The sequence below is a fragment of the Pseudomonas sp. LAMO17WK12:I10 genome, from assembly GCF_900215185.1.
Classification (GTDB): domain Bacteria; phylum Pseudomonadota; class Gammaproteobacteria; order Pseudomonadales; family Pseudomonadaceae; genus Aquipseudomonas; species Aquipseudomonas chlororaphis.
This window is the reverse complement of record NZ_OBDX01000021.1, coordinates 57,672-109,879: the sequence shown is the minus strand read 5'-3', so window position 1 is coordinate 109,879 and position 52,208 is coordinate 57,672. Positions and strand designations below refer to the sequence as shown.

Annotated in this window: 76 protein-coding genes, 2 tRNA genes and 1 pseudogene (2 of these 79 cut by a window edge); 32 read left to right on the top strand and 47 right to left on the bottom strand. The window is 58.3% G+C overall.

Annotation, left to right across the window (positions count from 1 at the left end):
- From CRO75_RS32605 to CRO75_RS21840, 25 genes are all read right to left on the bottom strand, one after another.
- Positions 1–193 carry the 5' portion of a hypothetical protein gene (locus CRO75_RS32605; protein WP_143503991.1) on the bottom strand. 104 nt of this gene lie to the left of the window's left edge, so 193 of the gene's 297 nt are visible here — the first part of the coding sequence; it begins with the start codon at positions 191–193; the stop codon falls past the left edge of the window.
- Between the two features lie 15 nt (positions 194–208).
- Positions 209–679, bottom strand: coding sequence for a hypothetical protein (locus CRO75_RS21950; RefSeq protein ID WP_097138110.1), 471 nt, complete (start codon positions 677–679; stop codon positions 209–211).
- A gap of 9 nt (positions 680–688) precedes the next feature.
- Entirely contained in the window at positions 689–1,171 is a 483-nt protein-coding gene (locus CRO75_RS21945) for a packaged DNA stabilization gp4 family protein (protein ID WP_097138108.1), read from the bottom strand.
- 2 nt (positions 1,172–1,173) lie between these two features.
- Positions 1,174–1,458 (bottom strand): hypothetical protein, encoded by a 285-nt coding sequence (locus tag CRO75_RS32600; RefSeq protein WP_110402617.1) that lies wholly within the window; start codon positions 1,456–1,458, stop codon positions 1,174–1,176.
- A gap of 70 nt (positions 1,459–1,528) precedes the next feature.
- A complete protein-coding gene (locus CRO75_RS21940) occupies positions 1,529–2,125 on the bottom strand; it encodes a hypothetical protein (RefSeq protein WP_092422612.1) in 597 nt (198 codons plus the stop codon).
- A gap of 61 nt (positions 2,126–2,186) precedes the next feature.
- Positions 2,187–3,458, bottom strand: a complete 1,272-nt coding sequence (locus CRO75_RS21935; RefSeq protein WP_097138105.1) for a P22 phage major capsid protein family protein — start codon at positions 3,456–3,458, stop codon at positions 2,187–2,189.
- Positions 3,459–3,624: 166 nt separating this feature from the next.
- Positions 3,625–4,542: a hypothetical protein gene (locus CRO75_RS21930; RefSeq protein WP_097138103.1), complete on the bottom strand. Its 918-nt coding sequence runs from the start codon at positions 4,540–4,542 to the stop codon at positions 3,625–3,627.
- Positions 4,543–4,588: 46 nt separating this feature from the next.
- On the bottom strand, positions 4,589–6,673 hold the full coding sequence (locus CRO75_RS21925; protein WP_097138101.1) for a portal protein: 2,085 nt from the start codon (positions 6,671–6,673) through the stop codon (positions 4,589–4,591).
- 3 nt (positions 6,674–6,676) lie between these two features.
- Positions 6,677–8,026, bottom strand: a complete 1,350-nt coding sequence (locus tag CRO75_RS21920; RefSeq protein WP_110402618.1) for a terminase family protein — start codon at positions 8,024–8,026, stop codon at positions 6,677–6,679.
- Positions 8,023–8,646, bottom strand: coding sequence for a terminase small subunit (locus CRO75_RS21915; RefSeq protein ID WP_204856409.1), 624 nt, complete (start codon positions 8,644–8,646; stop codon positions 8,023–8,025). The genes CRO75_RS21920 and CRO75_RS21915 overlap by 4 nt, the downstream gene beginning before the upstream one ends.
- A 3-nt stretch (positions 8,647–8,649) precedes the next feature.
- On the bottom strand, positions 8,650–8,829 hold the full coding sequence (locus CRO75_RS21910) for a hypothetical protein (RefSeq protein WP_097138097.1): 180 nt from the start codon (positions 8,827–8,829) through the stop codon (positions 8,650–8,652).
- Positions 8,830–8,831: 2 nt separating this feature from the next.
- Positions 8,832–9,269, bottom strand: coding sequence for a lysis system i-spanin subunit Rz (locus tag CRO75_RS21905; RefSeq protein WP_097138095.1), 438 nt, complete (start codon positions 9,267–9,269; stop codon positions 8,832–8,834).
- Positions 9,266–9,778, bottom strand: a complete 513-nt coding sequence (locus tag CRO75_RS21900; RefSeq protein ID WP_097138147.1) for a glycoside hydrolase family protein — start codon at positions 9,776–9,778, stop codon at positions 9,266–9,268. Before CRO75_RS21900 ends, CRO75_RS21905 begins: the two co-directional genes overlap by 4 nt.
- Positions 9,775–10,038 (bottom strand): holin, encoded by a 264-nt coding sequence (locus tag CRO75_RS21895; RefSeq protein WP_097138093.1) that lies wholly within the window; start codon positions 10,036–10,038, stop codon positions 9,775–9,777. The genes CRO75_RS21900 and CRO75_RS21895 overlap by 4 nt, the downstream gene beginning before the upstream one ends.
- Positions 10,039–10,235: 197 nt before the next feature.
- The gene (locus CRO75_RS33040; RefSeq protein WP_177409777.1) at positions 10,236–10,409 is read right to left on the bottom strand and encodes a hypothetical protein; all 174 of its coding nucleotides are present in this window, start codon (positions 10,407–10,409) and stop codon (positions 10,236–10,238) included.
- 142 nt (positions 10,410–10,551) lie between these two features.
- Complete coding sequence (locus CRO75_RS21890) at positions 10,552–10,914, bottom strand: antiterminator Q family protein (RefSeq protein ID WP_097138091.1); 363 nt, start codon at positions 10,912–10,914, stop codon at positions 10,552–10,554.
- Positions 10,904–11,500 carry a recombination protein NinG gene (locus CRO75_RS21885; RefSeq protein WP_097138145.1) on the bottom strand — a complete coding sequence of 199 codons (597 nt, stop codon included), beginning with the start codon at positions 11,498–11,500 and terminating at the stop codon, positions 10,904–10,906. The genes CRO75_RS21890 and CRO75_RS21885 overlap by 11 nt, the downstream gene beginning before the upstream one ends.
- Before the next feature lie 2 nt (positions 11,501–11,502).
- On the bottom strand, positions 11,503–11,973 hold the full coding sequence (locus tag CRO75_RS21880) for a hypothetical protein (RefSeq protein WP_097138090.1): 471 nt from the start codon (positions 11,971–11,973) through the stop codon (positions 11,503–11,505).
- Positions 11,966–12,145 carry a hypothetical protein gene (locus tag CRO75_RS21875; RefSeq protein WP_097138089.1) on the bottom strand — a complete coding sequence of 60 codons (180 nt, stop codon included), beginning with the start codon at positions 12,143–12,145 and terminating at the stop codon, positions 11,966–11,968. Before CRO75_RS21875 ends, CRO75_RS21880 begins: the two co-directional genes overlap by 8 nt.
- A complete protein-coding gene (locus tag CRO75_RS21870) occupies positions 12,142–12,588 on the bottom strand; it encodes a hypothetical protein (protein ID WP_097138088.1) in 447 nt (148 codons plus the stop codon). The genes CRO75_RS21875 and CRO75_RS21870 overlap by 4 nt, the downstream gene beginning before the upstream one ends.
- Positions 12,585–12,896, bottom strand: a complete 312-nt coding sequence (locus CRO75_RS21865; RefSeq protein WP_097138086.1) for a hypothetical protein — start codon at positions 12,894–12,896, stop codon at positions 12,585–12,587. Before CRO75_RS21865 ends, CRO75_RS21870 begins: the two co-directional genes overlap by 4 nt.
- The gene (locus CRO75_RS21860) at positions 12,896–14,296 is read right to left on the bottom strand and encodes a DnaB-like helicase C-terminal domain-containing protein (protein ID WP_097138084.1); all 1,401 of its coding nucleotides are present in this window, start codon (positions 14,294–14,296) and stop codon (positions 12,896–12,898) included. Before CRO75_RS21860 ends, CRO75_RS21865 begins: the two co-directional genes overlap by 1 nt.
- Positions 14,293–15,120, bottom strand: a complete 828-nt coding sequence (locus CRO75_RS21855; RefSeq protein ID WP_097138082.1) for a replication protein — start codon at positions 15,118–15,120, stop codon at positions 14,293–14,295. The genes CRO75_RS21860 and CRO75_RS21855 overlap by 4 nt, the downstream gene beginning before the upstream one ends.
- Positions 15,121–15,391: 271 nt before the next feature.
- Positions 15,392–15,706 (bottom strand): CII family transcriptional regulator, encoded by a 315-nt coding sequence (locus CRO75_RS21845; protein ID WP_097138078.1) that lies wholly within the window; start codon positions 15,704–15,706, stop codon positions 15,392–15,394.
- Between the two features lie 2 nt (positions 15,707–15,708).
- A complete protein-coding gene (locus CRO75_RS21840) occupies positions 15,709–15,948 on the bottom strand; it encodes a transcriptional regulator (RefSeq protein ID WP_097138076.1) in 240 nt (79 codons plus the stop codon).
- A gap of 115 nt (positions 15,949–16,063) precedes the next feature.
- Here CRO75_RS21840 and CRO75_RS21835 point away from each other — a divergent pair, with 115 nt between their 5' ends.
- From CRO75_RS21835 to CRO75_RS21720, 24 genes are all read left to right on the top strand, one after another.
- The gene (locus CRO75_RS21835) at positions 16,064–16,717 is read left to right on the top strand and encodes an XRE family transcriptional regulator (protein ID WP_097138074.1); all 654 of its coding nucleotides are present in this window, start codon (positions 16,064–16,066) and stop codon (positions 16,715–16,717) included.
- Positions 16,718–17,285: 568 nt separating this feature from the next.
- On the top strand, positions 17,286–17,540 hold the full coding sequence (locus CRO75_RS21830; protein WP_097138072.1) for a hypothetical protein: 255 nt from the start codon (positions 17,286–17,288) through the stop codon (positions 17,538–17,540).
- Positions 17,541–18,288: 748 nt separating this feature from the next.
- A tRNA-Ile gene (locus tag CRO75_RS21820) sits at positions 18,289–18,366 on the top strand.
- Positions 18,367–18,500: 134 nt separating this feature from the next.
- Positions 18,501–18,755, top strand: coding sequence for a hypothetical protein (locus CRO75_RS21815; RefSeq protein WP_097138069.1), 255 nt, complete (start codon positions 18,501–18,503; stop codon positions 18,753–18,755).
- A gap of 21 nt (positions 18,756–18,776) precedes the next feature.
- The gene (locus CRO75_RS21810; protein ID WP_097138067.1) at positions 18,777–18,971 is read left to right on the top strand and encodes a hypothetical protein; all 195 of its coding nucleotides are present in this window, start codon (positions 18,777–18,779) and stop codon (positions 18,969–18,971) included.
- 111 nt (positions 18,972–19,082) lie between these two features.
- Positions 19,083–19,502: a hypothetical protein gene (locus tag CRO75_RS21805; protein WP_097138065.1), complete on the top strand. Its 420-nt coding sequence runs from the start codon at positions 19,083–19,085 to the stop codon at positions 19,500–19,502.
- Positions 19,499–19,717 carry a hypothetical protein gene (locus tag CRO75_RS21800; protein WP_097138063.1) on the top strand — a complete coding sequence of 73 codons (219 nt, stop codon included), beginning with the start codon at positions 19,499–19,501 and terminating at the stop codon, positions 19,715–19,717. Before CRO75_RS21805 ends, CRO75_RS21800 begins: the two co-directional genes overlap by 4 nt.
- A 322-nt stretch (positions 19,718–20,039) precedes the next feature.
- Entirely contained in the window at positions 20,040–20,357 is a 318-nt protein-coding gene (locus CRO75_RS21795) for a hypothetical protein (protein WP_097138061.1), read from the top strand.
- Positions 20,358–20,400: 43 nt separating this feature from the next.
- Positions 20,401–21,129, top strand: a complete 729-nt coding sequence (locus CRO75_RS21790; protein ID WP_097138059.1) for a hypothetical protein — start codon at positions 20,401–20,403, stop codon at positions 21,127–21,129.
- Positions 21,126–21,689 carry a siphovirus Gp157 family protein gene (locus CRO75_RS21785; RefSeq protein ID WP_097138057.1) on the top strand — a complete coding sequence of 188 codons (564 nt, stop codon included), beginning with the start codon at positions 21,126–21,128 and terminating at the stop codon, positions 21,687–21,689. The genes CRO75_RS21790 and CRO75_RS21785 overlap by 4 nt, the downstream gene beginning before the upstream one ends.
- Positions 21,690–21,696: 7 nt before the next feature.
- Entirely contained in the window at positions 21,697–22,161 is a 465-nt protein-coding gene (locus CRO75_RS21780; RefSeq protein ID WP_097138055.1) for a hypothetical protein, read from the top strand.
- A 7-nt stretch (positions 22,162–22,168) separates the two neighbouring features.
- On the top strand, positions 22,169–22,372 hold the full coding sequence (locus CRO75_RS21775; RefSeq protein ID WP_097138053.1) for a hypothetical protein: 204 nt from the start codon (positions 22,169–22,171) through the stop codon (positions 22,370–22,372).
- A gap of 15 nt (positions 22,373–22,387) precedes the next feature.
- Positions 22,388–23,224, top strand: coding sequence for a DNA cytosine methyltransferase (locus CRO75_RS21770; RefSeq protein WP_097138051.1), 837 nt, complete (start codon positions 22,388–22,390; stop codon positions 23,222–23,224).
- Between the two features lie 9 nt (positions 23,225–23,233).
- Positions 23,234–23,551: a hypothetical protein gene (locus CRO75_RS21765; protein ID WP_239990623.1), complete on the top strand. Its 318-nt coding sequence runs from the start codon at positions 23,234–23,236 to the stop codon at positions 23,549–23,551.
- A complete protein-coding gene (locus tag CRO75_RS21760; protein WP_097138049.1) occupies positions 23,548–24,147 on the top strand; it encodes a hypothetical protein in 600 nt (199 codons plus the stop codon). Before CRO75_RS21765 ends, CRO75_RS21760 begins: the two co-directional genes overlap by 4 nt.
- On the top strand, positions 24,147–24,317 hold the full coding sequence (locus tag CRO75_RS32880; RefSeq protein WP_158539503.1) for a hypothetical protein: 171 nt from the start codon (positions 24,147–24,149) through the stop codon (positions 24,315–24,317). Before CRO75_RS21760 ends, CRO75_RS32880 begins: the two co-directional genes overlap by 1 nt.
- On the top strand, positions 24,317–24,763 hold the full coding sequence (locus tag CRO75_RS33305) for a hypothetical protein (RefSeq protein ID WP_239990622.1): 447 nt from the start codon (positions 24,317–24,319) through the stop codon (positions 24,761–24,763). The genes CRO75_RS32880 and CRO75_RS33305 overlap by 1 nt, the downstream gene beginning before the upstream one ends.
- 199 nt (positions 24,764–24,962) lie before the next feature.
- Positions 24,963–25,880: a hypothetical protein gene (locus CRO75_RS21745; protein ID WP_097138045.1), complete on the top strand. Its 918-nt coding sequence runs from the start codon at positions 24,963–24,965 to the stop codon at positions 25,878–25,880.
- A gap of 48 nt (positions 25,881–25,928) precedes the next feature.
- Positions 25,929–26,525 carry a hypothetical protein gene (locus CRO75_RS21740; RefSeq protein ID WP_097138043.1) on the top strand — a complete coding sequence of 199 codons (597 nt, stop codon included), beginning with the start codon at positions 25,929–25,931 and terminating at the stop codon, positions 26,523–26,525.
- A gap of 61 nt (positions 26,526–26,586) precedes the next feature.
- On the top strand, positions 26,587–26,790 hold the full coding sequence (locus CRO75_RS21735; RefSeq protein ID WP_097138041.1) for a hypothetical protein: 204 nt from the start codon (positions 26,587–26,589) through the stop codon (positions 26,788–26,790).
- 156 nt (positions 26,791–26,946) lie between these two features.
- On the top strand, positions 26,947–27,198 hold the full coding sequence (locus CRO75_RS21730; protein WP_097138039.1) for a hypothetical protein: 252 nt from the start codon (positions 26,947–26,949) through the stop codon (positions 27,196–27,198).
- Between the two features lie 37 nt (positions 27,199–27,235).
- Positions 27,236–27,421 carry a hypothetical protein gene (locus CRO75_RS21725; RefSeq protein WP_097138037.1) on the top strand — a complete coding sequence of 62 codons (186 nt, stop codon included), beginning with the start codon at positions 27,236–27,238 and terminating at the stop codon, positions 27,419–27,421.
- Positions 27,418–27,807: a hypothetical protein gene (locus tag CRO75_RS33300; protein WP_239691059.1), complete on the top strand. Its 390-nt coding sequence runs from the start codon at positions 27,418–27,420 to the stop codon at positions 27,805–27,807. Before CRO75_RS21725 ends, CRO75_RS33300 begins: the two co-directional genes overlap by 4 nt.
- Positions 27,693–28,856: a tyrosine-type recombinase/integrase gene (locus tag CRO75_RS21720; protein WP_239691063.1), complete on the top strand. Its 1,164-nt coding sequence runs from the start codon at positions 27,693–27,695 to the stop codon at positions 28,854–28,856. Before CRO75_RS33300 ends, CRO75_RS21720 begins: the two co-directional genes overlap by 115 nt.
- Before the next feature lie 79 nt (positions 28,857–28,935).
- Here the strand turns inward: CRO75_RS21720 and CRO75_RS21715 are convergent.
- From CRO75_RS21715 to thrS, 9 genes are all read right to left on the bottom strand, one after another.
- Positions 28,936–29,012: transfer RNA gene (locus CRO75_RS21715), tRNA-Pro, on the bottom strand.
- A 91-nt stretch (positions 29,013–29,103) separates the two neighbouring features.
- Entirely contained in the window at positions 29,104–29,460 is a 357-nt protein-coding gene (locus CRO75_RS21710; protein WP_007920509.1) for a MerR family transcriptional regulator, read from the bottom strand.
- Complete coding sequence (gene ihfA / locus CRO75_RS21705; RefSeq protein ID WP_002553164.1) at positions 29,441–29,743, bottom strand: integration host factor subunit alpha; 303 nt, start codon at positions 29,741–29,743, stop codon at positions 29,441–29,443. The genes CRO75_RS21710 and ihfA overlap by 20 nt, the downstream gene beginning before the upstream one ends.
- Positions 29,744–29,746: 3 nt before the next feature.
- Positions 29,747–32,125: a phenylalanine--tRNA ligase subunit beta gene (gene pheT / locus CRO75_RS21700; protein WP_097138034.1), complete on the bottom strand. Its 2,379-nt coding sequence runs from the start codon at positions 32,123–32,125 to the stop codon at positions 29,747–29,749.
- A 36-nt stretch (positions 32,126–32,161) separates the two neighbouring features.
- On the bottom strand, positions 32,162–33,178 hold the full coding sequence (pheS, locus tag CRO75_RS21695) for a phenylalanine--tRNA ligase subunit alpha (protein WP_007920512.1): 1,017 nt from the start codon (positions 33,176–33,178) through the stop codon (positions 32,162–32,164).
- A 109-nt stretch (positions 33,179–33,287) separates the two neighbouring features.
- Complete coding sequence (gene rplT, locus CRO75_RS21690; protein ID WP_007905879.1) at positions 33,288–33,644, bottom strand: 50S ribosomal protein L20; 357 nt, start codon at positions 33,642–33,644, stop codon at positions 33,288–33,290.
- A 30-nt stretch (positions 33,645–33,674) separates the two neighbouring features.
- Positions 33,675–33,869, bottom strand: coding sequence for a 50S ribosomal protein L35 (gene rpmI, locus CRO75_RS21685; RefSeq protein WP_002553160.1), 195 nt, complete (start codon positions 33,867–33,869; stop codon positions 33,675–33,677).
- 60 nt (positions 33,870–33,929) lie between these two features.
- On the bottom strand, positions 33,930–34,481 hold the full coding sequence (gene infC, locus CRO75_RS21680) for a translation initiation factor IF-3 (RefSeq protein WP_169914426.1): 552 nt from the start codon (positions 34,479–34,481) through the stop codon (positions 33,930–33,932).
- Positions 34,481–36,403, bottom strand: coding sequence for a threonine--tRNA ligase (thrS, locus tag CRO75_RS21675; protein WP_097138032.1), 1,923 nt, complete (start codon positions 36,401–36,403; stop codon positions 34,481–34,483). Before thrS ends, infC begins: the two co-directional genes overlap by 1 nt.
- Before the next feature lie 384 nt (positions 36,404–36,787).
- Here thrS and CRO75_RS21670 point away from each other — a divergent pair, with 384 nt between their 5' ends.
- Entirely contained in the window at positions 36,788–37,087 is a 300-nt protein-coding gene (locus CRO75_RS21670) for a hypothetical protein (RefSeq protein ID WP_009043058.1), read from the top strand.
- 293 nt (positions 37,088–37,380) lie between these two features.
- Positions 37,381–37,593, top strand: coding sequence for a cold-shock protein (locus tag CRO75_RS21665; protein ID WP_003179963.1), 213 nt, complete (start codon positions 37,381–37,383; stop codon positions 37,591–37,593).
- 73 nt (positions 37,594–37,666) lie between these two features.
- Here CRO75_RS21665 and CRO75_RS21660 read toward each other — a convergent pair whose 3' ends face one another.
- Positions 37,667–37,978 (bottom strand): I78 family peptidase inhibitor, encoded by a 312-nt coding sequence (locus CRO75_RS21660; protein WP_097138030.1) that lies wholly within the window; start codon positions 37,976–37,978, stop codon positions 37,667–37,669.
- Positions 37,979–38,139: 161 nt separating this feature from the next.
- The gene (locus CRO75_RS21655) at positions 38,140–38,445 is read right to left on the bottom strand and encodes a hypothetical protein (protein WP_097138028.1); all 306 of its coding nucleotides are present in this window, start codon (positions 38,443–38,445) and stop codon (positions 38,140–38,142) included.
- 163 nt (positions 38,446–38,608) lie between these two features.
- Here CRO75_RS21655 and CRO75_RS21650 point away from each other — a divergent pair, with 163 nt between their 5' ends.
- The gene (locus CRO75_RS21650) at positions 38,609–38,821 is read left to right on the top strand and encodes a hypothetical protein (RefSeq protein WP_097138026.1); all 213 of its coding nucleotides are present in this window, start codon (positions 38,609–38,611) and stop codon (positions 38,819–38,821) included.
- 34 nt (positions 38,822–38,855) lie between these two features.
- Here the strand turns inward: CRO75_RS21650 and CRO75_RS21645 are convergent, their stop codons facing one another.
- The 8 genes and pseudogenes from CRO75_RS21645 to CRO75_RS21610 form a co-directional block, all read right to left on the bottom strand.
- Positions 38,856–39,884, bottom strand: coding sequence for a nucleoside hydrolase (locus CRO75_RS21645; RefSeq protein WP_097138024.1), 1,029 nt, complete (start codon positions 39,882–39,884; stop codon positions 38,856–38,858).
- Positions 39,885–39,924: 40 nt separating this feature from the next.
- On the bottom strand, positions 39,925–40,329 hold the full coding sequence (gene rbsD, locus CRO75_RS21640) for a D-ribose pyranase (RefSeq protein WP_097138021.1): 405 nt from the start codon (positions 40,327–40,329) through the stop codon (positions 39,925–39,927).
- Positions 40,326–41,243 (bottom strand): ribokinase, encoded by a 918-nt coding sequence (gene rbsK, locus CRO75_RS21635; RefSeq protein ID WP_097138141.1) that lies wholly within the window; start codon positions 41,241–41,243, stop codon positions 40,326–40,328. Before rbsK ends, rbsD begins: the two co-directional genes overlap by 4 nt.
- Before the next feature lie 3 nt (positions 41,244–41,246).
- Positions 41,247–42,269, bottom strand: a pseudogene (locus CRO75_RS21630) (LacI family DNA-binding transcriptional regulator); the annotation flags it as partial.
- Positions 42,270–42,272: 3 nt separating this feature from the next.
- On the bottom strand, positions 42,273–43,250 hold the full coding sequence (locus tag CRO75_RS21625) for an ABC transporter permease (protein ID WP_097138018.1): 978 nt from the start codon (positions 43,248–43,250) through the stop codon (positions 42,273–42,275).
- The gene (locus tag CRO75_RS21620; RefSeq protein WP_053260355.1) at positions 43,247–44,800 is read right to left on the bottom strand and encodes a sugar ABC transporter ATP-binding protein; all 1,554 of its coding nucleotides are present in this window, start codon (positions 44,798–44,800) and stop codon (positions 43,247–43,249) included. Before CRO75_RS21620 ends, CRO75_RS21625 begins: the two co-directional genes overlap by 4 nt.
- Positions 44,801–44,857: 57 nt before the next feature.
- Entirely contained in the window at positions 44,858–45,814 is a 957-nt protein-coding gene (locus CRO75_RS21615) for a sugar ABC transporter substrate-binding protein (protein ID WP_097138016.1), read from the bottom strand.
- 247 nt (positions 45,815–46,061) lie between these two features.
- Positions 46,062–46,520, bottom strand: a complete 459-nt coding sequence (locus tag CRO75_RS21610; RefSeq protein ID WP_097138014.1) for a hypothetical protein — start codon at positions 46,518–46,520, stop codon at positions 46,062–46,064.
- Positions 46,521–46,844: 324 nt separating this feature from the next.
- On the opposite strand from CRO75_RS21610, the gene CRO75_RS21605 reads away from it, so the two are divergent.
- The 3 genes from CRO75_RS21605 to CRO75_RS21595 all read left to right on the top strand — a co-directional run bounded on the left by CRO75_RS21605 (position 46,845) and on the right by CRO75_RS21595 (position 49,099).
- Positions 46,845–47,933, top strand: coding sequence for an asparaginase (locus CRO75_RS21605; protein ID WP_062823040.1), 1,089 nt, complete (start codon positions 46,845–46,847; stop codon positions 47,931–47,933).
- Positions 47,934–48,168: 235 nt separating this feature from the next.
- Positions 48,169–48,405, top strand: a complete 237-nt coding sequence (locus CRO75_RS21600; protein ID WP_007920547.1) for a DUF1654 domain-containing protein — start codon at positions 48,169–48,171, stop codon at positions 48,403–48,405.
- Positions 48,406–48,409: 4 nt separating this feature from the next.
- Entirely contained in the window at positions 48,410–49,099 is a 690-nt protein-coding gene (locus CRO75_RS21595) for an endonuclease I family protein (protein ID WP_007920548.1), read from the top strand.
- A gap of 103 nt (positions 49,100–49,202) precedes the next feature.
- On the opposite strand, the gene CRO75_RS21590 is transcribed toward CRO75_RS21595, so the two are convergent.
- A complete protein-coding gene (locus CRO75_RS21590; protein WP_009043049.1) occupies positions 49,203–49,559 on the bottom strand; it encodes an SPOR domain-containing protein in 357 nt (118 codons plus the stop codon).
- Between the two features lie 267 nt (positions 49,560–49,826).
- On the opposite strand from CRO75_RS21590, the gene csrA reads away from it, so the two are divergent.
- Together csrA and CRO75_RS21580 are read left to right on the top strand one after the other, a co-directional pair.
- Positions 49,827–50,021, top strand: a complete 195-nt coding sequence (csrA, locus tag CRO75_RS21585) for a carbon storage regulator CsrA (protein ID WP_007920550.1) — start codon at positions 49,827–49,829, stop codon at positions 50,019–50,021.
- A gap of 346 nt (positions 50,022–50,367) precedes the next feature.
- Positions 50,368–50,616, top strand: coding sequence for a hypothetical protein (locus CRO75_RS21580; protein ID WP_007920551.1), 249 nt, complete (start codon positions 50,368–50,370; stop codon positions 50,614–50,616).
- Positions 50,617–50,680: 64 nt separating this feature from the next.
- Here the strand turns inward: CRO75_RS21580 and CRO75_RS21575 are convergent, their stop codons facing one another.
- Both CRO75_RS21575 and CRO75_RS21570 read right to left on the bottom strand, forming a co-directional pair.
- Positions 50,681–51,142 (bottom strand): DUF2214 family protein, encoded by a 462-nt coding sequence (locus CRO75_RS21575; protein ID WP_097138012.1) that lies wholly within the window; start codon positions 51,140–51,142, stop codon positions 50,681–50,683.
- A 134-nt stretch (positions 51,143–51,276) separates the two neighbouring features.
- Positions 51,277–52,208, bottom strand: the 3' portion of a protein-coding gene (locus CRO75_RS21570; RefSeq protein ID WP_097138010.1) for a glycosyl hydrolase family 18 protein. Its footprint extends 532 nt past the window's final position; 932 of the gene's 1,464 nt are visible here — the last part of the coding sequence; its start codon lies beyond the right edge, outside the window — the gene reads right to left on this strand; its stop codon occupies positions 51,277–51,279.

Genomic DNA, 52,208 nt, shown 5'->3' with positions numbered 1-52,208 from the left:
GTGGAAACACTGGAAGATCTGCTGTTGTCGCCGTTTGGGCGCCGGTCCCTACGCGTACATGACAGATGTTCGCCCCGCTGTTCACCAGTCGGACCGATTTCGCCACAGGATCGATTGAGATAGATGCCGATGCAGCAGCAGGGGTAGTAACTTGGTTCGCGCCACGATGCGGATTGAATGCACGATTAATCATTGTCTAATGCCTCAGTTAGCCGACGCGATACCAAGTGCCGGTAGGTAGATCGAATTTCAGGCGGAAGAATGCGTTAGCGGCCAAAGTAGTAGGCGCTCCCGTCACGGCCGTTGCACCATTGGCGCTGACCGTCAGGGCGGTAACGATCTGAGTGCAATTGACCAGAACTTCTTGCTTGTCGACGCAGGTGCTCGCCAGTGGGAGAACAAGCGTCCCGGCAGCGAAAGTGCCTGTCGGCGTCAAGATCAGATGAATATTCGACGCCGCAGTGGTGATCGAAACGCTAAAGCCTGTCGCTGATGGGGCGGCATATTGCGTGACGAACTCAGGGATTCCAGTGCTTGGGAAGTCAAGACTCCCCTGCATGTATGCGAGAAGCACCGACATTGCGGCGCCACGTGCATCACCTTGATTCTGGATGTAGATAGGGACGACATCGCCAGCATTTACCGTGTCGATCCGGGTGAGCTTGTTGATTGACGTCATGGCTTGGCCTCAGTCGAATTCGATAATGCTGTCAGGACCAGCAAGAAGCGGGTCGCAAGGCGGATTAAGGAAGGGGCTATCATTGTTGCGCCATGGCTTGTTCCCGGCGCCGGCTGGAAGAGTCCCCGGGAATTGCTTCTCGATCGGGGTCGACGCCAATGCCAGCAGCGTGTCATAGGCGGTTTTCGCGAAGAACTTAACATCAGGCGCTACCGTCTTGCCAAAGTCTGGAGCAATGCGGATCCCCAGGCCGTAATAGATCGCCTCGTTTGCTGCGTCAGGGACGCCCGTCTCTTCATCGATGTTGCTGTTCTGGGGGCTGCTGGGAGCTGGGTACCCGACGCGGATACCCTTTGCATTCCATGCGGCCATCATTGAGTCAAGACGTGTCAGCGCCATCTGAAGCTGTTGGGGCTCAAGATCAAAGACGTATCCGGCCATCCCGATAGCAGAGAATGCTTGCTCAATGTATTGCCGCTTAGTCCAGCCCATGATTACGACTCCTGGCCGATCGCGGCTTCGATCAATTCGGTTAGACGCCGATCAGATGTGCGCCCATCGAACTTAATCGCGAGCTCTGAAGCCTTCTCTTCCAGCTCGGAGCGCGACGGTTTGGAATGAATATCTTCTCCCGCCATGGCCTCAGGAAGAGTCATAAACCACCCAGCGGAGCGGAGACTCGACAGAGCTTCTTCATCTGCTGCGCCAATGTAGTCATACGTTCCTCCGATGCAATGGTGAGCACCTGGGCACCTGTAAACGATGGTTGGAAAGCTCACCGATATTCCTCCTGGGCAGCACTTGATTCTTTCATTCGGACAGGCCGGTGCACCGGCCCATCCATCCGGCTTAGGACAGCCGATAGGTTACGAAGGTATCCGCCGCAGTCTTGCGAGTACGGAAAAGCCCAGATGTCACGGTGACCACTGCTGCGACGCCCACCAGGGTATGTCCAGTAGCCGCAGTCACGGTGAAGGTATTGCCGCCGGTGTTGATGACAGACCAGTCAACGGAGTCGTTGATCGCCATCTCGGTAGCCGCGTCCATAACTGCGCCGGTCGGCACTGTGCCAGCCACGGCCGCCGCTGTGGTCGAAGTGACGATGCCACCGAGAATGGCGGCCGCGGTAATGGCGCCAGTCGCATTCAACGCAACGGGCGCGGCCTGGACTTGGCTCGCCAGACGAGACAGAACTGTAGGAGCGGTGCCTACCTCGTACTGGACCTCAGCAGCACTGGCCTCGATGGTGATACTGGCCGCAGTGGTAAACGGGCCGAACACAGTTTGCGTGTTGACCACAGTGCCTAGCAGGTCCTTGGCAGATGGGAAGTTGGGGAAGCCCACGTTTTGAAATACGTTGGCCTCGCCGACGGTGAATACCGCGACACTTTCGTTTGCCGGCACCGTGAAGGTCGCAGTGCCTTGGGTGTAGATGAGTTGCGACATGATCTGAATCCTCTGATTTTTTGGATAGAACGAAGGGGCCGAAGCCCCTTAATTCTTGCTGTTAGGTCTGGCTGAACAGCATCAGGCCGGCCATTTCTGGCTGGGCGCAGACCACGCCGAACAGAGTGTCGACACGATATTTGATCTTCATCGTGTTGATGTCGTACCACTTCTGCATCACCAGCTCGATACCCTGCTCGGTGGAAGCGCGCATAACCGCGGTACCGGCATCGCTTGGGACTGCATAGCGGCCCGGCAGGATCTCGAAGGCATCGCGGTGCCAGAAGGGGTTGGCATAGGCCGATACGGTGTTCAGGAACACAATCGCAGCGGTGGCCGATGGGGTCACGACAACGTTCTGGTACTGCGCCTCAGCGTCCGAGCCACCTTGGTTCGAGATGATCGGAGGGCTGATAGTCATGGTGGTGGCAGAGTCAACCGAAATGACCCGGAAGGTCTTCAGCTGGCCGGTGTCGCCCTTGGTGATGTGCTGCACAGCATTCACGCCGGCGATCGTGAACGCGTCACCGGCGGCCACGTTGGTGGTGCTGGAGATGGTCACGGTTTGATAGCGGTTGTCGACGTTGCTGGTCTCGCCGGTAGCTGCAACCGAAGTAGCCTTCGGCACCCACCAGTTGTTGGCGCCCACCAGGGTGCTGATGGTCAGGCCACCGCCACCTGCCGCAGCAGGAAGACGGTTCGCGTAATCCAGCTTGTAGGTATCGAAGCTCGCAACCTCGCCTACGAATGCCTTTTCGTATGCGGTATCGGACTTGCGGTTGCCGAACGAACGCGAAGCGGTAGACAGGTTGCTGGCCATGCCGTTGTAGTCGCGGGTCGATAGAGCCAGGTAGCGGTCAAAGCCGGAAATGCCCTGCTCGTTCATGATCGCTTCGGCCTGGGCCACATCATCGAAGCCGGAGGCTGCGGTGGTGCGCTTCACAACCAGAGTGCCTTGCAGGGCAGCAACGTTCATTACAGCCACGTTGATGTCACTGGCGAGCTTCTGGTAGGCCGCCTTGCCGAGACGCCCTTCTTGCAGTGCATCACGCAGCTGCTTGGCATCCATCTGCCATGGGGACGACTTGCTGAAGCCGATGCGTGCCGGCACGGAAAGCTGGGTGCTGTCGCCGAAGTTGGCGGTTTGGTCCATGCCATCGAACGATTGAGCGATGTATGGCATTGGGCGCCAGATGACGTCGTTGGTCCGCTCCATCATTGTCATGTCGTTGTTGAACGTGGAAACGTTCCGGGACAGAACCAATGCATCCTCGAAGCCTTCGAGCATATCCTCGAACGCTACGCGCTCTTCCTTTGAAAATGAGTTACTCATGTTGGAACCCTTTATGAATGAGAAATTACCGGGCAAATGCCCCGCTTTAACTCATCCACTTAAAGGGCTGGATGGCGGCCTTTCGTGCAGCTCTGCCTAGTTATTGGCTGGCGAAACCATTTGTATTACCTGTACAAGTATACAGCGCTATTGACTAATCACATAGTCAGCTGTTACGCGCCTTTTCTCGTTGCTGACGACGATAGGCATTCACCTTCGTCATGTCTCCAGTCTTCTCCGCCTCGGCCCTTAGGCGTTCCAGCGTTGAATCGACAGATCCTGATACTTTCCCGGTCCCGGTCACGGTCTTCTCGGGTGGCGGTGCTGGCTTGCGGCTTTGAACTTTCAATTGCGTCTCCAGCTTCGCGATGGCGAAGGCGAATTTCACATGGTCGTTGATGGCTGCAAGCTCTGCGGCCTTCTTCGGGTTCTTGCCCAGGGCGTAGACAACAAGCGCCGGGTTTTCTGCGCCCTGAATGATGATCCCTTGCTGGGTGACGTTCAGCGAGTTACGCACCTGATCCTCGGCGTCATCGAAGTCTTTAACCTTTAGGCCTGATTTGGCAGTGGAATATTCACCAAGGCGCTGCTGCCACTCCTCCTGCTGCTTCTGCTCCTGCTTGCGGGCGTTATCCTGCGCTTGATCGATTTCGCGCTTGCGCTCGTGCCATTCGGTCAGGCGCGTTTCAAACTTCTCGGCGTCATAATCGATGTCAGGATCATCCATGGAAGGCTTCTTGCCAAGCTCAGGGACTTTTGTTGCTGGATCGTCCTTCTTTACCTGCGCTTCAAGCTCGCGGATTCGCTTCTGCGCTTCTCGGTGGGACTTGCGCAGGTCCTTAACCCAAGCCGGCGCTGCCTGATCATCCTGCTCTTCTGGCGACTTCTCATCGCCGATGGTTACAACAACTTCTCCGCCATCATCCTTGGACTCTTCTTCCTGCTCTTCCTGCTCCTCAGGCTCTTCTTCTTGTTCTTGTTCTTCTTGTTCTTCTTCCGCAACGGTGACGCCGAGGTCGCTCCCTTCGCCATCCGTTTCGCTCATCAGGAAATGGCCAAGTCTGCAATGTACAAATTGATTCATGTCTCTCTCCATTTGCTCGGGCATTCAATGGCAGCCCGGATGCCGGTTAAAGCGCTGGGGGCGCTGGGGGATTTGCGTCAGTGGCAATCACTGTTACATCAGGCGCAGGGGGCAGGCCCTGCTGGAATCTTTCGATTACCTCAAGTGCCTGCTGCTGCTCAATCTGGTCAGTCTCGGTGATGGTCTTGATGGTTTCGGCCTTGGATTTGTCAGCGTCGGCCAAGGTCTTGATGGTGGTGGCGCGCGCCTTGACCGCGTTGGCCTCAGCCTCTTGCGCTGCTGCCTGCAAGTAGATGGTGTTGGCGTCTGGCTTGGCGTTGGCCTGGGCTTCGGCAAGCTCCTTGGCCTCTTCTTCGGTCGGCTCAACAACGCCCATGCTGACCAGCTTCTTGCGGAAGAAGCCGCGAACGTCCTCGATGCCTTCGCCCTCCATATTCATCATGACCATGGCGCTCAGAACCTGAAGCGTCTCCGGGTCGGTGGTGATGGTCATCATCCCTGTCAGCGCGCGGACAGTGGCGGAGCGCTTACTGCTCGAGGATGGGCCTACATCGACCGCCACGTCGAAGCTGGCGTTGGACAGGTCGTTCTCTATTTCGAAGCCTTGGGCGCCGGTAACTGGTCGCAGGATCTCAACAGACCCAGTCGTGCCGTCATAGGAGACGGTCTTCATCTTGCGACCTTCCTCCACCAATACATCCTTGGCCATGCTCAGCCAGATTTCACCAGAGCGCTTGACGGCCTTAGCCATGTTGCTCATGTAGATGAAGGTCTGCATGTCCAGGCGGTTCTGGATCAGCTCAACTGCCTTGCCAGACATGTTTGGCTGGAGCTGTTCACCGGCCTGCTGGTTCCCGAGAAGGTCCTGCATGTCCGTCTCGGTGATCTGCAGTAATGCAGCCATCGCCGCGGGGATCTCAGGCGCTTTGGTGTACCCAATAGGGCCTGAGGCTGCTTGCTGCCCCGCCGTATCCGTGATCGGATTCACAAGCAAATATGGGAAGTTCTTGATGTTGTCATCAGCCCACATCACCTGATGGCCGGCCATCTGTTCCGGTGTGAATATCGGCTTCTCGATCGAACTCAAAGCACTGATTTCACCAAGCTTGCTTAGCTGCATATTTTTCAGCCGCTGCGCATCCTTGGCCAGGCGCACATGCCCCATGCAGCGCTCGACGTTATCGACAAACCAGCGCTTGCCATACATGGGAACGATAGGGATGCACTTGCCTGGGAGATAGCCGCAGTCCTCAAGCACCTTTCCGCCCGACATGATGTACTTGCGGATCTTCTTGCATTTGATCTTCTTCTGGCGAATCTCTCTGCTGCCTATAGCAATCAGGCGCTCGCGAAGGTCTTCGTCATCCTTGAAGTCAGAGTCCTTGTAAGCCTTCTCTTCGCCATCAAGATCGCGCCAGATGTAGGCCGTCTCTTTCAGCAGCTCAACGACATAGTATTCAGCAACGAACACCACATCAGGGGTGCACCAATCGAACTCAGACTGATGCACGATCTTTGGCCAGGATGCCGGGTCGTCGCCCCACTCTTCCTTGTATGCGCCAGGGGACATAGCTGTAAGCACATAGCAGCGCTTGGCATCCGACTTGTCCTGGCGTTTGGCATTCAGGTCGAAGAACACCGAGCTATCAGCGTCAAAGATTGGCTCAATGCGGATGCGCTGACGCTCGTCCTCGGGATCCTCGTCGTCTTCGTATTCGCAACGCAGACGCCATGCACCAAATCCGCCACCGACGGCCTCCTCAAAGGCATTGTCATATGCCTCTTCGGCGCAGCTGTCCTGCTCATCTGCCCGGTACAGGCCATCACAGGTATCAGCCAACTTATCGTCATCAGCGCCGTCCTTGCTGATGAAGTCAACCGTGATTCGGTTGTTCCGGTATTCGTTGATGATCCTGATGACAGAAAGGTGGACCTTGTTCACTTCGAACTTTGGTTTGTTCTCGAACTGGTCATTGAGCGGGCCCTCCCACTGAGCGCCGGCAATCGAGTAGAAACGACGGTCCTGTAGGCACTGGCGGCGCTCATCGCGGAGCGCCGACTGGATATTGTCGAACTCAGCAAGCGCTTCCGCGTGGACGCCACGCAGCCTTTCTTCTTTGGATAGCGACATTGCCTATTTCCTGTTGAAGTGATTCATGGTCGCGATAGGTGTGACCGAAACTTCTTTCTTGAAGAGGATCGGCCATTCAACATCGACGCAGTAGCCGATAGCGGTGGTGATGTGCTGGTATTGGTTCGTCTGGTCTTCCTGGAAGGTCGATCCCTTCTGAAGCTGAACCGTTGACAAACCCTTGTCGCAATACTTGGCGGTCGTTGGATTGACATAGAGGCTGATCACCCCATCAGCCGTGGCAATCTTGGCCCGGACAGCGTTTTGCCTGTCCTTGATCGCTGGGTGCGCGGCCTTCACCTTGCGCTGGAAGGTCCAGCCATTGGCGCGTAATATGGCCTCGATGTCGGTGTAGTCAGATGCGTGGCCGTGCTTCTCACCAGCCTGCCCCGCCGGATCGCCGTAGATGATCACGTTCTTGTTCTGGTGGTTCTTGAACTTGTCCACGAACTCGATGGCGGATTGTTTCGATACGGCACTGATCAGCACGATCTCATCCAGCAGGTACAAGTCCTTCCCGCCGTTGCGGCGAACGCCAATGGCCGATGACAGTGGGGTGAAGTTCTGGTCGTGCATCCACATCAACTGCTCGTGCGGCTCGATGGTCGCAGTGGTGTGGTTGGCTTTGCTGTAGTCCTCATAGATCCGCCCGGATGCCGTCTCGAACGAGGCCTCAAACTCTTGCTTGAACTGCTTGGCGGACATTGCGCGCTTCATGTCTTCAATGACATCAGGCGGCAGAATCTCTGCTGACTTCCAGTGGAAGACCTCGAAGTTCGGGTCTTGCCCTGTCTCTGCCTGCATGCACAGGTCGTAGTAGTGGTTCAGGCCATCAGGAACACCGAGAAGCCAGCACCAGGCTCGATAGTCCGGCATCGTTGGGTTCACGGTGTTCAATGCTGGGAGGATGTTCGCTTCCCATGCATCTGGCTTGATGTCGGCAAACTCATCAATGCCGCCGCCAGTCCAGGGAACACCCTCGATGCGCTGCGGTTTGTCGAGCCCGATAACGTTAATCTCGCTTCCGTTGTCCAGGTAGATGATCAAGTCCGACTCAGAAGGCCGTCGGCTATGCATGCAAGACAGCGAGAAGGCTTTGAGGTCATCCCAAAATATCTTCTTGGCTTGTGCGTGAGTCGGGGCCGCGGCGAAGTACATGCCCGCATAAGCAGTGGCTTGCTTCACCAAGAACCGCTTGAATCGCTCGGTCTTGCCGCTACGTCGACCGGCCGGGACCAATGGAAAACGAACGCCTCGAGGAACGGCTGATACCAGGGCCAGCTGAACAGGATGGTCTTTCAGTGGATACCAGCGTGCCAGCTGGCGATCGAGCATCAGGTTGCCGGTGTTCATGACGGCAACTTGGCAATCAGATCAGCCAGCAGCTGGGCGTTCGAATTGCCGCCGCCCTTCTCGATCAGCTTTATCTCTGCCTTGCGCTTCTCGATCTCTAGTCGCTTTATCTCTGCGTCGAGTTCAGCATTGCCTGGCGCAGTGAACATGCCAAGGTGACGGCCGATGTCGACCAAAGCGCCCTTCTTGTCATGCAGCTTAACCTTCAGCCCTTCCTTGCCTTGGGAGACCTCAGCAATGGCTCCGGCGGTCTCGTCGTCGATCTCGGCGGAGTCGATCAATGCTAGGCCGTGGTACGGCACCATGTCTTCTGCACACTCTTCCTCACCGTCGACCATTCGAACCATCGTCTCGCCCCAGCGAACGACCTTGCGGATGTCGCTGAATCCGATCTTGGCGAGTTCGCGCAGGACCATATCCTGGGTGATTCCCACTCTGTCGGCCCGCGCATCCATCCTTTTTGCGGTAGCGGCTTGTATGTCAACATTTGACAACAGTCGATTTCCAGCTTGCCGGGCAGTCCTGGGGCTGAAGCCAGCGCGGATCGCTGCCTGAGTGGCATTCAGGTCGATCAGGTACTCATCAACAAAGCGTCGCTGCTTTGCTGTCAACGTCCCCACGTATTACTCCGCTTCAGCTGCGGGCGCTTCTACAACGCTGAATGCGATGTTGCGCAGTGGGTAGACGGCGATATCACTGCCATCAGCAGCAAGGAAATGTGCGCAGCCATCTTCTCGGCGATCAATGCTATCGGCCTCCAAATAGTGAGAGCCTTCATTGGTTTCGATCTTGTAAGTCTGCATATTCAGCTCTTCTTCAGGCAAGCCTTAACGATGTAGTTCTGAAGCTCTGCAACCTGAGCCATTACCTTGTCGTTGGCTTCTCGGAGGTCGGCATAATCTTGTCGAGCATCAGGTTCAAGTTCGGGGGCGGCTGCATGAGAGCTGCCGGGGGACTTGGTATCTGGCAATTGGGGGCAGGCGGCACGGACGTACACGCGCTTAACGCCAGTGCGCACATCAGCAACAAGCTGAGCCTTTTTGGTCTCGGCATTGTTCAGAGCCTCTTGGTATTGGGCATCGATGGAGTCACGAACAGCGAGAGAGTGTTCGTATGCCTGCTCTTGGATCTCCAGCTCACCTACACGCTTCGACGCGGTGCTCAAGCTGGTACTGACATGATCGAGGCGCCATAGCGCCAAAATCAGCGCCATGGCAAGACCTGCGATCAGGTAGCGAGTCATGACTGCGCCGCCATGCACTTAGCGTGGCGCTCAAGCTGTCGAGCCCACACGCCCCAGCACCGCTTGTTGCCCGGGGTTGAGCAGTCGAAGCCGGCGGCGAACTTGTACTTGAGCAGGTCGTTGCAGGCCTGGACGTAGTTGCTGGCCAGCAGGTCGCGGCGCATCGAGGACGGCTGCCAGTTGCCCATGCCGTACTGGCCGACGAAGTCCATGTACAGGTCGAACTCGTCCTGGTGCAGCTTCACGCCCGGCAGGCTGGCGGCGAACTGCTTCTCGGCCTGGCTGTTCAGGTTGCGGGCCAGGATCTCGGCGCGCTGTGGGGTGATGGTGTCGGTCATCTTGACCGCGGTGCCGTCCTCCCACCGAGTCGATCCATGGCCCAGGGTCGGTACGTCGCCCTTGGTGGGGATCACGGCGACCGGTGTGAACCCCTCGCTAGCCTTCCAGGCACCGAAGCCGGCCATGCTCAAGGTCAGCATGCCAACTGCGATGCGCTGGCGGGTGCTCACGGCCGGCACTGCTCGCGCAAAGCCTTGATGCGTTCGGCGCTCTCGGCAGACTCGCGGCGGTCGCGGCGCATCTGGAAATAGGTGTTGATCGCAGTGCTGACCAGTAGGCCAACCACTGCTACAACCACGCCAGCGATGCCGATCCAGTTAACCTGGGATAGCCATCCAACAGCGCCAGTTACCGCTCCAACCGCCATACCTTTGTTGGCCACTGAAACACCCACCACCTCTACGATGCTCTCAGGCGTCGGGTTGGCCATGCTTGGACTCCTACTTGAGGCTGCCATGGTGGGCCTCCAGAAACGAAAAAGCCCCGCACGAAGGCGAGGCTCAAGGGTGAAATTGATGGGCACAAAAAAGCCCGATTCAATGGTCGGGCTTGTCTGGAGCGGTAAAACCGCAATATGGCGTCAATGTGCCAGTTCCGTGTTAACACGTCAAGAAAATTGACCAATTATCAGCCTGGGATCCTCAGCTCACCAGTCGCCTTGATATCTTCCAGAACGTAGCTGGCGTGCTCGGCATCTACCGCATAGAAGTAGGCGGAGTATGTGCCATCAGGAGTCTTGTACTCGACAGAGAAAAGCTTCCACCAGACTCCTGCCACTTTTACACGCTTTGCTAGGTTCATGCAGTAAGCCTCCCGGGCCAGCGCCCCTCCTTGAGGTTTCGCTCATTGACAAACCTGCAGGCCTGATACCAGTCTCGTTCGGCAAGCTGTCCGCACTGGATGGTGCAGACCCAATAACCCAGGGAAAGCTTGATGTGAGGCTTCATGCTGCTGCCCTCATATCCAAGCACGCCTGAACGTAGTTATTGCCCGCTATCAATAACTCGCGCACCTTGAGCCGCGGGAAGCCGAGCAAAGTGCCAACCTGCTGCATTGTCCTGTCAGTGCAGTAGTAGACCCGCAAGCAGTCAGCAGTCTGCGGGTAGCGCCTCCAGAGCGATGCAACCGCACGATCCACAGCCATAGCTTCATCGTCCGTTATCGCCGCCGGCAGCGTGGCAGTAGGCTGCTCTACATTGTCTCGCATGATGGCGTAGATCTGCGACACACCGTAGCCAGGCACACCAGCGCCCTGCCATACCCAGCGCCCCCACTGCGTCAGAAGCTCCTCAGCGTCATAGAACATGATGCATCCCCCCCTGGTGCGTAGCCTTCAGTTCTCTTGTCTTGGCCCGGTATTCGGCCTTGATGGCCTTCAATTCTTCGATGGTGTACTTGCGGGCCTTATGAGGCCCTTCGAGCCAATCCACTTTTTCGGCACCGATCCGCTTCACCAGCTCCAACCGGTAATTTACGATGTCGCCAGACTTGTGGTTGTTGCACGGCGCACACTGGCGCCACACATTCAGCGGCTCGAAGCGCAGCTCGGGATTACCACCAACTGTGCGGTAATGCCCGGCGTGCCACTGGCCGTTGTGGTGACGGCCGCAGCTCACACAAGGCAGTCCGATATCCCGCTCACGAATCCAAGCGTTGAATGCGGCTTGGGCCTCTTTCATGTGCTGGGCCCGCGTCTTGATCTTCACCTTTGAGGCGCGCAGCTCCTTGCGGCCGATCTCGGCGAGCGCCTTACGCGCCTTCGGCTCATTCCTGGGCGCGTCGGCCAATGCGCATGCAGGGCTGCAAACCGCCTGCCCCATCCGCGTCGGGACGAATGAGGCCCTGCACGTTGGGACGCGGCATTTCTTCGGCTTGGGCGGCTCCCGCTCAATCGTCATGCGGCCTCCTGGCTCAGCAGGTCACTGAACACCACGCCATGGCCGGTGAAGTACGCAGCCATGCGATCGGTGTACTGGATGCCCTGGGCGCGATTGAACAGACTGGTAACCGGGAAGCCATCCGGGCCAAACAACTTGCAGCCGCCCATCATGCTCAGCTTCGTCTCGTAGGGAAGATGGCGCATGACCCGGTACCACTCGGCCTGAAACCCGGCATCCTCGTTCAGCAGGATCTGGACGCCGAAGTGCAGCTTGCAGTACCGGCGCGCGTCGCCTGCATCGCCGATCTGGGTCATCTCGGAAATGCGCTTGTACATGGCGAACCATAGGGCGTTCTGGTCCAGCGTGCGGTCCTTCCCCGGGCGCAGGGAGACGACCACGAACTTCTTCTCCCGGTACATGGTTGTCAGGCAAGTGATGGCCTCGGAGAGCTTGGCCTGGCAGTTGACGCTGATCTTGTCAGTCATGCTTGGCCACCTTCTTCCAGAGCATCACCAGCGGATAAAACACTGGAAAAGTCAGGGGGAGCGAAAGAACCAACAGGTGACTGGAGAACTCAACGCCGCATTCAGCCGCGGCGTTAAGGTTCGACCAGAACCCAGTAAAAGACCGCTTGTACAGCTTCCAGAACTCCTTCATGGCTGCTCTCCCTTGCCCAGGGCTGCGTCGATGATCGAATCCAGCTCGGGCTTAGCAGAGCCCCACTCGCTGACTGGGTATTGCTCAGCGTCGATCTCTACGCGGCCACGGATCGGCGTAGGCCCGGCGGCGTAGAAGTTGAGGTCGCAAGCATTCGCGCAAATCCACTGATACCGCTCGGCGTCCTTGCGCAGCGCCTCGTTCTCGGCCTTGAGCTCAGCATTCACCTGGTTCTGCGCTTCGAAGCCAGTGCGCAGGCCGCACAGTTCGGCCTTGAGCTGGTCGCGTTCGCTGAGTGCTGTCTTGGTCCCCATGCGTCGACCTTCGTCGTAACCTGCTTGCCAATCGGTAATTCCTTTGCTGAAGGTGACTCCTTGCCCGGGTTTCCATTCGGTGAGCGCGCGCAAAGCGTCATATGCCTCGGTATATGGATATCGGCTCATGTCTTCACCTTCAGGCCCTGGGCCTCGATAGCCTTCACGCAGGAATCACGCATCCGGACCGCGGCGTAATGGGCGTCCATATGACTATCGTCGATGGCGAACTCAGGCTCTTCTGGCTCGACGGGCATTGGTGGCAGCTCCACCACCACATCCTCGCGGGAGGCCTGCCAGGTCGTCCAGGCAAGAGCAACGCGCTCGAACCAGTAGCCGCCATTTTGTGAGCGTTTCAGAGGGCACCCATGGCCGATATCCACAAAGTGGCCGGCTGCCCATGCTTCGAACTGCTCGCGCATCTTGTTGGTGTCCATCAGAAGCCACCTGTTGGGTTAAATGAGTTGAGAAGGGACTTGGAATTTCGCCGTTGATGTGGAACGGCGGCTTCTTGCTGCTGTTCACGCTGGCCGGCGTAATTCACGAAACGGGCGAACTCACCCTGGTGTTGAAGCAGGCAGTGACCTACAGATGCATGGCGGTGCTTGACTACGTCGATTTCGGTTACGCCACTGCGGCCGAGGTCGCTATCAGCATCGCGGTGGGCGATCATGATGATGTCCGCGTCCTGCTCAATCTCGCCGGAGTCGCGAAGGTCGGACATTTGTGGCTTCTTGGTTGAACGGGTTTCGATGCTCCGATTGAGCTGGGCCAGGACGATGATCGGGACGTTCAGCTCTTTGGCCATAGCCTTGATACCCCGACTGATGGCGCCCAACTCGAGGTTGCGGTTTTGCTGGCGAGAGCCGGCCTCGGGAGCGATCAGGCCGATGTAGTCGATTACGATCAGGTCAAGGGGCTTGGCGCGGTGCTGGAAGCGGGCGATGTTGCGGATACGGCTTAATGGCAGCGCGCCTTTTTGGCAAATGCGCAAGTCGGCATCACGCATACGCCCTACGGCGCAAGTAATCCGGCTGATCATCTCCTGGTTGCCCATTGCCTGGCCGGAGTCGATGTTGCCCAGGCTAACTGCAGATGAGGATGCCAGGCTGCGCTTGGAAAGCTCCTTGGCTGACATTTCCAGCGAGAACACCAGCGCCGATTTACCGTTGCGAATGGTCAGGTTCTCGGCAATGCCCAGCCCCAAAGTCGTTTTGCCCGCACCAGGGCGGCCGGCCAAGACAATCACATGCGAACCGCGGAGCCCTTGCACGAGTTCATCGAGGTCGGTTAGCCCAGTTGGCAGCCCGTTGATTCCGACACCGTTGAATCGGTCGTCCATTTCGTCGACAACTGGGCCAAGCGCTTGATCGAGGGACATGACGTCGGGCTCATCATCCTCACTGTTCAGCGCCAAAACGGCCTCTTGAGCGTCTGCGATGATCCCTTGCAGCGGGCGGGCATGGCTGGCCATGTCGATGATGGATTGCCCGATGGCGGCGATCTTGCGCGCCTTGGAGCGCTCAACAACGATGCGCGCATACTCAAGGCAGTTTGCGGCACTTGGCACTCCGCGCCAGATCTCGGAGGCGCGAATCATGGTCAGTTCGCCACTGGAAAGCTCGTGGCGCATGTCTGCGATTGATACAGGGTCAGCTGGACGCCCAGCAGATCTTGCGGCAAGGATCAGCGTGTAAATCTCGGCGACGTCCTGGTCGTAGAAATCGCCCGGGCTGACCATGGCGCCGATGGCCTCGATCAGTTCAGGCTTGATGAAAAGCGCACCAACAACGCCGAATTCGGCCTCCATCGCAACCAGTGGGCGATCAGTGATCATAGGGCCTCCAACACTTTAAGGACCTTGTCCTGGCGGGTCAGAAACTCGATGTCAGCGGTCCAGCCACGGTCGTTATCGCCAGTCCAGTGCTTGTTGGTCAGGCAGTCGGTGAAATACGCAGTCCAGAACTCACCCTTGCGGAAGGGGTGGACACCGTTGATTTCGAGGTTCCAGCAGCCCTTGATCAGGGTTTTGCGCTTGGCCGAGAGTTTCAGGCACTTGGGCAGGATCTCGCCGCAAACCGCGTTGTAGATTTCCTGGATCTTGCTGTACGGGATGCGGTCGGCTTTGGCTGGTGCTGGTTGAACAGGTTCTTGGGTGCCCTGCTGTTCCGGCTCAGATTCCAAATCATCGTCGGTCGAAGCGGCAGCGACGACAACCAATCCGTTAGGATTGGTATTTGTATTTATGTCTTTTATGTGTGTAATTTTCGACACAGTGGAAGATGTGTTTTCTACACAGTGTGTAGATTTCAACACGGTGGATTTAGGGTCTATTTTCCATTCGTTTGCAGGTAGGAAAGTGATCGGATCGCGGCTACCGCCATCACGGAAAAGAACCCGCTGACGAATCAGGGAGTTGATCGCCCGGGATACGTTTGCACGCTCCGACACGGCCTTCTCCTCGTCCTCGTACATCATCTTGGAGATGTAAAGGGCCGCCACCTTCACGGCCTCCTTGTTGAAGCCGGCAGTGAGCTTGTGGATAGCCAGGGCGACCCGCAGCTCACGCCCAGACAGGTCCGCCCTAATCAGGGCCTTGTACAGGTCGTTGTCCATCCGGGTAAATCCCCCGGTGTTGCGTAGTGGGATGACATTGCTCATACTTATTCCGTCCTGAAGTGCATATCACTCGACCCGGGTGCAACCGGCCGAGACAACGAAGCCCGCAAATGACTCACACAGTCTTTGCGGGCTTTTCTTTTGGCTACGTCGCTGTAGAGGTCGCGGACCAATGCCGCCGCCTGCATTGCTTCCTGCATATGGAATTCTTTGGTTCCCGCCAACACCGGACCTGACTCGCCCAGGGTCAACAAAACCCGGTCGATGACCTTGTTCACGCTTTCCGCTGAGTGCGCCGGTCTGATAGTCATAGTCAGTCCCACCCCAGAGGCCCGGGACGCTTGTGCTCGGCCTGCAGCCCGAGCTCGGCCAGAGTTCGCAGCGCGTCGATGTACTTGGCGGGATGACATTGAGCCTCGGAAGGGACTACCTGCAGGTCCATAACCACCAGGGCCTTGCAGAAGCGCTCAATGAGTCCTTCCTTCTTCCAGTTCGAAATGGCGGATTCGCTCAAGTCCACTGAAGTTGCGACGTTCTTCTGTCCGACCGACGAAAGTCGGGTCAAGAACAGAGCTTCGAACTCGCGTGCTCTTGAGTCCTGGTCGGGGCTTAATTGGCTAGTCGACATGATCAAGCCGCCGCGGTGGAGTCGCCGATGAAGCGCTCCGGATAGAGGATGTGGATTTCAGTGATTTCTCCATCGAATACACGACTCAAGCTCTCGGCCAGCGACGCAGAAGAGCACTGGGTGCCGCGCTCAATGCGCGAGAGATTGCCGGTATCGATAGCGACGCCGATCTGAGCAAGACGCTGCGCCACATCGGCGAGCGTCCATTTCTTAACGGTCCGTGCACGTTTTAAAGGAGTCATGGCGATGCCCTGAGTTGTTTTCAGGGATCATTCTGCGATTAGCGCAGATTTAATGCAAACAAATTCTGCGCTTACCGCTTTGCGCGCAACGCAGCAACATCGGAAAATTGAACCCATGGATATTGGACAGATCATCAGATCGGCACGCAAAGCCAAGAAGCTTTCGCTTGAAGAACTCGCGCACCAGGTAGACTCCGACTCTGGGAATCTTTCGCGCCTGGAACGTGGCCTGCAGGGCACAACCCCCGAAAAGCTCAAACAAATAATGAACGTCCTGGGCATTAAGCTGGCCTCGCAAGGCGAACTCAGCGCGCACTTGGACACGGGAATGTCGAATGTTCAGATGGGCCTGCAGCCGAGCCGGGCCCCTAAGGGATATCCATTGATCAGTTGGGTAGCTGCCGGAGAGTTCATTGAGTCGCCTGATAATTTCCAGCCAGGCGATGCAGAGGTGTGGATTCCTTCAACAGAGAATGCCGGCCCCCATGGCTTCTGGCTGGACGTCAAAGGCCATTCGATGACTTGCGCGGGCAACCCCAGTTTTCCTGAAGGGTCTCGCATCCTTGTGCGCCCTGAGGCTGAGCTGATCAGCGGCAAGTATTACGTGGTAAAGCTGCTCGACAGTGGCGACCAGACCTTCAAGCAGTACATCGAAGACGCTGGCCACCGCTACCTGCGCCCCCTGAATCCTGAGTATCGGACCATTGAAATCGACGGCAACTGCCACTTCATTGGCCGCGTCATCGACACGAAAATGACCAACCTGTAACGGTTTCTTCCCGCCCTCCAAACGAGCCCGCCATGCGCGGGCTTTTTTTCGTTCTCATTTTTTATAAATCTGCGCTTGACGCAGAAATAATTCTGCGCATAATGCAATCCATGTTCTGCGATTAGCGCAGATTTGAAGTCCGGCGAAAGCCACCGCTCTTTAGCTCCACCGCACCACCCTGCCGGATCGACACCGGCCCAGTTTCAAGGTAGCGAGCCGAACGCCTTCAAGTTCGGTACAGGGGATGCCTCACCCCGTGGCCAGCAGCGTAGATGGCCCTAGATCAAAGAGTGCTGACGGATGGGATGCCATTGCATGGACTACATCGCGGTCAGTGAAAACATTCGATTCAAGCCGGTGACGGCCGCCAGTAGCGGGTCACGGCGAAACACCAAGCCAGCTTGAGGTGATAGCTGGGCACCGGTGGGCCTCTGAGGAGCGCTACCCACAGAAAACCGTAGGCAATATCGGGAAGCGGGTTAAGGCGTAGCCCCGCATGTAGCACGGAAAGCATCACTGAAGCCCGTTCACTGAGCGGGCTTTTGGATGACGACCAGGAGACAACGACATGCCCAAGTACATCCTCAACTACATCCGGCTTTGCAGTGAATGCAGCTTTGACCTGAGCACGCTCAGCAACATGCGCCTCATGGTGATCCCGGAACTGCAAAGTCGCGCTGCGGAGATTCGTCGCGTGGCAGCGATGGTGCCAGAAGGATGTCCAGAGCTGGAACAGGATGCCGAATTGCTGGAATCAGCAGTTCGGGCCGGCCTGCAACGTTGCAACCCTCAGCCAGGCCAGCAAGACCTGTTCGCAGCATGACGGACCTTTTCACTTCTGCCACTGCATCGGTGGCAGCGGGAAAACAACCGGGAGGAAGTCGAAGTGATGAGGTTAAGCGGATGTGATATTGACGAGCGGGACCTTATACGGAGCGCTATTCGTAACCTTCAGGGACCGAGCAAATACCGCTCTAAGTACGGGCAGTTCCGCTGGGCGCTGGTACGTGATGCCTTTGGCGTGGGCTCAGGCGTTGCCAGCGCGCTTTGCCATGAGTTCGGCTTCGACCCTGAGGAAATGATCCGATCGTAAATCGCCACGACAGCCTGTCGTTAACTGCCCGATCATCTCTATGAGAGCGCATCGGGGTGTGATCTGACTCACCATGACCGCGATAAGACGCGAAGCGAGCTGTCCAGTGATGGAAGTAGGGGCGCAACCCTGAAATGGCAGGTGCTGAAAAATCTAGGGCCTTGAGTAAGCCCGCAGATCACACCCCGATGCGGAAGAAACTGCGGCCTATAACCGCCCACCTGCATCACCAACCCAATCGGAGACCACCATGCTCCAGATCATCCTGATCGGCGCAGCGCTGAGTCATGTGCGGCCAGAACCGCCTATCTCTACCGGCCTGCCAACCGATCCACCAGCTGTATTCGGGAAAAGCCTCGACTGACATTCGGGGTCGCCGCGTTCTGGCGCTGAACGATCCCGCCAAAAAACCCTGACTCTGAGATGACTGCATCGCAGAGCTACACCGAAAGCCCCGACGTCCAACGGGGCTTTCTTTGGGTCTCCAGCATATTTGGTACATGCGCCCGCCTCATAAGCGGAGGACAGACCGGTTCGAATCCGGCGAGACCCACCACCCGCCTCTACCCGTCAGCACTCTCCCCCGCGCCCATCGGCAACCAGCGGGATGCATGAGTGTTGACGAATACAGGTGAACCAACCAACGAGGTATCAGCGATGTGCAATTGCAGACAGAACACAGAGCGCCACTTGCTCGAGGCGCTACCAGCCCAACTGCCGGAAGGCCACAAGAACCTGAGTGCACGCCTGACTGGTTATGCGCTGATGTTCAGTGATGGCGCCATGCAGTCCCGGCAGGTCATGCCGATTGAAGTCACGTATCAGGCCCCGACCAAGGCTGGCGTGATGAAGGACAAGAAGCAGTCGATGAGCATGCAGGCCAACTACTGCATGTTCTGCGGCGAGAAGTACGACAAGGACGAGCCGGAAGCATCGGCCGCATAACCCCAAACACTGGAGGTCGCCATGGCTGCCACAGCCGAATACGCGTGCCTGCGCTGCAAACAGCCTTTCATTGCCCGCACCGCCGACCGGAAGCGCGGCTGGGCTCGCTACTGCTCGAAATCCTGCAAAGCCAGCAAGCAGGAAAAACGCACCGGCCAATATGCCGCCTTCATTTCGCGTGATGGAAACGACTGTCGCGGGTTATCAGCGGAGTAACGCCGCGCCAAGGCTTGGGATGACCAGATGAATGAAGACTGGGGACACCCATTCGCAGCTGGATTCGAAGGCCATGGCCAGAACTGAATAACCGCCACCCTGGAGGCGACCATGAGCGCACTACGCGAATCACAGTTTGAGTATGACGAACGCCTGCCGCCTCCAGTGAGCGAGACAGCGGTAGAGATTGCAGGTAGGGATTGGATCGACAACGCAGTCGAGACGCTGGTTGATCGGCGCAGCGACGTGAAGTTCAAGCGCCGGCTCCATGCTGCTCAGGGGGTGACGTTCAAGCAATTCGCCGCCGAGGTCGAGCAGTTCGCAGTCAACAGCGCAAGCAAAAGCCCATGCGCCATTGGCGAAATGGTAATCGCTGGGCTGTTGGGAGACCGCTTCCTAGCCCGCGACGGCGCCGAGGATCTGATGGCGGTAGCTGATCCCAAAGAACAGCTCCGCGCGATCGCCGAAGGCCTACTCCGGCCCTTGGTCAATGATGCCCTGGTAGCCCAGGCAGAGGATAACGAACTGTGAACGACGTCAAAGCCTCATCAGGGATCGAATACGAGATCTCGAAGATCAGCCGCACTCACAACCCCGCTCAAGACCGAACTTTCGTTATGGGCATGATCGAGTTGGCCGAGTTCGCAGAGCTGATCGATACCCCAACCGCCAACCGTTACCGCGATGCTCTGGATGCCAAGTTCATTGAGCGCAACCAAGAGCTTAAGAGGACCGCAGGTCATTGATGACACATCGATAACCAGACTGATGGGCTGGTGGTGCGAAGGCGACAACCATTGCGCCAGTTGTGATTTGGCAGAAATGGATGGTGACTTTCCGATCTGCGAGCACTGCGAACAGTGTGCAGAGTGCGGGCACACGGAAGACTGTCCATCGAAGGTTGAACCATGACCTCCTACCAAAGAGCCAAGCGCTACTGCTTCTGGCGCGGGTCTGCATTCACCCTTCTCCTCTGCACCTTCCTGATGCTGCTCAGCGCTCTCGCCGACCGCATCACTCAATAACTCACATCTTCAAGCGCTGCGCATGTCGCGGCAAGGAACTGTCATGACGGAAAAAAAGCACACGCCTGGTCCCTGGATCGCTCGCAAGACTGGCGGTCAGGGTTGGGTCGGTCAGCGCGGCTGGGCAATCGACTTCAACGAAGACCAAGAGCAGGTCGTTGACTTCGTGTATGAGGAAGCAGATGCCAAGCTGATCGCCGCCGCGCCAGACCTTCTGGCAGCCGCTCAGAAAACGGTAGACGCCTGGGCGAAGTTCATCGACTCGTTCAGCTACGTGCCGGGCATTGGCGACCGAGCCGAGGACATGGAATTCAAGGAATTCCGTGAGCTTCGCGCCGCCATCGCCAAAGCCACCCAATAACCCCCTTCACAGCGCCCCTCTCCGGTGGCGCGGAGAGATAGTTATGTCCGACAAAAACATGCAGATCTGGAATCGCGTCGAGAAGACCGATACCCGATACACCAAAGACGCCAAGGTCGGCGGCCAGCAAATCACCAGCCTGAACGGCACGGCCATGATCATGAAGGCCACCGAAGTTTTCGGGCCGGTCGGCATTGGTTTTGGCTGGAACGTCACCGAAGAGCGCTTCGACAAGGGCGCCGAGATGTTCGTCGGCGAAGGCGACAAGCGCGTCAGCCTGGGCTTCGAGCTGAACCATACGGTAAAGATTCTGTTCTGGTTCAAGATCGACGGCGAGCGCGGCGAGCTGGAGCAGTACGGCTGCACCCCGTACCTCTACAAGTCGAAGTTCGGCACCACCACGGATGGCGAGGCGCCGAAGAAGTCCCTCACCGACGCCATCAAGAAGTCTCTGTCGATGCTCGGCTTCAGTGCTGACGTGTTCCTGGGCATGTTCGATGACCGCGACTACGTCCAGCAGCGCCAGGAGGAGGAAGCGATCGAACAGGCCGTCGACAAGGAGGCCGAGATCGCCAAGCAGCAGGAGGAGCGACTCGACTACATAAAGTCGGTGATCGAAAACCTACAAGGCGCCCAGACCCCGCACGAACGCAAGAAGATCCACGACGTTGCGGTGCGCCAACTCACGCTGCGCAAGGACGTAAAAGGGGCAGCACGGATCTCGCTTGAGTGGAAAAAGCTCTCTGGGCCGAAACAGGAGACTGCAGCATGACTCAACTCTATGCACTCACCGGAAAGCTGGCCGAACTCCAGGCCATGGCCGATACGGACGATGAGGGCCTGAAAGAGGCCTTGCAGAACGCCATGGACGAAATCCAGGGCGAGTTCGAGATCAAGGCCGACAACATCGTTATGCTGCGGCGAAACATCGAAAGCGATATCGACGCCATAGACAAAGAGGTCGAGCGCCTTAACGAACTCAAGCGTGTGAAGAAAAACAGTGTCTCCCAGATCAGTGATTACCTGCGCCAGAACATGGAAGCCGCGGCGATCAAATCAATCAAGCGACCGCTGTTCACGATCACATTGGCCCTAGCGCCAGAAAAGGTGATCGTCGACAAGGAAGATGAGATCCCCTATGACTTCATCGAAACGAAGACTGAGTTCATCCCTGACAAAAAGTCGATTGCAGTGAAGCTCAAGGAAATCCGTGATCACAACGACGCGGTGCGCAAGCGCATCGAAGCCGGCGAAGACGCGGAGCATGAACTGCTACCTGATCCGACCTGGGCTCACTTGGAGCGTGGCGAAATCTCAATTCGGATCAAGTGAGGGCAGCATGAAGAGCAAGCGCAAGCCACACAACCTCAAGGCCAGGATCGAGCGATCCTGCCGGGCCCTGCTGGCCACCAACCACGTCGCGGTGGTGAACATCGACCCGAGCGGCCACCAGGGCATGATCAATTACAAGTCGCTGAAGAATATCGCGCCAGGGAAGATCGGCCAGGCTGTCTGCGGCATTCCACACCGGTGGACGATCTACCTCAGCGCTCTGTGTATCGATGCCCGCGGCGACCGCTACAGCAAGTCAGTCGAGGTGGCCCCGGAAGGCGTTTACCTCTCTGACCACCTGGAAGACGTGATCGAGCATTGCTACAAGGAGCTGCGCGACTCAGCCAACCCAAGCCAGATGATGGCCTCGGGTTGGATCGCCATTCCCGAGGCAATATCGCTCGACGAGGATCATGCAGCGCGGATCTTCGAGGCGGTTGGCGCCTGGCACCAAGTGAAAGTAGTGGCATGAGGTGACCATGACCATTTACCTACAACAAGCAGTCGTCGAGCAGGGCCGGACCTGGCGCCTGTTCCCCGTCGACTTCACCACCGTAGAGGGCACGTTCAGCGTGTACCTCTATGCCCTCAACCGCGAGCACGCCGCGGCCATCCTGCTGGAACTGAAAGAGACGGCTGTCCTGCGCGACGGCGACCTGGCGGGCGTGACCCGCAACGACTGACCCCATGGAGATCGCATGAATGAGCTGGCTCTTTTCGCAGGCGCTGGTGGCGGAATACTCGGCGGCCACCTCCTTGGGTGGCGTACCGTCTGCGCCGTTGAGCGTGATGCCTACGCCGCACAAGTTCTGGCGCAACGACAAAACGATAGAGCCCTCCCGCCTTTCCCAATTTGGTCTGACGTGTGCAGTTTTGACGGAAGACCATGGCGCGGCCTTGTTGACGTGGTTTCTGGCGGATTCCCGTGTCAGGACATATCAGTTGCCGGGAATGGCGATGGCATCGACGGCGCCCGCTCCGGCCTCTGGCGTGAAATGGCGCGAATCGTCGGCGAGGTACGACCTCGATTCGTCTACGTGGAAAACTCACCTCTGCTTGTGGGAAGAGGACTTGCACTGGTCCTCGGTGACCTTGCCGAAATGGGGTATGACGCGGAGTGGTGCATTGTTTCAGCATCCGACTGCCGAGCGCCCCATCAACGCGAACGTTGCTGGGCTGTGGCCCACGATAACGGTACATGGCAATCACAACCAACCAGGCAGCAGCAAGAGCGCCGGCTGGGGTCTGAGCAGCGCGGTAAAGCAGTGGCCAACGCCGTGCGCGAGCGCGAGCGCGAGCGCGAGCGCGAGCGCGAGCAAAGGATCGTCACCGGCGAGCCTAATACGCAAGTCCGGCAAGAGTCGCGTGAACGATCGAATAGACCATGCCGTGATGGCTTCCGACGGTGGCCAGTTGAACCCGGAATGGGTCGAGTGGCTGATGGGGTGGCCCATCGGGTGGACCGAATTAAAGCCCTTGGCAATGGACAAGTTCCGCGAGTGGCAGCAACAGCATTCACCATCCTTTCTGAATGAGTAACCAACATGAACCCGCTCACATTCCGCGCGCTTGAAGAAGCGTTCGCCGGCCGGGCCCCTGCGCCTGCGCCAAAGCTGATCCCGCCAGTCCTGGCCAACCCGCCGCTTCCGGAGATCGTGATCACCGGCCCCATCAACAAAGTCATGTTTCTGGAGGGCAAGCGCTACGCCCTGGAGGTGGCCCGCGCCGGCGGCAGCTCCATACGCAACCCGGCCGTGGCGGCGAAGATCGTCCGCGACCTCACGACCTACGCCGCCGCCCAGCCTTCCAGTGTGGCCGCCGGCATCAAGACCATTATCGATCTGTTGAGGGGGGAAGCATGAACAGGCCAGCGTACGGAACACCGGAATACGAAGAGTGGTGCCGCATCAACAGCAATTGCGCCAAGGTCACTGGCTGGGGCAAAGAGCAGATGGCCAAGATCGTATGCATGGACGACCGCAACGCGCGGGTTAGCGCCTTCAACAACATGGCCAACTACCTGTCGAACCTGCACAACATGGTTCGCGAGGTGGCCGCCGGCAGCTATGTCCACTTCTGCACGAATTGCGGCAAGCCTGAGTGCGCCCACTACGTTGAGCCCAAAGCGTCCCAGCTCAAGGCAAACGGCCTTTGCCACAATTGCGATTTCTGGCACGAGAAGCGCACCACCTACAACGCCCAGGCACGCGCCGGCCGCATGCTGGTGATGAAAGGATGGGTCTACGGCGACAGCGGCGACCAGCCAGGCGGTAACAGTTCGTGGCTGGGCTTCGGTGGCTCTCGCTGGTATCTGTACCAGATCACCACCGGAAAGCTTTGGACCACAAACAACCTGTTCAGCGCCGGCGATATCCCCGCCGACTTCCTGCCGGGTATGCCCGACAACGCGGTGGCGCTAACCAAAGAGCAGTTCGAACTGGCACAGGCGGGCCGCTGATGACCGCCCTCCGCCGCAAGACCACGATCCGCGGGCGGCCGATGAAGCCGCTCGATCTCAACGTCATGTGCGACATCTGCGAATCACTCGCGCGCCCATGGCAACCACGACAAATGCAGCAAGAAGCGCCAGGCGGCCATGGCCGAGCTGCGCGCGCGGGAGAACAGTGATGAGTAATCCAGCAGTGATTTACCTCGGCCCGGAGTGCGAAGCCGAAACCGGCGATGGCAGGACCTGGGCGGAGGACTGGCCATGGCCGGAGTGCGAATGCGGCCACCAGCCGGTGCAGTACGTGCTGGGTGAGACATTCAATCGCGTCACCGCCGAGCGCGAGGCCCTACAGCAGCGCCTGAACGTGACAGATGAACTGAACGACTCCTTGCGCGCCCAACTGGCCGAACGTGATGCGCTGCCTTTGGGCTGGGAAGATCAGCTGTTCGCCGAGATGCAGCGGCGATTCGAACTCAGCAAGCGCGACGACAATCATATGGTCAACGACGACACGCAGATTGGCGTGGAGTTCGCCATTGATTGGATTCGGGCCGCCATCAACCCCACCCCGAAGCCCACCTGCTGCGGCAGCAGCCCGGCAGGCTGCATTGGAGCGAAGCCATGAAGCGCCTAAGGTGCCTATTCAGCGGGCACGATTATAAGCTCTCATTGCTGGTTAAGACGGATGAAATAATGGGTGACTTCAGGGTGGTTATCGAGAAGTACCACTGCTCGATATGCGGCAGCTACGGCGAACGTGTTGCATCGATTATCGACCGCGAACAGTTTCCTGGCGGAGTACAACAATGGTTGAGGGCAAAGCCATGAGCAATAACGAAATGGTCAGCGTGCCGCGTGAGGTTTTGGTGCACATGACCAACAACCAACACAAAAAAGTTGCTGCCTACATGCCTGATATCGCCGATGCGCTCAGGGCCGTGCCGCCTGCTGGCGGGGAACCTCTGATTCACATAACCCCGGCTGTCTTGTCCATGCTCCGTGGAGAAGTGAAGACTACCCCTGGCGGCATCACTTTCAGTCTTTCCGAACCCATAGGGGGCTGGACCGTTCCGCTGTATGAACAGCACGTAGTCACCCGGTTGCAGGCCGAGGTGGAGAGCCAGAAGAAACAGGCCACATACAATCAAGAAACCGCCATGCGCTGGCTCGCTGAGCGTGACGCCCTGAAAGCCGAGGTGGCGCGGTTGAAGGACAAGTATCAGCGCGACGTGTTCGGCCTGAACAACGAGGGCGACCCAATCGGCGGCGAGCCAGCAGGAGGCTATGCGAACGAGGTAACGCGCTTGCAAGCCGGCGTGGAGCTGTGGAAAGGCAGAACCACGAACCTATGCATTGAGCGCAACGCCCTGCAAGCAGAGCTGGACGCGCTGAAAGCAGTCCAGGGCGAGCCGGTGGCGCGCAAGTCGGACAAGTGGTCGAAAGATTGGAAGGAGCAGGGCTTCAACTACTGCATTGAAACCGCGATCAAGGCCCTTAATTATTTGGCCGATCACCCTCGGCCAACCGGCGGCGAGTCTCGATACAACGCAGAACATTTGATCATGACTGCGCAAGAGTTGATGCTGACACGGCAAGAGTTGTTGATTGGTCGAGAGCAGCCCGCGCCGGTAGCGGTGGTGCTGCCTGAGCGCAAGAAGCTGACGGGCAACCACCTCACCGATTACGGCGTTAAGCAGTGGAACGCCTGCCTCGACGAAGTAGCCCGCCTCAACAGCCTGTAACCCTCCCTCAACTCTCTCAACTCGGCCGCAAGGCTGAAAGGACAAGTCATGTCTGAAGAAAAAGTTGTGATGTATGAATCCCCCGAGGCGGCCAGCATCCAGACCGTTACCGGCTGGCTCGATCCGTCTGGCCGGTTCTGGGGCAACGATGAGCATATGGCCCGTTACTGCGGTTCGACGCATCGCCAGTGTGAGAAGAATCCAGCGCACCCCATTCGCAAGACGAACGGCTGGTGCGAAGCATGTCACGCCGAAAGCCGCGCGGCGAAGTTCTCCGCAATGCCGACCCGCATTTGGGCCGGCGAGCCGATCACAGACTATAACGGCGACGACTACTTCTTCGATGAAGAAAGCCTGCGCGATCACATCATCGACAACGAGATCGACCTGGCCGACCTGAAGCTCGTCTTCTGCACCCCGAATCATCCGAGTGAAATCGACCCAAGCGATTACTTCTCCGACGACCTGCCAGAAGATGGCGAGATCCACGATGGCCAGCTCCTGGCTGCATTCGAACTGGTCAACGAGATGATTCGCAATCATGGCCCCATGTCCTGGTCGCCAAGCAACGAAGCCGTTGAGCTGCCGCAGACTTTCATCGACATGATCAACGCAGAGCGAGAGGAAGTAGAGGTGACGCCATGATCTTGCTCTCCCTCCCCGCCCTGCTGTTCCTGGGCCAGCACATCTACCGAGGGCCGAAGCGATGAGCGCGAAGCCTACCGCCATTTATTTCGAAGTCTGGTATGACGATAAGTCAGGAGTTGAGTTCGGCGTTTCGTGCGACAAACAGCGCGAGAGCGAAGAAATACGGTTCCACCATATTGACCACGCGAGCTTTCCGATCGAGCGGCTCGACTGGCTTATCCAGTGCCTGGAGAAGATCCGAGCTGAGATTGTCACGGAATAGGAGTTCGCCACAGCCCGTGTTGCAGTCGACGGATAGCCAGGACAACGGGCCGGGCGAACGCTGAAACCATAGACCGGCGCAACGCCGGCGTCTGCAAGACCTTTCCGCAAATCACACTCAACTTTCAGAAGCCCGCCAGGCGGGCGAGGTTTCCGTATGCCCCAAGAACGCAAAGGCCAATCACTTCTTGATCGCCTTACCGCCCGCGTCGAGAAACGCCGCGGCGGCGATCACAGCGTGCTCGATACAGATGCAGCCCTGCACCAGCAGGCGGCCGAGGAAATCAGCAGGTTGACCACCGAGAACGCCCGACTCAGAAAGCACATCCAGGGCTACCGCCAGGTCAGGGATGCCCCGTTCTTACAGAACTACGCGCCATATCGCGACATGGACAAGCCAACTCAATAACCACCTTCTGCCGCCATGGGCGGCATGGAGCACATGTATGGCATCTGCAGAGCTGCATGGCCAGAAGATCAACCCGTTCGAGCAGGGCTACGCGGCCTTCCTTAAAGGGGTAGGCCTCAAGCAAAACCCGTTCGAAACGGAAAACGACACGTCTCCCCACTCCAAGCAGCGGTGGATTGACGGCTGGAACAAGGCTCATCGCGAGGAAGGGAGGAAGTTATGAGTGCTGGGCTAGCGCTTCTACCGCGCTTCATCCGGGCGAAGCAAGCACCAGCATATCTCGGCATGTGCCGGGCAGTGTTTGACGCTGAAGTCCGCCCTTATGTTCACGAATTTCCCATTGGCGAGCGCGGCGTCGGCTTCGACCGCCAGGAGCTGGACGACTGGGCAACAGCCTATGTCGAAGCCAAGGCAATTGAAAAAAAGCGCGCTACGGAGCAACAATTGCCCCGCAGCGAGCGCCTGAAAGGAGATAAATCATGGCGCGAAAATCGATTACAGGCCTCTCCCAAAGGAAAGGTATCTGGCATATCGACAAGAAAATCAACGGAGAACGACTTTACGAAAGCACTGGAACTGGTGACCGGGAAGAAGCGGAGCGCTACCTGATCTACCGGCTGGAGCAGATCCGGCAACAGAAGGTGTACGGCGTAAAGAAGGTAAGAATCTGGCGGGAGGCGGCGACTCGCTTCCTGTTGGAGTTCAAGGACCAGCCATCAATCAAGCTTTCGGCACACCACCTTTCGCAACTAGACCAATTCATAGGCGACATGCCGCTGACCCACATTGATGATCAGGCCCTGGCGCCATTCATAAAGGATCGGCTGTCGACAAAGAAGCTCGAGAACGGGAAAGTGAAAAAAGGGGTAAGCAACCGAACTGTGAATATCTCGATCGAGCGCGTGGTTAGGGTTTTATCGTTATGTGCCAGGAAGTGGCGAGACGATGAGCGGAGGCCGTGGCTGGATAGCGTGCCGATGCTCACGAAGCTGGAAGAGAAGAAGTCGAGCCGAAAACCGTACCCAATGTCTTGGCCGGAGCAATCGATTCTTTTCGGGGAGTTGCCGGCTCACCTACAAACGATGGCGTTGTTCAAGGTGAACACCGGCACGCGGGAGCAGGAGGTCTGCAAATTGAGGTGGGATTGGGAAATTCATGTTCCGGAGCTGGGGACTAGTGTTTTCCTGATACCAGCTGATTTCGGCGGCCGGCATGAACGGTCCGGGGTGAAAAATGGTGATGAGCGCCTGGTTGTGCTCAATAGCGTGGCGAAATCGATCATTGAGCAGCAGCGAGGCCTGAGCAAGGAATGGGTTTTCCCTTACAACGGTACCGCGATGCACCGCATGAACGACTCAGCCTGGAAGAAAGCGCGGGTGAGAGCGGCGAAACTCTGGCAGGAGGAAAACCTTCGCCCCGCTCACCCAGGGTATGCATCCATCAGGATCCATGACCTTAAACATACGTTTGGCCGCCGGCTGCGCGCAGCAGGTGTAACCGAAGAAGACCGCAAGGCGCTTCTTGGCCACAAGAACGGCAGCATCACCAGTCATTACTCGGGCGCCGAGCTCGGGCATTTGATCGAAGCTGCGAATATGGTATCAGCTACCGATTCACGTGGACCGGTACTGACAATTTTGAAGAGGAAGCAGGCGTGAAAAAACGAGAAGTCACGCAAATGTCACGCAAATGAAAAAGGCCAATGCTGCGAACATTGGCCCAAGTCATTGAAAAATATGGTCGGGACGGAGTGATTCGAACACTCGACCCCTAGCACCCCATGCTAGTGCGCTACCGGACTGCGCTACGCCCCGACTAGGCGTGTTACTGGGTTTGCTTCTTAACGAAGCGCTCAAGAATATATCGCAAGCTTTTGAAATTTGGAAGTATTTTAAAAGCTGAAAATCATTTCTTGAGTACCACCAGAACGTCCTCCAGTTCGGAGATCATCTGACGGATCAATTGCTTGTACTGGGTGGTGTCGTCTTTGGCTTCATCACCGGAAAGGCGCAGGCGCGCTCCACCAATGGTGAACCCCTGATCATACAGCAACGCGCGGATCTGCCGGATCATCAGCACATCCTGGCGCTGATAATACCGGCGATTTCCGCGGCGCTTGACGGGGTTGAGTTGAGGAAACTCCTGCTCCCAATAACGCAGCACATGCGGCTTGACCGCACAGAGCTCGCTAACTTCACCGATAGTGAAGTAGCGCTTGCCCGGAATGACCGGGAGCTCGTCGTTATGACTTGGTTCCAGCATAGGCCTCAACTCGGGCCTTCAACTTCTGCCCTGGACGAAAGGTGACCACACGGCGTGCCGTGATCGGGATTTCTTCACCCGTCTTCGGGTTGCGGCCAGGTCGCTGGCGTTTATCCCGAAGATCGAAGTTACCGAAACCGGACAGTTTGACCTGTTCGTTATCTTCGAGAGCGTGCCTGATTTCCTCAAAAAACAGCTCGACCAATTCCTTGGCCTCACGTTTATTCAGGCCCAGCTCTTCGTAGAGACGTTCGGCCATTTCAGCTTTCGTCAGAGCCCCCATACGTCACTTCCTTAACGTGGCGTTCAACCTTTGTTCGAGCGAGGTGAGGATATTTTGCGTCGTGGAGCTCACCTCATCGTCATTAAGAGTGCGCGATGGATGCTGCCAGGTCAAGCCAACTGCAAGGCTTTTTCTATGAGGATCAATGCCTTTACCCTGGTACACGTCAAACAACCTGAGGTCTGTCAGCCATTCGCCTGCATTCTCACGGATTACATCCAGTACCGCACTGGCAGCAACATCGCGATCAGCCAGCAAGGCCAAGTCACGACGCACTTCAGGAAAGCGCGACAACTCACGGAATTCAGGCATTTTTCCCGAGGCTACTTCGGCCAGAACCAGCTCGAAAACGAAGACCGGACGGTCGAGACCGAGGGTTTTCGACAACTCAGGGTGGATAGCGCCAATATAACCAACCAGACGACCTTCACGCTCGATGCGCGCGGTTTGACCCGGGTGCAACGCAGGGTGCTTGCCAGGCACGAAAGTGAACGCATCGAGTGCACCGGCAAAACCCAGCACCGCTTCCACGTCGGCCTTGACGTCGAAGAAGTCCACGACATCGCGACCTTGTGCCCAGCCTTCCGGCAGGCGAGTGCCGCACACCACACCGGCCAGCATCGGCTCTTGCTTCAAGCCTTCCAGTTGACCGACGAAACGCAGGCCGCTCTCGAACAGACGGACACGGTCCTGCTGGCGGTTCAGGTTGTGCTGAAGTGCCTTGACCAGCCCCGGCCACAGCGACGAACGCATGGCAGCCATGTCGTTGGAAATCGGGTTGGCCAGCAATAGCGGCTCGACACCTGGATTAAACAACTCGAACTGTTTCGGATCGATGAAGCTGTAAGTAATAGCTTCCTGATAACCGCGGGCCACCAGCAAACGACGCAGCTCAGGCAGATCGCTACGAGCTTCGGCCTTGGCTTGTGGAGCCAGGCGCGCCTGAGGGTAGCGAACCGGTAGGCGGTTGTAGCCGTACAAGCGAGCCAGTTCTTCGATCAGATCGACTTCCAGGCTGATGTCGAAGCGATGGCTTGGCACTTCAACACGCCACTGCCCTGCTCCCTCGGCGGAAATCTTCAGACCCAGTGCGCCGAGCAGACGCTCGACTTCTGTCGCTTCGATTTCCATGCCCAGCATCTGGGTGATGCGCTCGGCGCGCAAAGTGACCGGAGCGATCGAAGGCAGGTGCTGCTCGCTGACTGCTTCAATGATCGGGCCAGCTTCGCCACCAGTAATCTCCAGCAACAAGCCGGTAGCGCGCTCCATGGCTTCACGGGCCAATTGCCAGTCCACACCACGCTCGTAGCGATGCGAGGCGTCGGTGTGCAGGCCATAGGAACGGGCTTTACCAGCGACAGCGATCTGGTCGAAGAAGGCACTTTCCAGGAAAACGTCGCGGGTAGTTGCCGCTACACCGCTGTGCTCGCCGCCCATGACACCGGCAATCGCCAGGGCACGGGTATGGTCGGCGATAACCAGGGTATCGCTGCGCAGGGCCACTTCCTGGCCGTCGAGCAAGACCAGCTTCTCGCCCTCTTCGGCCATCCGCACACGGATGCCACCGTTGATTTCGGCGAGGTCGAAAGCATGCAGCGGTTGCCCCAGTTCCAGCATCACGTAGTTGGTGATGTCTACGGCCGCATCGATGCTGCGTACATCAGCGCGACGCAGACGCTCGACCATCCACAGCGGGGTCGGCTTGGACAGATCAACATTACGGATAACCCGGCCCAGATAACGCGGGCACGCTGCGGGCGCCAGCACTTCAACCGGACGCACTTCATCGTGCGCAGGTGCCACGGATAGCACCACTGGACGGGTGACTGGTGCGGCATAGAGCGCGCCGACTTCACGGGCGAGCCCCGCCAGCGACAGGCAATCACCACGATTCGGGGTCAGGTCGACCTCGATGCTGGCATCGTCCAGTTCCAGGTACTCACGGAAATCCTTGCCTACCGGCGCATCGCCCGGCAATTCCATCAGACCGTCATTGCCCTCTCCCACCTGCAGTTCTGCCTGGGAGCACAGCATGCCGTTCGACTCGACACCGCGCAGCTTGGCCTTCTTGATCTTGAAGTCGCCAGGCAGCTCCGCGCCGATCATGGCGAAAGGAATCTTCAGGCCCGGACGCACGTTTGGCGCACCGCACACGACCTGGAAGGTTTCCGCATCATTGCTGACCTGGCAAACACGCAGTTTGTCAGCATCGGGGTGTTGCTCGGTGCTCAGCACCTCGCCCACCACCACGCCACTGAAAACACCAGCGGCCGGCGTCACGCTATCGACCTCAAGACCGGCCATCGACAGACGAGCAACCAACTCGTCGCGACTTACCTGCGGGCTTACCCAGCCGCGCAGCCATTGTTCACTGAATTTCATCCTGCTCTCCTGAAAGATTCGTTACGGGCGTGCGACCTAGCGAAATTGCGCGAGGAACCGCAAGTCGTTGTCGAAGAACAGGCGCAAGTCATTCACGCCGTAACGCAGCATGGCCAGACGCTCGGCGCCCATGCCGAAGGCAAAGCCCTGGAACTCTTCCGGATCGATCCCCGACATACGCAGCACGTTCGGGTGAACCATGCCGCAGCCCATGACTTCCAGCCATCCGGTCTGCTTGCAGACACGGCAGCCCTTGCCGCTGCACATCACACATTCCATGTCGACTTCAGCGGACGGCTCGGTGAACGGGAAGTACGAAGGACGGAAGCGCACTGCCAGTTCTTTTTCGAAGAACACCCGCAGGAACTCTTCGATGGTTCCCTTGAGGTCGGCGAAATTGATGTCGCGATCGATCAGCAAGCCTTCGACCTGATGGAACATCGGCGAGTGGGTGATATCGGAGTCGCTACGGTACACACGGCCTGGGCAGACGATGCGGATCGGCGGCTGCTGCGATTCCATGGTGCGGACCTGTACCGGAGAGGTATGGGTACGCAACAACATGTTCGCATTGAAATAGAAGGTGTCATGCATCGAACGGGCCGGGTGGTGGCCTGGGATGTTGAGCGCCTCGAAGTTGTGATAGTCGTCTTCGACCTCAGGGCCTTCGGCGATGCCGTAGCCGATATGAGTGAAGAACTGTTCAATACGTTCCAGAGTCCGGGTCACAGGATGCAAACCGCCGGAGACCTGGCCACGGCCAGGCAGGGTCACATCGATGGACTCGGCGGACAGTTTGGCAGCCAGCTCGGCTTCTTCAAACAAAGCCTTACGCGTATTGAGAGCCTCTGTAACACGCTCCTTGGCAACGTTGATCAGGGCGCCGACCTGCGGGCGCTCCTCTGCCGGCAAATTCCCCAGGGTCTTCATCACCTGAGTCAATTCACCCTTCTTGCCAAGGTACTGAACCCGGATTTGCTCCAGGGCATTGATATCTTCAGCGCTTTGCACAGCCTCTAGTGCTTGAGAGACCAGCGCATCCAGGTTTTCCATGTACAGACTCCAGATACAAAATAGGGGAAGAGCTTGTAGGCTCTTCCCCTATTTATGACGTTTAACACCTGGACCCACAGAGGTGAGCCCGGGTGACTGTCGGGGGTACTTAAGCCAGAGTGGCTTTAGCTTTCTCGACAATCGCAGCAAACGCCGCTTTTTCGTTCACTGCCAGATCAGCCAGAACCTTACGGTCGATCTCGATGGACGCTTTTTTCAGGCCGGCGATGAAACGGCTGTAGGACAGACCGTTGATACGAGCACCAGCGTTGATACGAGCGATCCACAGAGCGCGGAACTGACGTTTTTTCTGACGACGGTCGCGGTAGGCGTATTGGCCTGCCTTGATTACCGCTTGCTTGGCAACACGGAATACGCGGGAGCGCGCGCCGTAGTAGCCTTTAGCAAGTTTCAGAATTTTTTTGTGACGTTTACGGGCAATGACGCCACGCTTTACACGAGCCATGAGTTACTTCCTCTATTCTTGATCCAAAAATTAACGAAGGCGCAGCATGCGCTCGACTTTTGCCACGTCAGACGGATGCAGCAAGCTGCTACCGCGCAGTTGACGCTTACGCTTGGTCGACATTTTGGTCAGGATGTGGCTCTTGAAAGCGTGCTTGTGCTTGATACCGTTAGCAGTTTTCAGAAACCGCTTAGCAGCACCACTTTTGGTTTTCATCTTTGGCATGTTCGGATACTCCGCATTCAGTTGATAAACATAATCAGAAGGCCTGCCGTGCCCTGTTGATTACTTCTTCTTTTTCGGGGCGATGACCATGATCAGCTGGCGTCCTTCCATCTTAGGATGCTGTTCGACCGAACCGTACTCTTGCAGGTCAGCTTCAACCCGCTTGAGGAGTTCCATCCCCAGCTCCTGGTGGGCCATCTCACGGCCGCGGAATCGCAAGGATACCTTGGCCCTGTCCCCGTCACTCAGGAAACGTACCAGGTTGCGCAGTTTTACCTGGTAATCCCCTTCCTCCGTCCCTGGACGAAACTTGATTTCTTTTACCTGAATCTGCTTCTGGTTCTTCTTCGCCGCGGCAATCTGCTTCTTCTTCTCGAAGATCGACTTGCCGTAGTCCATCACACGGCAAACCGGTGGGACTGCGTCGGCGGAGATTTCCACCAGATCAAGCTTGGCTTCTTCAGCAATACGAAGCGCTTCATCAATCGAGACGATGCCAATCTGCTCGCCGTCAGCGCCAATTAACCGAACCTCGCGTGCCGAGATATTCTCGTTGATCGGGGCTTTCGGTGCAGCTCGTTTATCTTGTCTCATTTCACGCTTAATAATAATTACTCCGAATCTGGGCGACCACGCCGGGAAACCGCTTGTGCAAGGAACTCCGAGAACTGAGCGACGGGCATCGAGCCCAGGTCAGCACCTTCACGGGTACGCACAGCGACAGTCTGCGTCTCGACTTCCCGATCTCCAATAACCAAGAGATAGGGAACCTTGAGCAAAGTATGCTCGCGGATTTTAAAGCCGATCTTTTCATTTCTCAAGTCAGACTTGGCACGAAATCCGCTTTGGTTGAGGATTTTTTCCACTTCGAGGGCAAAATCTGCCTGTTTATCAGTGATATTCATCACTACGGCCTGGGTCGGAGCCAGCCACGCAGGGAATGCCCCTTCGTAATGCTCGATCAGAATACCGACGAAACGCTCGAAGGAGCCGAGGATCGCCCGGTGCAACATCACCGGATGTTTACGGCTGTTATCTTCGGAAACGTACTCGGCGCCCAGACGGATCGGCAGGTTGAAATCGAGCTGCAGGGTACCACACTGCCAGACACGACCCAGGCAGTCTTTCAGCGAGAACTCGATTTTCGGACCGTAGAACGCCCCTTCGCCCGGTTGCAGGTCATACGGCAGCCCGGCGCTATCAAGCGCGGCGGCCAAGGCATTTTCAGCGCGATCCCACAGCTCGTCGGAACCCACACGCTTTTCAGGGCGAGTGGAAAGCTTCATTTCGATGTCCTTGAAGCCGAAGTCGGCATAGACATCCATGGTCAGCTTGATGAACGCGGCGGATTCAGCCTGCATCTGCTCTTCGGTGCAGAAGATATGCGCATCGTCCTGGGTGAAGGCACGCACACGCATGATGCCGTGCAATGCACCGGACGGCTCGTTACGGTGGCAGGCACCGAACTCGGCCAGACGCATCGGCAGCTCGCGGTAGCTCTTCAGGCCCTGATTGAATACCTGCACGTGGCACGGGCAGTTCATCGGCTTGATGGCGTAGTCGCGGCTTTCCGACTCGGTGGTGAACATGTTTTCGGCGTAGTTGGCCCAGTGCCCGGATTTCTCCCACAGGCTGCGATCGACCACCTGCGGAGTCTTGATCTCCAGGTAGCCATTGTCGCGCTGCACCTTGCGCATGTACTGCTCGAGCACTTGGTACAGGGTCCAGCCGTTCGGATGCCAGAACACCATGCCCGGCGCTTCTTCCTGGGTATGGAACAGGCCCAAGCGCTTGCCGATCTTGCGATGGTCACGCTTCTCGGCTTCTTCGATACGCTGGATATAAGCCGCCAACTGCTTCTTGTCCGCCCAGGCAGTGCCATAGACGCGCTGCAGTTGCTCGTTCTTGGCATCGCCGCGCCAATAGGCGCCGGACAGCTTGGTCAGTTTGAAGGACTTGAGGAAGCGAGTATTCGGCACGTGCGGACCACGGCACATGTCGACGTATTCTTCGTGGTAGTACAGGCCCATGGCCTGTTCGTTCGGCATGTCCTCGACCAGGCGCAGCTTGTAGTCTTCGCCGCGAGCCTTGAACACTTCGATCACTTCGGCGCGCGGGGTGACCTTCTTGATGACGTCGTAATCTTTCTCGATCAGTTGCTGCATGCGCTGCTCGATGGCCGCCAGGTCGTCCGGGGTGAAAGGACGCTCGTAGGCGATATCGTAATAGAAGCCTTCATCGATCACCGGACCGATAACCATCTTCGCTGTCGGATACAACTGCTTGACCGCGTGGCCAACCAGGTGAGCGCAAGAGTGGCGAATGATCTCCAGCCCCTCTTCATCCTTTGGCGTGATGATTTGCAGGGGCGCGTCGCTGTCGATCAGATCGCAGGCGTCGACCAGTTTGCCATTGACCTTGCCGGCCACGGTGGCCTTGGCCAGACCTGCACCAATGGATGCGGCGACCTCGGCTACGGAAACCGGATGATCGAATGAACGTTGATTGCCGTCGGGAAGAGTAATAGTGGGCATGGCGCCTCCTCTCCTAGTGGTGACCCCTACCAAAGGTCACGTGGGTTGGGATGAGCCAGTACGCGGTTCGATCCAGGCCGTTCGTGACGAACGCCTGCCTCACAGTGGCAGGAGCCTTGCGGCCAACCGGTAAAACGAACCAGAGTGACTGGAGTTCAAATCAGAAAAATAGAGGCATAGACTGCGGTGGGATTGAAACTCGCCCAGAGCCTGAAAACACCCAAGCCGGGCATGCTAGCACAGATGAACGGTCATCGCGCCGTACTTCCCACCGGGACCAGCGTATCCGCGCTTTCTTTCGAGAAAGTGAACTTGGTGTGTACGCAAGGCCTCAAATACACCGAGAATCGCCATTCTTGTACCAATCCCAGGAGAGCTCGACTCATGCGCCTCACCCAACTATTCGCCCTTGCCGCCCCTTTCGCCCTGCTGCTGCCACTGAGCGCGCAGGCCGCCTGGCCAGCCGGGGTACGTGCCGAATACATGAAGGATTGCACGGCTGCCGCCAGCCAGAGCGTTGATGTGAAAAGTGCGGAAAAGCACTGCGCCTGTGGTGCGGACAAGCTTAATGAGAAATTCACTACCGACGAAATCAAACAACTCATGAGCAAGCAGACTCAACCGGATCCGGCGCTGAGAACTAAGGCGCTGGACGCTATTGCCGCTTGCCGGGTGGTGAAATAAGTCTTTAAAGCGCGAGAGAGGGCCTTGAATCAGGTTCGATGCGATCTGAAAACCGGCCTTCTTTCACAATTTACGCAGCTTTTACGGCTTTTTTTATCACCGAATATTTTCAGCGAAAGCCCCTTAAACCGGGGCCTTCAGCCGATCGGAGCAACAAAACGGACTCAAGCACCTGGGAATCGGCACGTCCGGGGGGCTCCCAAGTCGAACATTTCGACTATGATAGCCCGGTGTGCCCAGTTGGCCTGAGCAGCACAGTACTACTGAAAATATATGTTTCTTGGAGATACACCATGTCTAATCGCCAAACCGGCACCGTAAAATGGTTCAACGATGAAAAAGGCTTCGGCTTCATCACTCCTCAAGGTGGCGGTGACGACCTGTTCGTACACTTCAAAGCTATTGAAAGCGACGGTTTCAAAAGCCTGAAAGAAGGCCAGACCGTTTCCTTCGTGGCTGAGAAAGGCCAAAAGGGTATGCAAGCTGCACAAGTTCGTCCTGAGTAATTTCTCAGCGAGCTAAAAAAACCCCGTCCATGTGACGGGGTTTTTTATGCAAGGTGCAAAAGCGCTGACAGGATCAGCCGCAATTGACCCGGGTGACCACCAGATTGGTATCGGTGTTTAGGTTCAGCCGATCGGAGCGGTATTCCAGGGTGATCATGTCATTCGGCTTGAGAATACGGGCATTCTGCGCGCCTGCGCGAGTACGCGCCTGTTCCAGCAGCTCAGGCGAAGCTTTTTTGCCGATGGCGAATTCGGCCGCCTTAGCCTCACAGCGGCTATGGCCGCTCTCGGTCGCTACCGGATCCTTATCCGCCGAAGAAGTGCTGCACCCCGTCAAAACGACTGCAGCCAACAAGGTACCGAATGACGCGAGCTTCCAAGGCATGAAGCCTCCTTTTCAAAAATAAGCAGAGATAGTGCGACAACCGCTCTGACTATTGGTTTCACAAACGGACTAGCCAATGGCCTCTTGGCCAGGCAGCGGGCAAGTCTGCATCAGGTACGGCCACGTTTTCATGCAGCAATCGTGACCGGATATGAACAGCCTCAGTAAATATCGATGTAATCGAATGGTGGCTTCGGCCAGTTCTGTTTCAACGCGTTAAAAATCTGCATCACCCAGACCTCATCGCTGGCCGCTACCCGCCCGACATAACCGGAACCGGCGGCCCAGGTCTCCAGCCTGAACAACAGGCCGTCGATGTCCGCGCCACCGACCACTCCCGACGAGATATAGGCAATACCCGCCTTGGTCACTCGCAGCTGGGTATGCACATCGTCACTGGCCGACGCCAGCAACTGGCGCACCGCCTCGAAGGTCAAGGCATCAGGGTTGTTCAAATCGATCTGCACACTGGCACCCTTTGAAAATAGACAATGACCAAGTGTCGCACAGCCCTCCCCTCATGCCTAAGTAGGAGTGCGAAAAGCCCGCCAAGGTGTTTAACTCTACAAGACCGGAAGCCCTCGACAAGCGCCTGTCCGGCCCTATCCTTTCCGAGCTCGCGAGACTTCCATGGCCACCGTGACGATCGACGCCGACATCAAAGCCAAATGGCCCGAAGGCCACTGCTCCTACAGCCCCGGTAGCCCCGAAGAGCTGGCAATCATCGGCATCGACTTGCTGATCAGGGAGCTGGGCACCGAAGCGGCCCAGACATTCATCGAGCAGATATTCGAGAAGTATCCCGGCGAACACTCGGGCACGCCGGATACAGAGAAGGTGTAACGCCCGACAGGCTGGCACCTGCCGGGAATAGCACTTATTTCAGGCGAGCCAGACGCTCGGTCAGCAGATCGAAGAAACCCTGGGCATCGCCATTCTCCACCCAGAACACGTTCTTCTCCTGCTTCAGGCCGTCGTACCAATCGACGATGGTCTGACCAAAAGTCGGACCGTCACGACTGTCGATCACCATATTGGCCTGGCGCCCGCTGAACAACTCGGGCTTGAGCAGGTAGGCAACGACGGTCGCGTCATGCACCGGGCCACCCGGGATACCATTGTGCTCCATGTCATCATTGACGTATTCGTTGAGGATATTCCCCACCACCTTGCTGGCATTGTTGTTCAAGGCCGCGATCTTCTGCAGGCGCGCGTCGCTGGTCAGCATTTTATGGGTGACGTCCAGCGGCAAGTAAGTCAGCTTCACGCCGCTCTTGAGCACAACCTCGGCGGCCTGCGGGTCAGCGAACAGATTGAATTCCGCCACTGGGGTCATGTTGCCGCCGTTGAAATGCGCACCGCCCATGACCACCACTTCCTTGATGCCTTGAGTGATATCCGGTGCCTGGATTAGCGCCAGCGCCAGGTTGGTCTGCGGGCCCAGCATGGCGATGGTGATGCTGTGGGGCTTGGCGGCGCGCAGGGTGTCGATCAGGTAATTGATCGCACTGCCCTCGGCCAGGCCCTTTTTCGGCTCATGCACCGCGACCCCGGAAATGCCTTCCTTGCCGTGAATATTCTCGGCATAGATCGGCGTGCGCAGCAGCGGCTTCGGCGCGCCGGCGTACACCGGCACCTCTTCGCGCCCCGCCCACTCACGGGCCAGGCGCGCATTGCGCGAGGTCTTATCCTGGCGCACGTTGCCGGCCACCGTGGTCAGCGCGCGGATCTGCAGTTCTTCCGGCGACGCCAGGGCGAACAGCAATGCAACCACATCATCGGCACCCGGATCGGTATCGATGATCAGATCGATTTTTTCTGCCGCATGGGCGCTGGTAGCAGTGAACAGGGACACGAGCAGAACACTCCGGATCAGGTGTTTCAGTAGCTGAGCATAGCGGTGCATGGCGCACTCCTTTGCGTGGTTGAACAGAGAGAGGCAACGCTCAGAACGTCACCCCGGCAATCAAAGCGATGTTGCAATAAGGCTGACACTCCCCCGTGCGAACGATCGCCCGCGCCTGGCGGCTGAGCACCTTGAACTCATCGTGGCTCAACAGCCTGCGCGCGCCCAGCGCCCCCTCGGTGCTCAGCGCCTCGAGCGCTTGCAGGGTCGGGGATTGTCGACCCAGGATCTCCTGCGCCAGCACATGGCCTTCCACCTGCATCTCGCACAGCACCACCTGCAAGGTGCTGAGAAAATCCGGAATACCCTGGGTCAGGGCCAGGTCGATCCATTCGACGCCCGGCGGCACAGGCAGGCCGGCATCGCCGATGACCACGATATCGCCGTGCCCCAGGGAGGCAATCAGTCGCGACAGGGCGACATTGAGCAAGGGTGTTTTTTTCATGCGGGAGAGAACGCCTGTACGTCGGACAACGTGGGAATGGAAGGTTGCGCACCTGGGCGGGTCACCGACAGCGCTGCTGCGATCTGACCGAAACGAATCGCCTCGGCCTCGCTCTTGCCGGCGGCCAGGGCTGCGGCAAAACCACCGACGAAGGTATCGCCGGCGGCCGTGGTGTCGACCGCCTTGACCTTGGGTGCCGGAAAATGCTCGAAGCTCGTGCCATTGGCGAGCAGCGAGCCCTGGGCACCGAGCGTGATGATGACCTTGCCGGCCCCGGCGGCGATCAGGCGGGCGGCCGCGGCTTCGGCGCTCGCCAGGGAATCCACCGGCAAGCCGCTGAGGGCCGCGGCCTCGCTTTCGTTGGGAATCAGATAGTCGATGGACGCGTACCAGTCCGCCGGCAACGGGCCACTGGCCGGTGCGGGGTTGAGGATCACTGTCTTGCCCAGTTCACGGCCGCGCTTGAGGCTATGCCCCACCGTGGGCAGCGGCACTTCGAGCTGGCAGATGATCACGTCGGCCGCCTGCAGCACCTTGTCGAAGCCGATGACCACTTCTGGCGTGAGCTGACCGTTGCCACCTGCCACGATCACGATTGCGTTCTGGCTGCTGTCGTCCACCACGATCAAGGCGACGCCACTGGAGCCGGCGACAGCGGTGACGGCCTGGCAATCGATCTGTTCGGCGAGCAACGCCGAGCGCAATTGCTCGCCGTAGGCATCATCACCGACGCAACCGATCATCGACACCTGGGCGCCCAGACGGGCCGCCGCCACTGCCTGATTCGCCCCCTTGCCACCGGAAACCGTGGCGAACGACTGGCCGATCAGGGTTTCACCGGCACGCGGCAACCGCTCGGCCCGGGTGACCAGGTCCATGTTGAGGCTGCCTACTACCACTACTTTTGCTGGCATACATCGATACTCACAATTCGATTTTGCGCCGGCCACGGGCGCCGTCGACTTGCGCAGGACAATGCTTGGGGTGACGATACGCTGGTCGGTCGGCAATCCTGGGGTGGCAATGCGGCGCAGCAACAGCTCCGCCGCCTGCTCGCCCAGCTGCAGGATTGACTGGCCAACTGTAGTCAGCGCCGGATACACATAACGACTCATCTGGATGTCGTCGAAGCCGATCACCGACAGTTCGCTCGGCACCCGGATATTGCGCTCCGCCGCCGCGCGCAGCACACCGATGCCCATCATGTCGTTGCCGGCGAAGATCGCGCTGGGCCGGTTGCGCTCCAACAGCTGGGCCGCCGCGTGATAACCGCCGGTGCTAGTGAAGTCGCTCTGCAGGATGCGCTGCGCAGGCACCTCTACGCCGGCTTCGCGCAACGCCCGCAGGAACCCCGCCAGACGCAATTGCGCCACGCTGGTGTAGTCCGGGCCGCCGATGTAGGCGATATCCCGATGGCCCAACTCGAGCAGATGACGGGTCGCCAGGTACGCGCCGTATTCGTGATCGATCCGCACCAGGTCCGCATCCACTCCTTCCAGCCCCCGGTCGACGATCACCATCGGCGTGCGCACAGCCGCCAGGCCCTTGGCCAGCCCGCCGTCGCCACCGGCCGAGGTCACAATCAGGCCGTCGATGCGTTTTTCCAGCAGCACCCGCAGGTAGCTGCGCTGTTTTTCCGGGTCGTCGTCGGAGTTGCAGAGAATCACGCAGTAGCCGTTGCGCTCGCAATAATCCTCGATCCCCCGGGCCAGCTCGGCGAAATACGGGTTGAGGCTGTTGGGCACCAACAGACCGATGGTCGCCGTGGTCTTGGCCTTCAGCGAGCGCGCCACGGCGCTGGGCACGTAGTCGAGCTGCTGGATCGCCGCCTCGACCTTGATCCGCACTTCCTCGCTGACCGGACGCGTCTTGTTCAGCACGTGGGAAACCGTGGTGTAGGAAATCCCTGCGAGCGCCGCCACATCTTTGATCGTTGCCATGACTCAGCTCCGCCGGCTTGCGCGCTGGCTGCGATAAGTATCCAGCACCACCGCAATCACGATGACCGCGCCGGTGATGATGCGTTTGGTTGGTTCGGTCGCGCCGATCTGCGCCAGCCCCGCGGCCAGCACCGAGATAATCAATACGCCGAAAAAGGTGCTGATCACCGACCCGCGTCCGCCCATCAGGCTGGTACCGCCGATCACCACGGCCGCGATCACTTGCAGCTCCAGGCCAGAGCCGGCATTCGGGTCCGCCGCCTCCAGGCGGGAAATCTGGAACAGCGCGGCGATGCCCGCCAGCAGCCCCATCAGGCTGAACACCAGGATCTTGTAGGGCTTGGGATTGATGCCCGCCAGGCGCACCGCTTCTTCGTTGGTGCCGATGCCGATCAGGTAGCGGCCGAACACCGTGCGCGTCAGCACTGCCTGGGCGATGAAGATGATTAGCAAGGCGATGATGAACGATGGCGAGATGCCAAAGGCGATCGGGTTCGACAACCAGGCGAAGGCATCACCGATATAGGCGGTGCGCGAGCCGGTCATCTGGTAAGCCACGCCGCGGGCCATTTCCAGCACGCCGAGGGAGACGATGAACGAAGGAATGCGCCAGGCCACGGTGATCGAGCCGGTGATGGTCCCGGCCAATGCCGCGCAACCCATGCCCAGCAATGCCGCCGGGATGACGCTCCAGCCCCAGCCAAGAATCGCCACGCTGACGGTGGAGGCCGCCAGGGCCAGCACCGAGCCGACGGACAAATCGATGCCGCCGATGATCAGGACAAAAGTCATGCCCACCGCCAGCACCATCAGGTCCGGGATCTGGTTGGCCAAGGTGCTGAAGGTGTCGTAGGAAAGAAAGTGGCTGCTCAGTGTCGAGAACAACGCAATCATTGCCAGCAAGGCACCAGCCAGCCCCAGGTAGGTGCCGAGGCCGTAATTGTTGCCGCCACGTTTGCCGGCCGAAGATGCAGTTTTCATGGGAGGTCCCTAGGCGCCGCTTCGTTGAGCAACGCATCACGTTTTTGATAGCCGGCAAAAGCGGCGGCAAGCAGTTCATCCTGGGTCCAGCTGTCGCGCTCGAAGGTATCGATCAGGCGCCCGGCGGACAGCACGCCAATGCGATCGCAGATCAACATCAGCTCCCGCAGGTCGCTGGAGACCACCACCAGCGCCTTGCCCTGGCGGGTCAGTTCGCCAAGCAGGCCATAAATATCGAATTTGGCGCCGACATCGATGCCCCGGGTCGGCTCGTCAAACAGCAGCACCGCGCAATCGCGCTCCAGCCAGCGGCCGATGACCACCTTCTGCTGATTGCCCCCGGACAGTTCGGATACCAGCTGCGCGGGCCCCGAACTGCGAATGCGCATGGCATCGATCTGCCGCTGCGCCAATGCCGATTCGTCACGACCATTGACCAGGCCGCCACTGGAGATCTCCGGCATATTGCCCAGGGCGATATTGGCGCTGATGGATTGCGTCAGCAGCAGGCCTTCACCCTTGCGGTCCTCGGTGATCAGGGCGATGCCGTGGGCCACTGCATCGACCGGCGAACGGATATTCGCCACCTGCGCCGGATAACCCAGGGCCACCGTGCCGCTGTCAGCCTTGTCGGCGCCGAAGATCAGTCGCAACAGTTCGGTGCGCCCCGCCCCGATCAACCCGGAAATACCGAAGATCTCACCGCTGCGCACCTCGAAAGACACGTCCAGAACCTTGTCCGAACGGCTCAGGCCGCTGACCGTCAGGGCCGGCGCGCCAATCTTGCGCGGGCCGAGATCGATGTGTTCGCCCAGCTCGCGCCCCACCATCAGGTTGACCAATTGCTCACTGTTGTAATTGGCCATCGGCTCGACACAGACCAGGCAACCGTCGCGCAGCACCGCAATGCGCTGCGCGACCCGGGCCAGTTCTTCCAGGCGATGGGAGATATAGATGATGGCCACGCCACGGGCCTGTAGACGGGTGATCTGCTCGAAGAGCAACTCGACTTCGCGGGCCGTGAGCATCGCGGTCGGCTCGTCGAGGATCAGCACATGGCAGTCGCCGATCAGGTTGCGCGCGATCTCCACCATCTGCTGGTGGCCAATCCCCAGTTCGCCGACCAGGGTATCGGGGTCGATCGCCTCCAGGCCGACCTGCGCCATGGCCTCGATCGCCGCCTTGCGCAACTGTTTGCGGCTGATCCAGCCACCGCGGCTGGGCAGGTTATCGAGGAACAGGTTCTCGGCCACCGATAGAGTCGGCAACAGGTTGAGTTCCTGCATGACCATGCGGATGCCCAGCTCTTCGGCCTGGGTGCGACTGCCGGGACGGTAAGCCTGACCGTTGAAGCGCATCTCGCCGGTGGTCGGGGTCACCAGGCCGCCAATGATTTTCGACAGGGTGCTTTTGCCCGCGCCGTTTTCCCCGGTCAGCGCCAGCACTTCCCCACGCATCAGCGTCAGGTCGATGCCGGTCAATACCGGTTGCGCATAGGTCTTGCCGATACCGCTGACCGAAAGGACAGCGTTCACAGCGGAAACTGACATAAGAAACTCTCCATGCGCCCGCCTGTTCAGGCGGGCGCCGTTGCGCCGCCAGAAAGATTACTGGGTGACCAGCTCAACCGGAGTTTCGATCACGCCATTGGCGCCACCGTCCACCTTCTCGCCCTTGAGGATCTTCAGCGCCGTCTCGATGCCGAAGACCGCCTGCTTGGCGGCAAACTGGTCGGCGGTCGCCAGCACGCGACCGTCCTTGAGCATCGGCTTGATGGCATTGATGTTGTCGTAGCCGACCACCTTGACCTTGCCGGCCTTGCCCGCCGCGCGCACCGCCGAGACGGCACCGACGGCCATGCTGTCGTTGCCGGCCAGCAGCGCCTTGAGGTTCGGGTATTCGCTGAGCATCGCGGCAGCGACACGGTTGCCGGCGTCGATTTCCCAATCACCGGATTGCAGCGAGACCACCTTGATCTGCGCGGCCTCCATCGCATCCTTGAAGCCTGCGGTGCGCTGCTGGGCGTTGGTGGTGGTCGACACGCCTTCGATGATGCCGACTTCGTCCCCGGCCTTCAGATCCTTGGCCAGGTACTCGCCCACCAGACGCGCGCCCTTGCGGTTGTCGGGACCGACAAAAGGCACGCTGATGTTTTTGCTTTTGAGTACGGCCGGATCCAGCTGGTTGTCGATGTTGATCACGGTGATACCGGCGTCCACCGCCTTCTTGATCACCGGCACCATGGCCTTGGAGTCCGCCGGGGCGATCACCAGCGCGTTGACCTTGGAAACGATCATCTGCTCGACGATACGGATCTGGTTGGCGGTGTCGGTTTCATCCTTGATGCCGTTGGAAACCAGGTCGAAATCGGTGGCATGGTCTTTTTGATACGCCTTGGCGCCGTCTTCCATGGTGAGGAAAAACTCGTTGGCCAGGGATTTCATGACCAGGGCGACCTTGGGTTTTTCCGGGGTCTCGGCGAATGCCGAAGAAAGGGGAAGCGTAGCGGATGCGGCAGCCAGAACAGCGACAGCGAGAAGACGTCCAGCGAATGGCAGCTTCATGAGTTCACTCCGATCTTATGATTATTGTGAGCAACGCTTGCGCCGGAGTACGCTCGACGACCTTCAGCCCCCCGATTAACGCGGATTGAAGCGAACCTGAGAGGTGTATGACTTTTATCGCCCAGGGCCTGCGCAAACGTTTGCGTAAACCGAACTATGCGAACCCTGCCGCTATTTGTCAACGGGCAAACCAAGCCCATGAGCCGCCCGGAATGCCAGGACAGGCGCCCCGCACGACATCACACAATCATGCGGTGGTACTGACCAGCGTGCCTGACGAAGCGTCCTTGCTCAGTTCCTTGACCAGCTTCCCCACCACTTCCTGCAGCGCGCCGTTGGTATCGACGATCTGGCCTTGAATCGCCATCACCACGGTCGCCTTGGCTTCAGGGGTCGGATAACTCGCCGCCTGGGCAGCGGCCAACTGCTGCTGTTGCTCCTGCAATTGGGCCTGCAGTTCTTTCATGCGCTTGAGCAGCATTTTCACCACCAGGCTTTGATTGTCCCCTTCAGAGCCTTGGGTTTCTGCCTTCTCGGCCTTCTCGGCCTCGGAAGCGGATGCCACTCGCAGCTTGCCCTCTTCATCGATCCCCAGGGCTTGCGCAGCGCTATCGGCGACGCCCTGGCTCAGAGCCTCGATAGTGGCCGGTGATTTACCGTTGATGGTGATGGCCCCGGCAGCGGGAAAACCGACAGAAATAGACATGTGAGCTCCATAAAGAAACGATCCTTGAAGGGCATCGGCTGCAAGGGCCTTCTCTTTAATTCAGCCTTTTCCTCAGGCTAACCAGAACTGTCGGACAACCGAACGTAAATCTTCCGAGCATTCGGAAAACCGGACAACGAAACGGCCACCGAATCCGATAACTAAAAATAAGTTGATATAAATCATTAAGTTAAAAGAGTTTTGCGAGCAAAGTCCGGCTGGTACAGATCCTGCTGTTCCCCTTTCGCCCGCGGCATTCAGATCTGTCTCGGGTGTATCTAGATGAACCTGCACCAGCACCGTCTCACTACTAGAGAGAAAATAATGAAATCTGCTTTCAACACCCTTGTTCCGGGCGCTTTGGCCCTCCTCTTGCTCCTTCCGACTGCATTGCAGGCCAAGGAAGTCGAAACCCAACAGAAGCTGGCCAACGTGGTCGTGCTCGCTACCGGCGGCACCATTGCCGGCGCTGGCGCCAGTGCCGCCAACAGCGCCACCTACCAGGCCGCCAAAGTCGGCATCGAGCAGTTGATCGCCGGGATCCCCGAGCTCAGCCAGGTCGCCAATGTGCGTGGCGAACAGGTCATGCAGATCGCCTCTGAAAGCATCACCAACGAAAACCTGCTGCAACTGGGCCGCCGCGTTGCCGAACTGGCAGACAGCAAGGACGTCGATGGCATCGTCATCACCCACGGCACCGACACCCTGGAAGAAACCGCGTACTTCCTGAACCTGGTGGAAAAGACCGACAAGCCCATCGTAGTGGTCGGCTCCATGCGTCCAGGCACCGCCATGTCGGCGGACGGCATGCTCAACCTGTACAACGCCGTCGCCGTCGCCGGCAGCAAGGAAGCCCATGGCAAGGGCGTGCTGGTCACCATGAACGACGAGATCCAGTCGGGTCGCGACGTCAGCAAAATGATCAATATCAAGACCGAAGCCTTCAAGAGCCCATGGGGCCCGCTGGGCATGGTGGTGGAAGGCAAATCCTACTGGTTCCGCCTGCCGGCCAAGCGTCACACCCTGGATTCGGAATTCGACATCAAGACCATCAAGAGCCTGCCTGACGTCGAAATCGCCTATGGCTATGGCAACGTCAGCGACACCGCCTACAAGGCCCTGGCCCAGTCCGGCGCCAAAGCCATCATCCACGCCGGTACCGGCAATGGCTCGGTGTCTTCCCGCGTAGTGCCGGCCCTGCAGGAGCTGCGCAAGAATGGCGTACAGATCATTCGTTCGTCCCACGTCAATGCCGGCGGCTTCGTACTGCGCAACGCAGAACAGCCTGACGACAAATACGACTGGGTCGTCGCCAACGACCTGAACCCGCAGAAAGCCCGCATCCTGGCCATGGTCGCCCTGACCAAGACCCAGGACAGCAAGGAACTGCAGCGGATGTTCTGGGAATACTGATTGGCCCGCCCGACCTGCTCTGGTCGGGCACCGATCTACCCCGCACTCGCCCGCCCTGGGCGAGTGCTCCGCCCCGGTTGGCCTGCCCTCTTCTTTATCCCGCAGATAAAAAACTCAATCGTTTTGCAGTAATCCGCGGATATTGCTGTCAGAAGAACCTCTTGAATTTTAAGCGGTTGCGAAATTTCCTACAGTAAAATACTGTACGCGCATACAGCTTAATAAGGAATGTTCCGTGCCCGCCGCAGCACCACCAAGCTCTTATGAACGCCTCGGTTTGCGCGTTCAGAAAATCATCAACTCGCCCAACGCACAAAAAGCCAAGGCCGCCCTGATCTTCCGTCAGCCCGACGAAGCGGTCGACGAGTGGGAACGCCTGCTCGAAGAAATCGCCGAAAACGACAACGTCACCCTCGCCTATCGCGATGACGGCGGTGTGCAGATTTTCTGGGTTGTGCCGAAGGAAGACTGAGTCGATGATTGCCCGCTGTTTTGCTGTACTGCTGTTTTGCGTTGCTCTGAATGCCCACGCCGATGCGCCCCGTACCTTCAACGAAGCGAAGAAGATCGCCTGGAAGCTGTACGCCCCGCAATCCACCGAGTTCTACTGTGGCTGCAAGTACAGCGGCAATCGGGTCAACCTCGCCGCCTGCGGCTATGTCCCCCGCAAGAACGCCAATCGCGCCGCGCGCATCGAATGGGAGCACATCGTTCCCGCCTGGCAGATCGGCCACCAGCGTCAATGCTGGCAGCAAGGCGGGCGCAAGAACTGCACACGCCACGACCCGATTTATCAACGCGCCGAAGCCGACCTGCACAACCTGGTGCCGAGCATCGGCGAGGTCAATGGCGACCGTAACAACTTCAGCTTCGGCTGGCTGCCGGCGCGGTCCGGCCAATACGGTTCGTGCCTGACTCAGGTCGACTTCAAGGCCAAGAAGGTCATGCCGCGCCCATCCATTCGCGGCATGATCGCCCGGACCTATTTCTATATGAGCAAGCAGTACAACCTGCGCCTGTCGAAACAGGATCGCCAGTTGTACGAAGCCTGGAACAAGACCTATCCGGTACAACCCTGGGAGCGCCAGCGCAATCAGAGCGTGGCTTGTGTGATGGGGCGTGGCAACGAGTTCGTCGGCCCGGTCAACCTGAAGGCCTGCGGCTGATATCCGTCCGGGTTGCCGATTAACGTCTGGGGCATGGATGGCCCCCTCAAGGATGATTGAGCGCCGGCAAGACTGGCCTTGACCCGGCACCCAAAAGAACGGCTTATTGCGCGACGCGGTGCTCGATCACCTGCGGCTCGATATTGCGCTTCTTGGCCTTGGTCAGCTTCTCGACCAGCTCGGTTTTCTTGGCTTCGGCTTCGGCCTGGGAATCGAACGGGCCGATCAGCACCCGATCCTTGCCATCTTCGACGACAACATAGGAAATGATCCCGTGTTCGATCAGCCAGCCGGCCAGATCGCTCGTCGCCTGAGGCAGGGTGCCGGCGACCAGCACATCCCATTGCGGTTTCGTGGCGGCCTGCGGCGGCTGTGCCTGGACAACCGGCGCCACCTTCTTGTCCTCCTCGACATGCTTGCCTTCACCGCATCCCGCCAATGCCAGGACCGCCATCATCATCGCTACTGTGCGCACAACCTACCCCTTGAAAGTCTGAGGCGGCGATTTTAGCACCCCAATCCCCTGTACAAACGCCACAAAATCAGCGCAAAACAAGGAGAATGATATTTATCGCCTCTGTATAGTTGCACCTCGGGAATTAATACAGCGTCTGCGCGTCAGAAAGAGGCACCCACACAGTGGCACTTCGCAGTAATCTATACGCACTACTACCGACATCTGCACTGTCTGAATCAGATGCCCTACTAAGCAATCAAGGAGAAGATCATGCTGATACTCACCCGCAAGGTCGGTGAAAGCATAAATATCGGTGACGACATCACGATCACCATTCTGGGCGTTAGCGGCCAGCAAGTCCGGATCGGCATCAATGCCCCGAAAGACGTCGCAGTCCATCGCGAAGAAATCTACCAACGGATCCAAGCCGGCCTCACCGCCCCGGACAAACGCGAAACACCTTGAGCGTCATGAGCGGCCAGCCCTTTGTCTCATCACAATGGCTGGCGCAGCGTCATCGTTGATTGATTCCCCGCAGCACCCTCCCCCTCTTCAAATGGCAGCGGCGCAGTTCAGGCCGCCAGCGCCAGCCCTGGCAAAAGTGCGTTACCCAAGCCCTCCACTGATAGCGCTCCATCCCGGCAATCGGTCGATACGACTCGGCCGGGAGAAGCCCTCCCTCGTTTTTGTATAAATACTCAGTAGCGTGGCAATGAGCAGGAGGAGTAATTTCAAGACCTACCGCCTCCGCGAACCCGCCGAGGCTCCCCCCTTGCCATCGGCAGATGCTTTACGAACAAGGAGCGGTCATATGCAAGAGTTCGCTTACCTTCTGATCACCAACGACCTGAATGCGATGCGGACCATTGCCGCCTGCTCGACGGAGGGGCTCTACGAAGTCAAACGCGGAATATTCACCTTCCGCTCCGAGGCCAACGTCGACTACCTGCACCGCGTGCTGGCTATCGTCAGCGACGAGTTCGGCATCATTCCCGTGCAGCAGGCCGAGTTCAAAACCAACCGGGCCACCATCAGCAAAGCTTTCAGCCAACTCTGCTAGAGCGCGCGGTGCTCGATGACGCGCAACAGCCTGCAGCGAGCCCGAGGACATGCGACTCCTCACCTCATGACTGGCCGAGCATGACCCCACGCGCCATGCCACTGGCCGCCACTACTATCAGCACAATCAACAGCGCCTGCAGGTGGCTGATGCGCGCAAACCGCGTGGCGCGGCCGGTATCGATCGACGCCCCGCGCCCCAGGGCGATTCGCCATTTGATCAACACCACCATCGGCCATATTTCGAGCAACAGGATGATGACGAACAGGGTCATCTTGATGTGAAACAGCGGCTGGTGCAGGTAGTAATCCGTGCCTTTTTCGTAGCCCGCGAAGGCGCGCAGCAAGCCGGTGATCAACAACACCGCGGCGGCCAGCCCCCAGCCATTGTCGGCCAGCAGAGCGCGGCGCACGTCTGCCCCCTCGGTGACCACGCGGCGCAACGCTGTACCGCGATTGAGCACCGCCGCAAAGGCGATAGCAAAGGCCAACAAGTGTACGGCCGCGAGAAACCAGGGCATGAGCATCGTTCCACTCTCCATTGACGGATGACAAAAACGGCCTGTGAGTATTAGCCCATAACCCGCAGCTTTGCCTTGCCCGACACCCAATAAAAAAGGCGCCCGTCATCGGGGCGCCTCTGTACTGCTCCTACCCGCGTTCACGCACGACGCTGAACCGCCATCTTGGCCCAAAGGGTGAAGGCGACATCCGGAGTCCAGCCGGCATTCGAGGTGTGCTCTTGCAAGCACAGATACAGATTGCCCTGATAAGTCACCCCATCATCCTTGCGATAGTGATGATTCAACTGCCATTCCGGGTATTGCGGATCAGGCACCCCGCCGGCGGTCTTGACGTTCAGGTTGGTACTGGGCAGCGACTGATTGCCCTGGGCGTCCGTGGCGCTGACAAAGTAGCTGTACAGCGTATCGGTTTTCAGCCCCTCGTCCTTCAAGGTCAGCGAGGCCGTCTGGGCCACCGGCTTGCCATCGCGAAACAGGGTGTAGAACTCGATCGGACGAACACCGTGGGCAGCACTCCAGCTCAAGGTCACGCTGTTCTCTGTCTGCGCGGGGGAAAACAGGTTGCCCGGCGCCGAAGGTCGCTCCTCGCCGCTGCCGCCATGAATCAGCGGCGCGTAGCGATCACGGAACTCCCAGTTGTAACGGACGCCGTACTTGTTGAGGCCATCATCCCAATTGACCGACCAGGTCATCAGGCCCTTGATCGACAATCCGGCATGATCCAGACGCTTGAAGGCATTGCTCACTGCCGCAGGGTCGATGACATACCCAGTTGCTGCCGCGTCGACGTTGGCCGGCAGACCGATCACGAACTTGTCGGCAGGGATGGCGATATAGCCACGCGTACCGGTGACCAGGCTCTCGGTCAGATAAAACAGAAAGTCTTCCTTCAGCGCATCGTTGTTCTGGGCAATCCAGGCACCCTGCCCGCCGTTGGCTTCCTGGACCCACAGACCGTCGCCGCCCTGGTTGTAGTATTGCGGCGCAATGAAATCGTAGTAGCCATCCAGCGCCTGGATATAACCGACGTATTTGCCGCCGGTGGCGAGGTAGGGAAACTCCGGCGCCA

Bases quoted from the DNA above. Each gene is read 5' to 3' on its own strand.
- CRO75_RS21610 (WP_097138014.1), bottom strand. From the start codon at position 46,520: ATGTCTATTTCTGTCGGTTTTCCCGCTGCCGGGGCCATCACCATCAAC.
- CRO75_RS21735 (WP_097138041.1), top strand. From the start codon at position 26,587: ATGAGCGCGAAGCCTACCGCCATTTATTTCGAAGTCTGGTATGACGAT.
- CRO75_RS21605 (WP_062823040.1), top strand. From the start codon at position 46,845: ATGAAATCTGCTTTCAACACCCTTGTTCCGGGCGCTTTGGCCCTCCTC.
- CRO75_RS21760 (WP_097138049.1), top strand. From the start codon at position 23,548: ATGAACAGGCCAGCGTACGGAACACCGGAATACGAAGAGTGGTGCCGC.
- CRO75_RS21910 (WP_097138097.1), bottom strand. From the start codon at position 8,829: ATGCAGACTTACAAGATCGAAACCAATGAAGGCTCTCACTATTTGGAG.
- CRO75_RS21840 (WP_097138076.1), bottom strand. From the start codon at position 15,948: ATGACTCCTTTAAAACGTGCACGGACCGTTAAGAAATGGACGCTCGCC.
- CRO75_RS33300 (WP_239691059.1), top strand. From the start codon at position 27,418: ATGAGTGCTGGGCTAGCGCTTCTACCGCGCTTCATCCGGGCGAAGCAA.
- CRO75_RS21935 (WP_097138105.1), bottom strand. From the start codon at position 3,458: ATGAGTAACTCATTTTCAAAGGAAGAGCGCGTAGCGTTCGAGGATATG.
- CRO75_RS21725 (WP_097138037.1), top strand. From the start codon at position 27,236: ATGGCATCTGCAGAGCTGCATGGCCAGAAGATCAACCCGTTCGAGCAG.
- CRO75_RS21740 (WP_097138043.1), top strand. From the start codon at position 25,929: ATGTCTGAAGAAAAAGTTGTGATGTATGAATCCCCCGAGGCGGCCAGC.
- rbsK (WP_097138141.1), bottom strand. From the start codon at position 41,243: ATGCCAGCAAAAGTAGTGGTAGTAGGCAGCCTCAACATGGACCTGGTC.
- thrS (WP_097138032.1), bottom strand. From the start codon at position 36,403: ATGCCCACTATTACTCTTCCCGACGGCAATCAACGTTCATTCGATCAT.
- CRO75_RS21590 (WP_009043049.1), bottom strand. From the start codon at position 49,559: ATGATGATGGCGGTCCTGGCATTGGCGGGATGCGGTGAAGGCAAGCAT.
- CRO75_RS21775 (WP_097138053.1), top strand. From the start codon at position 22,169: ATGACCATTTACCTACAACAAGCAGTCGTCGAGCAGGGCCGGACCTGG.
- CRO75_RS33305 (WP_239990622.1), top strand. From the start codon at position 24,317: ATGAGTAATCCAGCAGTGATTTACCTCGGCCCGGAGTGCGAAGCCGAA.
- CRO75_RS33040 (WP_177409777.1), bottom strand. From the start codon at position 10,409: ATGAACCTAGCAAAGCGTGTAAAAGTGGCAGGAGTCTGGTGGAAGCTT.
- CRO75_RS21790 (WP_097138059.1), top strand. From the start codon at position 20,401: ATGTCCGACAAAAACATGCAGATCTGGAATCGCGTCGAGAAGACCGAT.
- CRO75_RS21925 (WP_097138101.1), bottom strand. From the start codon at position 6,673: ATGTCGCTATCCAAAGAAGAAAGGCTGCGTGGCGTCCACGCGGAAGCG.
- CRO75_RS21835 (WP_097138074.1), top strand. From the start codon at position 16,064: ATGGATATTGGACAGATCATCAGATCGGCACGCAAAGCCAAGAAGCTT.
- CRO75_RS21615 (WP_097138016.1), bottom strand. From the start codon at position 45,814: ATGAAGCTGCCATTCGCTGGACGTCTTCTCGCTGTCGCTGTTCTGGCT.
- CRO75_RS21920 (WP_110402618.1), bottom strand. From the start codon at position 8,026: ATGAACACCGGCAACCTGATGCTCGATCGCCAGCTGGCACGCTGGTAT.
- CRO75_RS21865 (WP_097138086.1), bottom strand. From the start codon at position 12,896: ATGGACACCAACAAGATGCGCGAGCAGTTCGAAGCATGGGCAGCCGGC.
- CRO75_RS21880 (WP_097138090.1), bottom strand. From the start codon at position 11,973: ATGACTGACAAGATCAGCGTCAACTGCCAGGCCAAGCTCTCCGAGGCC.
- rbsD (WP_097138021.1), bottom strand. From the start codon at position 40,329: ATGAAAAAAACACCCTTGCTCAATGTCGCCCTGTCGCGACTGATTGCC.
- CRO75_RS21810 (WP_097138067.1), top strand. From the start codon at position 18,777: ATGGCTGCCACAGCCGAATACGCGTGCCTGCGCTGCAAACAGCCTTTC.
- csrA (WP_007920550.1), top strand. From the start codon at position 49,827: ATGCTGATACTCACCCGCAAGGTCGGTGAAAGCATAAATATCGGTGAC.
- CRO75_RS21665 (WP_003179963.1), top strand. From the start codon at position 37,381: ATGTCTAATCGCCAAACCGGCACCGTAAAATGGTTCAACGATGAAAAA.
- CRO75_RS21780 (WP_097138055.1), top strand. From the start codon at position 21,697: ATGAAGAGCAAGCGCAAGCCACACAACCTCAAGGCCAGGATCGAGCGA.
- CRO75_RS21765 (WP_239990623.1), top strand. From the start codon at position 23,234: ATGAACCCGCTCACATTCCGCGCGCTTGAAGAAGCGTTCGCCGGCCGG.
- CRO75_RS21670 (WP_009043058.1), top strand. From the start codon at position 36,788: ATGCGCCTCACCCAACTATTCGCCCTTGCCGCCCCTTTCGCCCTGCTG.
- CRO75_RS21845 (WP_097138078.1), bottom strand. From the start codon at position 15,706: ATGTCGACTAGCCAATTAAGCCCCGACCAGGACTCAAGAGCACGCGAG.
- CRO75_RS21645 (WP_097138024.1), bottom strand. From the start codon at position 39,884: ATGCACCGCTATGCTCAGCTACTGAAACACCTGATCCGGAGTGTTCTG.
- CRO75_RS21575 (WP_097138012.1), bottom strand. From the start codon at position 51,142: ATGCTCATGCCCTGGTTTCTCGCGGCCGTACACTTGTTGGCCTTTGCT.
- rplT (WP_007905879.1), bottom strand. From the start codon at position 33,644: ATGGCTCGTGTAAAGCGTGGCGTCATTGCCCGTAAACGTCACAAAAAA.
- CRO75_RS21895 (WP_097138093.1), bottom strand. From the start codon at position 10,038: ATGGCCAACCCGACGCCTGAGAGCATCGTAGAGGTGGTGGGTGTTTCA.
- pheT (WP_097138034.1), bottom strand. From the start codon at position 32,125: ATGAAATTCAGTGAACAATGGCTGCGCGGCTGGGTAAGCCCGCAGGTA.
- ihfA (WP_002553164.1), bottom strand. From the start codon at position 29,743: ATGGGGGCTCTGACGAAAGCTGAAATGGCCGAACGTCTCTACGAAGAG.
- CRO75_RS21710 (WP_007920509.1), bottom strand. From the start codon at position 29,460: ATGCTGGAACCAAGTCATAACGACGAGCTCCCGGTCATTCCGGGCAAG.
- rpmI (WP_002553160.1), bottom strand. From the start codon at position 33,869: ATGCCAAAGATGAAAACCAAAAGTGGTGCTGCTAAGCGGTTTCTGAAA.
- CRO75_RS21650 (WP_097138026.1), top strand. From the start codon at position 38,609: ATGGCCACCGTGACGATCGACGCCGACATCAAAGCCAAATGGCCCGAA.
- CRO75_RS21875 (WP_097138089.1), bottom strand. From the start codon at position 12,145: ATGAAGGAGTTCTGGAAGCTGTACAAGCGGTCTTTTACTGGGTTCTGG.
- CRO75_RS21595 (WP_007920548.1), top strand. From the start codon at position 48,410: ATGATTGCCCGCTGTTTTGCTGTACTGCTGTTTTGCGTTGCTCTGAAT.
- CRO75_RS21770 (WP_097138051.1), top strand. From the start codon at position 22,388: ATGAATGAGCTGGCTCTTTTCGCAGGCGCTGGTGGCGGAATACTCGGC.
- CRO75_RS21830 (WP_097138072.1), top strand. From the start codon at position 17,286: ATGCCCAAGTACATCCTCAACTACATCCGGCTTTGCAGTGAATGCAGC.
- CRO75_RS21580 (WP_007920551.1), top strand. From the start codon at position 50,368: ATGCAAGAGTTCGCTTACCTTCTGATCACCAACGACCTGAATGCGATG.
- CRO75_RS21940 (WP_092422612.1), bottom strand. From the start codon at position 2,125: ATGTCGCAACTCATCTACACCCAAGGCACTGCGACCTTCACGGTGCCG.
- CRO75_RS21930 (WP_097138103.1), bottom strand. From the start codon at position 4,542: ATGAATCAATTTGTACATTGCAGACTTGGCCATTTCCTGATGAGCGAA.
- CRO75_RS21660 (WP_097138030.1), bottom strand. From the start codon at position 37,978: ATGCCTTGGAAGCTCGCGTCATTCGGTACCTTGTTGGCTGCAGTCGTT.
- CRO75_RS21905 (WP_097138095.1), bottom strand. From the start codon at position 9,269: ATGACTCGCTACCTGATCGCAGGTCTTGCCATGGCGCTGATTTTGGCG.
- CRO75_RS21785 (WP_097138057.1), top strand. From the start codon at position 21,126: ATGACTCAACTCTATGCACTCACCGGAAAGCTGGCCGAACTCCAGGCC.
- CRO75_RS21805 (WP_097138065.1), top strand. From the start codon at position 19,083: ATGAGCGCACTACGCGAATCACAGTTTGAGTATGACGAACGCCTGCCG.
- CRO75_RS21950 (WP_097138110.1), bottom strand. From the start codon at position 679: ATGACGTCAATCAACAAGCTCACCCGGATCGACACGGTAAATGCTGGC.
- CRO75_RS21795 (WP_097138061.1), top strand. From the start codon at position 20,040: ATGACGGAAAAAAAGCACACGCCTGGTCCCTGGATCGCTCGCAAGACT.
- CRO75_RS21870 (WP_097138088.1), bottom strand. From the start codon at position 12,588: ATGAGCCGATATCCATATACCGAGGCATATGACGCTTTGCGCGCGCTC.
- pheS (WP_007920512.1), bottom strand. From the start codon at position 33,178: ATGGAAAACCTGGATGCGCTGGTCTCTCAAGCACTAGAGGCTGTGCAA.
- CRO75_RS21745 (WP_097138045.1), top strand. From the start codon at position 24,963: ATGAGCAATAACGAAATGGTCAGCGTGCCGCGTGAGGTTTTGGTGCAC.
- CRO75_RS21860 (WP_097138084.1), bottom strand. From the start codon at position 14,296: ATGATCACTGATCGCCCACTGGTTGCGATGGAGGCCGAATTCGGCGTT.
- CRO75_RS21890 (WP_097138091.1), bottom strand. From the start codon at position 10,914: ATGTTCTATGACGCTGAGGAGCTTCTGACGCAGTGGGGGCGCTGGGTA.
- CRO75_RS32880 (WP_158539503.1), top strand. From the start codon at position 24,147: ATGACCGCCCTCCGCCGCAAGACCACGATCCGCGGGCGGCCGATGAAG.
- CRO75_RS21620 (WP_053260355.1), bottom strand. From the start codon at position 44,800: ATGTCAGTTTCCGCTGTGAACGCTGTCCTTTCGGTCAGCGGTATCGGC.
- CRO75_RS21730 (WP_097138039.1), top strand. From the start codon at position 26,947: ATGCCCCAAGAACGCAAAGGCCAATCACTTCTTGATCGCCTTACCGCC.
- CRO75_RS21855 (WP_097138082.1), bottom strand. From the start codon at position 15,120: ATGAGCAATGTCATCCCACTACGCAACACCGGGGGATTTACCCGGATG.
- CRO75_RS21625 (WP_097138018.1), bottom strand. From the start codon at position 43,250: ATGAAAACTGCATCTTCGGCCGGCAAACGTGGCGGCAACAATTACGGC.
- CRO75_RS21945 (WP_097138108.1), bottom strand. From the start codon at position 1,171: ATGGGCTGGACTAAGCGGCAATACATTGAGCAAGCATTCTCTGCTATC.